The 55,869-nt window shown below is 69.7% G+C and carries 51 protein-coding genes and 1 pseudogene (1 of these 52 only partly in view); 27 read left to right on the forward strand and 25 right to left on the reverse strand.

From position 1 onward, the window contains the following. Positions 1 to 178, forward strand: a pseudogene (locus tag ACTWPW_RS33605) (silent information regulator protein Sir2); the annotation flags it as partial. Positions 179 to 631: 453 nt separating this feature from the next. On the opposite strand, the gene ACTWPW_RS33610 reads toward ACTWPW_RS33605, so the two are convergent. Next, a complete protein-coding gene (locus ACTWPW_RS33610) occupies positions 632 to 1,153 on the reverse strand; it encodes a GyrI-like domain-containing protein (protein ID WP_443170961.1) in 522 nt (173 codons plus the stop codon). Further along, positions 1,150 to 1,923: a MerR family transcriptional regulator gene (locus tag ACTWPW_RS33615; RefSeq protein WP_443170962.1), complete on the reverse strand. Its 774-nt coding sequence runs from the start codon at positions 1,921 to 1,923 to the stop codon at positions 1,150 to 1,152. Before ACTWPW_RS33615 ends, ACTWPW_RS33610 begins: the two co-directional genes overlap by 4 nt. A gap of 22 nt (positions 1,924 to 1,945) precedes the next feature. Between ACTWPW_RS33615 and ACTWPW_RS33620 the strand changes: the two genes are divergently transcribed. Then, entirely contained in the window at positions 1,946 to 2,092 is a 147-nt protein-coding gene (locus ACTWPW_RS33620) for a hypothetical protein (protein WP_443170963.1), read from the forward strand. 110 nt (positions 2,093 to 2,202) lie between these two features. On the opposite strand, the gene ACTWPW_RS33625 is transcribed toward ACTWPW_RS33620, so the two are convergent. The 7 genes from ACTWPW_RS33625 to ACTWPW_RS33655 all read right to left on the reverse strand — a co-directional run bounded on the left by ACTWPW_RS33625 (position 2,203) and on the right by ACTWPW_RS33655 (position 10,823). Continuing rightward, positions 2,203 to 3,177, reverse strand: coding sequence for a helix-turn-helix domain-containing protein (locus ACTWPW_RS33625; RefSeq protein WP_375119065.1), 975 nt, complete (start codon positions 3,175 to 3,177; stop codon positions 2,203 to 2,205). A gap of 51 nt (positions 3,178 to 3,228) precedes the next feature. Further along, positions 3,229 to 3,948, reverse strand: a complete 720-nt coding sequence (locus ACTWPW_RS33630; protein ID WP_443170964.1) for an SDR family NAD(P)-dependent oxidoreductase — start codon at positions 3,946 to 3,948, stop codon at positions 3,229 to 3,231. After that, on the reverse strand, positions 3,945 to 4,982 hold the full coding sequence (locus ACTWPW_RS33635) for a 2,3-butanediol dehydrogenase (protein ID WP_443170965.1): 1,038 nt from the start codon (positions 4,980 to 4,982) through the stop codon (positions 3,945 to 3,947). Before ACTWPW_RS33635 ends, ACTWPW_RS33630 begins: the two co-directional genes overlap by 4 nt. Next, a complete protein-coding gene (locus ACTWPW_RS33640) occupies positions 4,979 to 6,226 on the reverse strand; it encodes an MFS transporter (protein ID WP_375119068.1) in 1,248 nt (415 codons plus the stop codon). The genes ACTWPW_RS33635 and ACTWPW_RS33640 overlap by 4 nt, the downstream gene beginning before the upstream one ends. 32 nt (positions 6,227 to 6,258) lie before the next feature. Beyond that, on the reverse strand, positions 6,259 to 6,792 hold the full coding sequence (locus ACTWPW_RS33645) for a 2,4'-dihydroxyacetophenone dioxygenase family protein (RefSeq protein ID WP_375119069.1): 534 nt from the start codon (positions 6,790 to 6,792) through the stop codon (positions 6,259 to 6,261). A 1,140-nt stretch (positions 6,793 to 7,932) separates the two neighbouring features. After that, positions 7,933 to 9,540, reverse strand: a complete 1,608-nt coding sequence (locus tag ACTWPW_RS33650; RefSeq protein ID WP_443170966.1) for an FAD-dependent monooxygenase — start codon at positions 9,538 to 9,540, stop codon at positions 7,933 to 7,935. 17 nt (positions 9,541 to 9,557) lie between these two features. Further along, positions 9,558 to 10,823 carry an FAD-dependent oxidoreductase gene (locus ACTWPW_RS33655; protein ID WP_443170967.1) on the reverse strand — a complete coding sequence of 422 codons (1,266 nt, stop codon included), beginning with the start codon at positions 10,821 to 10,823 and terminating at the stop codon, positions 9,558 to 9,560. 100 nt (positions 10,824 to 10,923) lie between these two features. Here ACTWPW_RS33655 and ACTWPW_RS33660 point away from each other — a divergent pair, with 100 nt between their 5' ends. Continuing rightward, positions 10,924 to 11,550, forward strand: a complete 627-nt coding sequence (locus ACTWPW_RS33660) for a TetR/AcrR family transcriptional regulator (RefSeq protein ID WP_443170968.1) — start codon at positions 10,924 to 10,926, stop codon at positions 11,548 to 11,550. Positions 11,551 to 11,715: 165 nt separating this feature from the next. Next, positions 11,716 to 12,927, forward strand: a complete 1,212-nt coding sequence (locus ACTWPW_RS33665) for an MFS transporter (protein ID WP_443170969.1) — start codon at positions 11,716 to 11,718, stop codon at positions 12,925 to 12,927. 144 nt (positions 12,928 to 13,071) lie between these two features. Here ACTWPW_RS33665 and ACTWPW_RS33670 read toward each other — a convergent pair whose 3' ends face one another. Next, positions 13,072 to 14,301 (reverse strand): sensor histidine kinase, encoded by a 1,230-nt coding sequence (locus ACTWPW_RS33670; RefSeq protein ID WP_443170970.1) that lies wholly within the window; start codon positions 14,299 to 14,301, stop codon positions 13,072 to 13,074. 34 nt (positions 14,302 to 14,335) lie between these two features. Between ACTWPW_RS33670 and ACTWPW_RS33675 the strand changes: the two genes are divergently transcribed. From ACTWPW_RS33675 to ACTWPW_RS33690, 4 genes are all read left to right on the forward strand, one after another. Beyond that, entirely contained in the window at positions 14,336 to 14,497 is a 162-nt protein-coding gene (locus ACTWPW_RS33675) for a hypothetical protein (protein ID WP_443170971.1), read from the forward strand. A 431-nt stretch (positions 14,498 to 14,928) separates the two neighbouring features. Next, complete coding sequence (locus ACTWPW_RS33680; protein WP_375119075.1) at positions 14,929 to 15,315, forward strand: PadR family transcriptional regulator; 387 nt, start codon at positions 14,929 to 14,931, stop codon at positions 15,313 to 15,315. Next, positions 15,312 to 16,019 carry an RDD family protein gene (locus tag ACTWPW_RS33685; protein ID WP_443170972.1) on the forward strand — a complete coding sequence of 236 codons (708 nt, stop codon included), beginning with the start codon at positions 15,312 to 15,314 and terminating at the stop codon, positions 16,017 to 16,019. The genes ACTWPW_RS33680 and ACTWPW_RS33685 overlap by 4 nt, the downstream gene beginning before the upstream one ends. A 127-nt stretch (positions 16,020 to 16,146) precedes the next feature. Beyond that, positions 16,147 to 17,088, forward strand: coding sequence for a hypothetical protein (locus tag ACTWPW_RS33690; protein ID WP_443170973.1), 942 nt, complete (start codon positions 16,147 to 16,149; stop codon positions 17,086 to 17,088). 61 nt (positions 17,089 to 17,149) lie between these two features. Here the strand turns inward: ACTWPW_RS33690 and ACTWPW_RS33695 are convergent, their stop codons facing one another. The 4 genes from ACTWPW_RS33695 to ACTWPW_RS33710 form a co-directional block, all read right to left on the reverse strand. Continuing rightward, positions 17,150 to 18,004, reverse strand: coding sequence for a carbohydrate ABC transporter permease (locus ACTWPW_RS33695; RefSeq protein ID WP_375119078.1), 855 nt, complete (start codon positions 18,002 to 18,004; stop codon positions 17,150 to 17,152). Further along, a complete protein-coding gene (locus tag ACTWPW_RS33700; RefSeq protein WP_443170974.1) occupies positions 18,001 to 18,936 on the reverse strand; it encodes a carbohydrate ABC transporter permease in 936 nt (311 codons plus the stop codon). The genes ACTWPW_RS33695 and ACTWPW_RS33700 overlap by 4 nt, the downstream gene beginning before the upstream one ends. Then, a complete protein-coding gene (locus ACTWPW_RS33705) occupies positions 18,933 to 20,231 on the reverse strand; it encodes an ABC transporter substrate-binding protein (RefSeq protein ID WP_443170975.1) in 1,299 nt (432 codons plus the stop codon). The genes ACTWPW_RS33700 and ACTWPW_RS33705 overlap by 4 nt, the downstream gene beginning before the upstream one ends. A gap of 105 nt (positions 20,232 to 20,336) precedes the next feature. Beyond that, positions 20,337 to 22,523 (reverse strand): hypothetical protein, encoded by a 2,187-nt coding sequence (locus ACTWPW_RS33710; protein ID WP_443170976.1) that lies wholly within the window; start codon positions 22,521 to 22,523, stop codon positions 20,337 to 20,339. A gap of 394 nt (positions 22,524 to 22,917) precedes the next feature. Here ACTWPW_RS33710 and ACTWPW_RS33715 point away from each other — a divergent pair, with 394 nt between their 5' ends. The 3 genes from ACTWPW_RS33715 to ACTWPW_RS33725 all read left to right on the forward strand — a co-directional run bounded on the left by ACTWPW_RS33715 (position 22,918) and on the right by ACTWPW_RS33725 (position 27,011). After that, a complete protein-coding gene (locus ACTWPW_RS33715; RefSeq protein WP_375119082.1) occupies positions 22,918 to 23,904 on the forward strand; it encodes a LacI family DNA-binding transcriptional regulator in 987 nt (328 codons plus the stop codon). 63 nt (positions 23,905 to 23,967) lie between these two features. Further along, a complete protein-coding gene (locus ACTWPW_RS33720) occupies positions 23,968 to 26,388 on the forward strand; it encodes a glycoside hydrolase family 2 TIM barrel-domain containing protein (RefSeq protein WP_443170977.1) in 2,421 nt (806 codons plus the stop codon). 296 nt (positions 26,389 to 26,684) lie between these two features. Next, on the forward strand, positions 26,685 to 27,011 hold the full coding sequence (locus ACTWPW_RS33725; RefSeq protein ID WP_443170978.1) for a hypothetical protein: 327 nt from the start codon (positions 26,685 to 26,687) through the stop codon (positions 27,009 to 27,011). On the opposite strand, the gene ACTWPW_RS33730 is transcribed toward ACTWPW_RS33725, so the two are convergent. Then, positions 26,991 to 27,965 (reverse strand): DUF5937 family protein, encoded by a 975-nt coding sequence (locus ACTWPW_RS33730; RefSeq protein ID WP_443170979.1) that lies wholly within the window; start codon positions 27,963 to 27,965, stop codon positions 26,991 to 26,993. The two genes, ACTWPW_RS33725 and ACTWPW_RS33730, sit on opposite strands and share 21 nt — an antisense overlap. A gap of 68 nt (positions 27,966 to 28,033) precedes the next feature. Between ACTWPW_RS33730 and ACTWPW_RS33735 the strand changes: the two genes are divergently transcribed. The 4 genes from ACTWPW_RS33735 (at position 28,034) to ACTWPW_RS33750 (ending at position 34,004) form a co-directional block, all read left to right on the forward strand. Continuing rightward, a complete protein-coding gene (locus ACTWPW_RS33735) occupies positions 28,034 to 28,867 on the forward strand; it encodes an alpha/beta fold hydrolase (RefSeq protein WP_443170980.1) in 834 nt (277 codons plus the stop codon). A 665-nt stretch (positions 28,868 to 29,532) separates the two neighbouring features. Next, the gene (locus ACTWPW_RS33740) at positions 29,533 to 30,807 is read left to right on the forward strand and encodes a prolyl oligopeptidase family serine peptidase (RefSeq protein WP_443170981.1); all 1,275 of its coding nucleotides are present in this window, start codon (positions 29,533 to 29,535) and stop codon (positions 30,805 to 30,807) included. Positions 30,808 to 30,946: 139 nt separating this feature from the next. Then, positions 30,947 to 32,266: a hypothetical protein gene (locus tag ACTWPW_RS33745; RefSeq protein WP_443170982.1), complete on the forward strand. Its 1,320-nt coding sequence runs from the start codon at positions 30,947 to 30,949 to the stop codon at positions 32,264 to 32,266. A 334-nt stretch (positions 32,267 to 32,600) separates the two neighbouring features. Continuing rightward, positions 32,601 to 34,004: a sensor histidine kinase gene (locus tag ACTWPW_RS33750; RefSeq protein WP_443170983.1), complete on the forward strand. Its 1,404-nt coding sequence runs from the start codon at positions 32,601 to 32,603 to the stop codon at positions 34,002 to 34,004. Positions 34,005 to 34,206: 202 nt separating this feature from the next. Here ACTWPW_RS33750 and ACTWPW_RS33755 read toward each other — a convergent pair whose 3' ends face one another. From ACTWPW_RS33755 to ACTWPW_RS33765, 3 genes are all read right to left on the reverse strand, one after another. Further along, a complete protein-coding gene (locus ACTWPW_RS33755) occupies positions 34,207 to 34,752 on the reverse strand; it encodes a DDE-type integrase/transposase/recombinase (protein ID WP_375119090.1) in 546 nt (181 codons plus the stop codon). Positions 34,753 to 34,958: 206 nt separating this feature from the next. Then, positions 34,959 to 35,393 (reverse strand): cupin domain-containing protein, encoded by a 435-nt coding sequence (locus ACTWPW_RS33760; RefSeq protein WP_375119091.1) that lies wholly within the window; start codon positions 35,391 to 35,393, stop codon positions 34,959 to 34,961. Between the two features lie 6 nt (positions 35,394 to 35,399). Beyond that, positions 35,400 to 35,912: a hypothetical protein gene (locus ACTWPW_RS33765; RefSeq protein WP_443170984.1), complete on the reverse strand. Its 513-nt coding sequence runs from the start codon at positions 35,910 to 35,912 to the stop codon at positions 35,400 to 35,402. A gap of 27 nt (positions 35,913 to 35,939) precedes the next feature. Between ACTWPW_RS33765 and ACTWPW_RS33770 the strand changes: the two genes are divergently transcribed. Both ACTWPW_RS33770 and ACTWPW_RS33775 read left to right on the forward strand, forming a co-directional pair. Further along, positions 35,940 to 36,062: a hypothetical protein gene (locus tag ACTWPW_RS33770; RefSeq protein ID WP_375119092.1), complete on the forward strand. Its 123-nt coding sequence runs from the start codon at positions 35,940 to 35,942 to the stop codon at positions 36,060 to 36,062. Positions 36,063 to 37,385: 1,323 nt separating this feature from the next. After that, positions 37,386 to 38,873 (forward strand): alpha/beta hydrolase, encoded by a 1,488-nt coding sequence (locus tag ACTWPW_RS33775; RefSeq protein WP_443170985.1) that lies wholly within the window; start codon positions 37,386 to 37,388, stop codon positions 38,871 to 38,873. A 329-nt stretch (positions 38,874 to 39,202) separates the two neighbouring features. Here ACTWPW_RS33775 and ACTWPW_RS33780 read toward each other — a convergent pair whose 3' ends face one another. After that, on the reverse strand, positions 39,203 to 39,976 hold the full coding sequence (locus tag ACTWPW_RS33780; RefSeq protein ID WP_443170986.1) for an MBL fold metallo-hydrolase: 774 nt from the start codon (positions 39,974 to 39,976) through the stop codon (positions 39,203 to 39,205). A gap of 262 nt (positions 39,977 to 40,238) precedes the next feature. On the opposite strand from ACTWPW_RS33780, the gene ACTWPW_RS33785 reads away from it, so the two are divergent. Beyond that, the gene (locus ACTWPW_RS33785) at positions 40,239 to 40,373 is read left to right on the forward strand and encodes a hypothetical protein (protein WP_443170987.1); all 135 of its coding nucleotides are present in this window, start codon (positions 40,239 to 40,241) and stop codon (positions 40,371 to 40,373) included. Positions 40,374 to 40,480: 107 nt separating this feature from the next. On the opposite strand, the gene ACTWPW_RS33790 is transcribed toward ACTWPW_RS33785, so the two are convergent. The 3 genes from ACTWPW_RS33790 to ACTWPW_RS33800 form a co-directional block, all read right to left on the reverse strand. Next, positions 40,481 to 41,044: a hemerythrin domain-containing protein gene (locus tag ACTWPW_RS33790; RefSeq protein ID WP_443170988.1), complete on the reverse strand. Its 564-nt coding sequence runs from the start codon at positions 41,042 to 41,044 to the stop codon at positions 40,481 to 40,483. Positions 41,045 to 41,502: 458 nt separating this feature from the next. Beyond that, the gene (locus tag ACTWPW_RS33795) at positions 41,503 to 41,949 is read right to left on the reverse strand and encodes a DUF4383 domain-containing protein (protein ID WP_443170989.1); all 447 of its coding nucleotides are present in this window, start codon (positions 41,947 to 41,949) and stop codon (positions 41,503 to 41,505) included. 485 nt (positions 41,950 to 42,434) lie between these two features. Continuing rightward, positions 42,435 to 42,722 (reverse strand): HesB/IscA family protein, encoded by a 288-nt coding sequence (locus tag ACTWPW_RS33800; protein WP_375117770.1) that lies wholly within the window; start codon positions 42,720 to 42,722, stop codon positions 42,435 to 42,437. A 396-nt stretch (positions 42,723 to 43,118) separates the two neighbouring features. Here ACTWPW_RS33800 and ACTWPW_RS33805 point away from each other — a divergent pair, with 396 nt between their 5' ends. The 5 genes from ACTWPW_RS33805 (at position 43,119) to ACTWPW_RS33825 (ending at position 50,229) form a co-directional block, all read left to right on the forward strand. After that, positions 43,119 to 44,156, forward strand: a complete 1,038-nt coding sequence (locus ACTWPW_RS33805; RefSeq protein WP_375117769.1) for an NAD(P)-dependent alcohol dehydrogenase — start codon at positions 43,119 to 43,121, stop codon at positions 44,154 to 44,156. 104 nt (positions 44,157 to 44,260) lie between these two features. Continuing rightward, positions 44,261 to 46,090, forward strand: coding sequence for a glycoside hydrolase family 15 protein (locus tag ACTWPW_RS33810; protein WP_375117768.1), 1,830 nt, complete (start codon positions 44,261 to 44,263; stop codon positions 46,088 to 46,090). Then, a complete protein-coding gene (locus ACTWPW_RS33815) occupies positions 46,087 to 47,457 on the forward strand; it encodes a glucose-6-phosphate dehydrogenase (protein WP_443170990.1) in 1,371 nt (456 codons plus the stop codon). Before ACTWPW_RS33810 ends, ACTWPW_RS33815 begins: the two co-directional genes overlap by 4 nt. Continuing rightward, the gene (locus tag ACTWPW_RS33820; RefSeq protein ID WP_443170991.1) at positions 47,457 to 49,226 is read left to right on the forward strand and encodes an IlvD/Edd family dehydratase; all 1,770 of its coding nucleotides are present in this window, start codon (positions 47,457 to 47,459) and stop codon (positions 49,224 to 49,226) included. Before ACTWPW_RS33815 ends, ACTWPW_RS33820 begins: the two co-directional genes overlap by 1 nt. Next, positions 49,213 to 50,229, forward strand: a complete 1,017-nt coding sequence (locus ACTWPW_RS33825; protein WP_443170992.1) for a C-terminal binding protein — start codon at positions 49,213 to 49,215, stop codon at positions 50,227 to 50,229. The genes ACTWPW_RS33820 and ACTWPW_RS33825 overlap by 14 nt, the downstream gene beginning before the upstream one ends. A 436-nt stretch (positions 50,230 to 50,665) precedes the next feature. On the opposite strand, the gene ACTWPW_RS33830 is transcribed toward ACTWPW_RS33825, so the two are convergent. Next, positions 50,666 to 52,291 carry a RecQ family ATP-dependent DNA helicase gene (locus tag ACTWPW_RS33830; protein WP_443170993.1) on the reverse strand — a complete coding sequence of 542 codons (1,626 nt, stop codon included), beginning with the start codon at positions 52,289 to 52,291 and terminating at the stop codon, positions 50,666 to 50,668. A 285-nt stretch (positions 52,292 to 52,576) separates the two neighbouring features. Between ACTWPW_RS33830 and ACTWPW_RS33835 the strand changes: the two genes are divergently transcribed. Beyond that, on the forward strand, positions 52,577 to 52,996 hold the full coding sequence (locus tag ACTWPW_RS33835; RefSeq protein ID WP_443170994.1) for an SRPBCC family protein: 420 nt from the start codon (positions 52,577 to 52,579) through the stop codon (positions 52,994 to 52,996). Between the two features lie 331 nt (positions 52,997 to 53,327). Further along, complete coding sequence (locus tag ACTWPW_RS33840) at positions 53,328 to 53,738, forward strand: bacteriocin immunity protein (protein ID WP_443170995.1); 411 nt, start codon at positions 53,328 to 53,330, stop codon at positions 53,736 to 53,738. A gap of 109 nt (positions 53,739 to 53,847) precedes the next feature. Here the strand turns inward: ACTWPW_RS33840 and ACTWPW_RS33845 are convergent, their stop codons facing one another. Continuing rightward, complete coding sequence (locus ACTWPW_RS33845; protein ID WP_443170996.1) at positions 53,848 to 54,483, reverse strand: TetR/AcrR family transcriptional regulator; 636 nt, start codon at positions 54,481 to 54,483, stop codon at positions 53,848 to 53,850. An 87-nt stretch (positions 54,484 to 54,570) separates the two neighbouring features. Here ACTWPW_RS33845 and ACTWPW_RS33850 point away from each other — a divergent pair, with 87 nt between their 5' ends. After that, positions 54,571 to 54,963 carry a DUF1761 domain-containing protein gene (locus ACTWPW_RS33850; RefSeq protein ID WP_443170997.1) on the forward strand — a complete coding sequence of 131 codons (393 nt, stop codon included), beginning with the start codon at positions 54,571 to 54,573 and terminating at the stop codon, positions 54,961 to 54,963. A gap of 32 nt (positions 54,964 to 54,995) precedes the next feature. Further along, positions 54,996 to 55,370: a DUF1801 domain-containing protein gene (locus tag ACTWPW_RS33855; protein WP_375117759.1), complete on the forward strand. Its 375-nt coding sequence runs from the start codon at positions 54,996 to 54,998 to the stop codon at positions 55,368 to 55,370. 332 nt (positions 55,371 to 55,702) lie between these two features. Here ACTWPW_RS33855 and ACTWPW_RS33860 read toward each other — a convergent pair whose 3' ends face one another. Then, a protein-coding gene (locus tag ACTWPW_RS33860; protein ID WP_443170998.1) for a hypothetical protein crosses the window boundary here: on the reverse strand, positions 55,703 to 55,869 show its end. Its footprint extends 511 nt past the window's final position; the window shows 167 of its 678 coding nt (coding positions 512-678); its start codon lies off the right edge, out of view; the stop codon is at positions 55,703 to 55,705.

Here is a 55,869-nt window from a genome sequence, read left to right on the forward strand (position 1 = left end):
CACCTCCTGCGACAGCGGGTCGAACGACAGGATCATCGGCAACGCCGACAGCTCCAACCAGTTCTGGTCCGGCTCGAACGGCTCCCGCTGCTCCTCCTACACCGGCGCCCTGGCCTGGTCCTTCGCCGCGGACGGCCGACTGATCGTGACCTTCGGCGGCACACCGGTCACGCCGTAACAGCCACCGCCGCCCGACCACCGCAGCACGCCAACAGTCGGAGCCTTCCACCAGCGCGACGGCCGCCACCACCACGGCGGCCGTCGCACCCACCCGGCGCCGAAGCTCTGACCCCGCTGACGAGGCAGAGGAGAGGTGGCGGTGTGGAGGCCAAGGAACGCCAACGCCTGAGGATCGCACGCGCTGTGCTTCGCCTGGTCAGGGCCCGACACTACCGCGCAGCTCTCCCTGCCTCAGGCTGACGGCATCTCCGACATCGCACTGCAGCGGTTGCGCCGGCCTGTGCACTCTCCCTGCTGTCCTGGGCCACGCCGACACCGGTTGTGCCAACGATCGGATGTCGCGACTTGCGGGATAGGACACGTGTTTCCACCGGTGGTCATCCGCTGGTGACGAACAGGAGCACGCCGGGGCGTTTCGCCCAGCCCTGCCCCCATGGGACCGACGGGCCAATCATCCGGCGGCGCGCGCCACCGGCTGCCTGAGCATCGTCTTGGGCTCAGGATCGGTGAAATCGGTCAGGTAGATCTCATGGTGCAGCCCGTTGCGCACCAGACCGTGCTCGGCCATGAAGGCCTCCATCACGTCGAGCGACACCTTCTCCTCGCTGTAGGGCCCCTCGTGGAGCAACTCCACGCACTCGCCCTCGGTGAAGATGACCACCTGGACGCGGTCGACGGGCGCGCCGGACGCGCGCGCCTGCTCACGCGCCGCCTCGACCACCCCCGGCGCGGGTACGTCAGGGAGCGACAACAGCAGATGCCACCGCCACTGATCGCGCGGCACCTCCAGCGGCGGCCGAGAGGTGTCCTCCACCCACCAACGGCCCTCCAGCGGGCCGGCCGGGCCGCCCATGACGGACGCCACGGCGTACAAGGCGCCGATGGCCGAGACGTGCTCGGTGCCGCCGGGCTCGCCCATGCCGGTGACGTTGAGGCAGGTGACGGGGTCGCAGTGGACCAATTGCGGTGTCATAGCTCCTCCAAAGGAATCATCAAATGGGTGATCAGCCGATCGGGCGGGGTGGTTGCCGGGTCGGACACGTACACCTCGCGGATCGGACCGTGGACGGGATGGCGACGCTCAGCGCACCAGGACAGCAGCGCATGCGCGGTCAGCCCGATCTGGCCGTACGGGCCGACGTGCGTGGCGCTGGCGAACCGGCCGCCTGGCAGCACGTCGAGTTCGGCCCCCGCTACCGGCTCCTCGCTGACCAGAGCGACGGTGACGGTGACGGGCTCGCCGAGGTCGAGCGGGAACAGGCCGATGAGCTCGGCAGCGGCGGCCGACGATGCAGCCCGCAGCCTGGCGATGGCAGCCGAGGTGGCCCGGCCGACGTCTGACGGGTCCGCCGCCGTCGCTGTGGCCACCGCCACGCGCCGCACTGGTTCCGTGACCACCGTAACGGGAGTGGACGGCAGGCCCTCCGTCATGACGCGCTCGAGTGCGGCCAGCGTCGATCGGCGCCTGGCCAGCTCGGCTTCCAGCCACTCGTGCACTTGCTCCAGGACACCGGGCCTGTCGGAAAGCACCTGCGCGATGACGGCGAGCGGGACGTCGAGCGAGCGCAGCAGCCCGATCGACAGCGCCTCGCGCGCCTGCTCGTGCCGGTAGTAGCGATATCCGGTGTGCTCGTCCACGTACGCGGGCACCAGCAGGCCGAGCTCGGCGTAGTGCCGCAGCTGTTTGATGCTCAGCCGACCGAGCCTGGCGAACTGCCCGATCGGCATCAGCTCCTCGTCCATGCCCTCATCATGGGGTCTCCCCATGTGGGAGAGTCCAGCTGGAGATCTTCCACACCCTGCGGACGACGGGGGAGGGGCCGAATGCGGGCACCACCTGATCACCGGCATCACCGGCGTCTCGCTCGCCGTCTTCCTGGCCGGCGCCGGCCGCACCGACTGCCCGACCTGAGAGGGGCGGGCGGGGCGTTCGGATTCGCGACCGGATGCCGGACACGCCCAGGCTCATGTGGGCGAACCTTGCCCGCGCAGCTCGCGCTGGGTGAGGCGTGTCTCTTCCGTTTACGCGATCGGCTTCGTCGTCTCCCCGCGGGCCTCGCTCGGGGTGAGGCCGAACCTGGCGCGGAAGAGGCGGGCGAAGTGGGCCTGGCTGGAGAACCCCCACCGGTGCGCGACGTCGGCGATCGTGGTCTGCCGCGCCCCGGGCCCGGTGAGCTCCTGATGCGCCCGGACCAGGCGCCGCTCCATGATGTACCGCGCCGGCGACCTGCCGGCCGACTCGAAGATCCGCGCCAGATGCCGTACGGAGATGCCCATGACCCCGGCCACCTGAGAGGCTCCGAGACAGGGGTCGTGCAGGTGGCGCTCGATGTAGTCCTCGGCCACGATGAGCTGCGACCGGTAGGCGTCGGGCCCCGTCCGCCCGCCCGTACGCTCCTCGGCGAGCTGCCCGAGCAGGTCGAGCACGGCACGCTCGGCGTCACCGGGATCGTGCCTGTCACGCAAGGCGGCCAGCCCGCCGAGCAGGGAGCTCAGCGCCGCCACGAGCGCGCCCTCCCGCGCCGTGCCTCGCCCGAACAGCATCGGCCCGGGCAACCCGCCTCCCACGCACGCCTGCGCGAACAGGTCACGTGGCACGTCCACCAGGATCTGCCGCATGGAGGAGGAGAACCCGAACAGATACGGCCTGCGCGTGTCGTAGACGACCAGCTCGCCGGCTGTGGCCGCGAGGCAGCCGTTCTCGTGCAGGAACACCGCCTCGCCCTTGACCAGCAGGGTCGCGAACACCGAATCCTTGGGCGTCGACCTGACCGTCTGCGGGCTGCGCTCGATGGCGTGGGCGTTGCCGGCGATCTCGGCCAGGCGCAGCCCGCCCAGCTCGATGTTGGTCTGACTCGCCAGCAGACCATGCTCGGAGTAGGAGGTGCAGGACAGGCCCACCAGCGCCCTGCGGTTGTAGTCCTCCCAGTAATGGATGCGCTCGGCAGGTTCGACGTGCTCGGTGGTGGCTCGGGAGATCACGGAGAGGGCGGACATGCGACCTCCTGATGTGCGTGCATGTCAGGGGAACTCAGCTTAGGTGACAGGTCACACCGCCAGGTAGCCTCCGTCCACGGGGACGACCGCGCCGGTGACGTACGAGGCCGCCGCCGAGCACAGGAACGCCACCACCGAGGCGACCTCGTGAGGCTGCCCGAGGCGCCCGGCCGGGATGCGGGCCAGGACCTGGGCCGTGGCCTGGGGGTCGTCGAGCACGCCCCGGGCCAGCGGAGTGAGCACGAAGCCGGGCGCGACGGCGTTGACCCTGATGCCGTCGGCGGCGTACTCGGCCGCCAGCGACTTGGTGAGCTGGGAGACGCCGCCCTTGCTGGCGCTGTAGGCGGGCCGGTCCCGGCTGCCGGAGAAGGCGAACATGGACGAGACGTTCACGATGGCGCCGCCGTTCTCGGCCAGGGACGGGCGGGCGGCCTGGCAGGCGACCATGACGGCGGTGAGGTTGATCTCGATGACCCGCTGCCAGCGGGCCAGGTCGTACTCCTCGCGGTCGTGGCTGACGCCCGCGCAGTTCACCAGGACATCCAGCGGCTCGCCCGCGGACAGCAGGCCGGTCAGCCCGGCGCGGTCCAGCACGTCGTGTTCCACCACGCGGACGCGCGGGTGGCCGGGCAGGTCGGCGGGGTCGGCGGGCGGCAGGCCGAGCGCGGTCACGTCGGCGCCCAACTCGGCGAGGAGCACGGCCGTGGCCGCACCGATCCCCGAGGTGCCCCCGGTCACGAACGCCCGCCGCCCCGCGAACTCCCCGCTCACCGGCGCTGCTCCCCAGGTCGTACCAGCACTTTGACCTGCTCCCGTCCGCGCAACAGCGCCTCGAATCCGTCACGTACGACGTGCTCCAGTGGGATGGTGGAGGTGACGATCCCGGCCAGGTCCACGCCCTCCTCCGCCACCATGCGGATCAGCTCCGGATAGACGTCGCGGTACCCCACGCTGGTCATGATCGTCTGTTCGTTGTTCACCAGGGCGAAGGCGTCCACGCTGACCGTGCCGGTGAGACCGAGGAACATCACCCGCCCGCCCCGCCTGGTGGCGGCCAGGCAGGCACGCAGGGTGTCGTCCGAGCCGACCACCTCGAACGCGACGTCCGCCCCCTCGCCGCCGGCCAGATCGGCGAGGTCCGCGCCGGTCTCGGTGGCTCCCAGGCGCCGGGCCATCTCGCGGCGAGCCGCAGAGCGGTCGGCGGCGACGATGCGCCCGGCGCCGTACCGTGCGGCGAACTGGGTCACGAGCAGCCCGATCGGGCCCAGGCCGAGGACGGCGACGCTCTCGCCGGGGCGGATCCCGGCCCGCCGCACCGCGTGCAGGGCGACGGCGGCCGGCTCGAACACCGCCGCCTGCTCCAGGGAGACCGGCTCGGGCAGCGGGTGCAGCATGTACGCGGGCACGGTGGCGTGCTCGGCCAGCCCGCCGTGTCCCATGAGCCCGGCGAACCCGAAGTGCCGGCAGATGTTGTACTCCCCGGCCAGGCACCGCGAGCAGCGACCGCACCGGTAGTGCGGCTCCACCGCCACCCGGTCCCCTGGGAGGAGGCCGGTGACACCGCTGCCGATCTCGGTGACGGTGCCGCAGAACTCGTGCCCCAGGATGAGCGGCGCGGCCACGCCGGATTCCGGGTGCGCCTCGCCGACGGGGACGGCGTGCGGCCCGTCGGCGTATTCATGCAGGTCGCTGCCGCAAATCCCGCAGTAGGCCACCTCGATCGTCGCCTCGCCCGGCCCAGGAGACGTCACGGGCACGTCCTCGACGCGGACGTCCTTGGCCCCGTACCAGATCGCCGCTCTCATGCGGCCGCCCGGCGGCGCAGCACGGCGGGAGCCGTCTCCTTTAGCGCGAAGCACAGAGCCACCACCACCAGCGCGCCACCCGCGGCGATGAACATCGCGGACTGCAGCCCCCACTGGTCGGCCGCCCAGCCCGCGACCATCGGCCCGAGAAAGCCGCCGGCCAGCTCGCCCACACCCATGATCACGCCGAGCGCCGTGGCCAGCGCTCCGCGCGGCACCGTCTCGGCCGGGATCGTGGCCATGAACAGCGTGAAGCAGCCGAGCCCGGTGTAGGTGACCACCATGATCGCGCCGAGCAGCACGGGACTCTCGACGTAGACCACGGCGAGCGGGCAGCACACCGCCAGCGCCGTGAACCCGATCAGAGCCGCTTTGCGTCCGATCCGGTCGGAGATGGCCGGAGTCACGAATCCCCACAACACCCACGCCACTCCCAAACAGGTCATGACGCCGCTCATCGTGCCGGGACTGAAGCCCTTGACCTCGGTGAGGTAGGTCGGGGTGAAGGTGATGATGGTGACGAACCAGGTGAGGTAGCAGCAGGCGATGAGCATGCAGACGACGATGTTGCGCAGCTTGAGCACCTCGCCCAGCGGCACCCTGACCGCCGCCGCGTGGGGCGCGTCGGCCTGCGTTCGCGGAGACCGCTCGCGCACGAACTTCCAGATGAGCGCGGCCATGACCAGCCCAGGGATGATCGTGACGTAGAACGCGACGCGCCAGTCGTAGGTCTCCGCGATCCACACCACGACCAGCGGCGCCAGGATGCCGCCGAGCAGTCCCGCCGACGAGCCCTGCAGCAGGCCCATGTTGAGGCCCCGGCGGCTCTCCCTGGACGCCTCCACCATCAGCGACTGCGCCATCGGCAGCACCGCGCCCTCGGCCGTGCCCATCAGCGCCCGCGCCACGAGCAGCCCGGCGAATCCGCCCATGAGCCCGGACGAGGCGGAGAACAGCGAGAACAGCACCACGGCCACGATCAGAATCGGCTTGCGCCGGCCGAGCGCGTCGGACAGGCGGCCGGCGAACATGCCGGCCAGTGCCCAGGTGAGCGCGAGCACGCCGGACAGGGTGCCGAGTTCGGCGTTGGACAGGCCGAAGTCCTTGTCCATGTACGGCGCCAGGAACGACAGCGCCTGGCGGTCGAAGAAGACGAAACCGAAGGACAGGAAGAGGATGACGAGCAGGCGGATCTCGTACCGGTCGGCCGCGCGGGCGTCCGGCGCCGCGGTGGTGTCAGTCATGACGTTCTCACTTCGAGGGGGTGCGCCGGGGTTCAGCGGAACAGGGAGTTGACGTAGTCGGCGCCGATCCCGACCTTCTCGTAGTGCTCGCGGCACATCTTGATGTAGTCGTGCACGTCGAAGAAGCCGTCGGGGTCGCCGTGCTCGTCCAGCCAGATGAGCGGGCCCTTGACGATGAAGAACGTCTTCATCGGCTCGTCGCTGTCGTAGGCGACCAGCGTGTGACCCTCGCCCGGGGCCTCGTAGACGAAGTCGCCCGCGGTCGCCGTCCAGGGCCGCTCCAGGTAGCCCCACTTGCCGGAGATCGTGTACGCGAACACCTCGTGCGGGTGGTAGTGCCGGTTGACCAGCCCCGCCTCCTTGGCCCGCAGGATGTCGGCCCAGCTGTTGTCCTTGACGTTGATCCACAACGGCCGGGAGCCGACGGTCTCGGTGAACGGCACGTAGTAGCGGTCGTCGTCCGTGGCGACATTGGACAGGTAGACCTCGGGGAGGGCGTCGGGGCGGAAGGAGTTCTCGATCGGCTTGAGGTCCTTCCAGAACTCTCCGGTAGGCATGTCGGGCATGTGAACGGCCCCTTTCGTCGCTTGTTTCCCGGAAGTGAATCCTGGAGGGGCCGGTGCCGTCTTTCCCGTGGAAGACCTGGCCGCTTGCATATTCCGGACATCCACCGGCGGCCGGCACAACCAGGCTCGGCCCCGCCCGGCACGGTCCCGAGCCGCAGACCAAGAGCAGCCACCAGCACCTGGGCAGCCTCGGCCGCAGGAGCCATCCACCCTCCACGGGATCGACGATCATCGTGGTTCCGTCGGGCAGAGCCGAATCCTCGGCGGAGGCGTCGAGTCTCGCCTTGGCGGACCGCTCCGGGGCGGCCGAACCTGGCACCGGCGCGAGTGACAGCCGCCGCAGCCGATCGGCGAGGATCTCGTCGTCCCGGGTGTCTCCCGGGTGGTCCACGCTGGGCAGCAGGCACTCCCAACTGGCGTCGAGCACGTCCTGGGCCTGCCCCTGGGCGACCACGAGATCGTGCGACGGGACCACCACGCACTGCTGGCCGAAGGCACCGTGACCGTGGTAACCGTGACGCGACATCCAGAACTGGTAGCCGTAGCCGTAGCCGCAGCTGAAGTCGACGTCGTCCGACCCGTCCTCGAACGGCAGGCCGTCGATGTGCCGTCTGGTCGCGAGCTCCACCCATTCGCGCGGGGACGAGCCGCCGGTCGCCCCAAAGGCCTCCGCGCAGCAGCAGTTCACCGAAAGCGGACGGCCTCGGTCGTGAGGTGCAGCCCGTGGAATCCGAAGGCGGCACCGCCCAGAGGCGTGCCAGTCGAGGTCTTCGCCTCCTCGATCACCACGCTGGTGACCGGCAGTCGGCAGATCACGGTGAGGGGCTGGGTGTGGAGCCCGGCGAACCGGTCTTCGATGACGATGGCGTCGTCATGTATGAGGGGCGGCTGAGTGCCCAGCGGTCGTCCTCGTCGGTCGGCCGGGCAGGGCTCAGCTTCTGGCGGGACGGGATCGGCTCCCGCGTTCAGTCGTCCCCCGGGCCTTGACGGGCCCTGCCGGTCAGATCGCGATCTGCTGGTCGTGGTCGCGCAGCATGCGCAGGGGCAGAGCCATGGACGCGGGCGCCGCCGATGGTCTTGCCGCGGGCGCGGGCGGATTCGTGGCCCTCCAGGGTGCGGTCGCGGATGTACGGCCGACGCTCAGAGGCAGTCCAGGTAGGCGGCGAAGCGGCGGGTCTCGTCGGGGGACCCGGCGTACGCGATGTGGCCGTCGGGCCGGATCAGGAACAGGCGAGGCCGGCGGGCGCCGTAGAGCGCGTGCAGCGCCGTCTCCGCCGCGGGCACGGTGTGGACGCGTACGTCGATCGGGTGGCGGCGGAGCATGTCCTCGACCCGCTTCCGGTGTGCGGCCGCCGGGCCGGGTTCGGGACCCTCGAACAGCAGCACGTGGTGCCGGGTGCCGCCGATGACGTCGAACAGGCTGCCGCCGGTGGAGCCGACACGGCCGTACGGCGCCCGGTCGCCGGAACGCGGCCCCCTGCCCGAGGTTCCGGCGACGGCAGGGCTGCCCCGGTAGCCGATCCAGGTCTGCGAGAACAGCCGGAAGACGGCGGACCGGGCCGCGGGCAGCCGCGTCAGCGGTCCGATGAGACGACCGGCGAGGTGGGACCTGATCCAGCGGGCGGCCGGGTGCCGCAGGGTCTCGAGCGCGAAGCCGCGGTCGGAGCCGCGCAGCACCGCCACCGCGACCGGACGGCGCTCGGCCTCGTAGGAGTCGAGCAGCCGCTCGTGCGCCTGCCCGCGCGCCACCAGCGCGAGCTTCCAGCCGAGGTTGAACGCGTCGCCGACGGCCAGGTTCATGCCCTGCCCGCCGGCCGGGCTGTGGATGTGCGCGGCGTCGCCGACGAGGAAGGCGTCGCCGGCCCGGAACCGTCCGGCGATCCTGCTGTGCACCCGGAACAGAGCGGTCCACGGGGCGGCGGTGATCCGGGCGTCAAGGCGGAAATAGGTGTCGAACCAGTCCTGGATCTGGGAGAGGGGCACGTCGCCGTAGGGCTCGTGGGAGACCTCGCCCCGGGCTCCGGGTGCGCGGCGGGCCGGCGGGGCGAGGCCGGGCGGGACGGTCCCGAAGAGCCGGTACCGGCCGCCGGCCAGGCGGAACAGGCCGACGAAGCCGTCGCGGGTCAGATCGAGGCGCAGCGTGCCCGCAGCCGGGCCTGAGCCGGCGGGGAAGGCGAGGTCCACGTCGGCGAGCAGGCCGGTCTGGTCGTAGGTCCGGCCGGCGAAGGCGAGGCCGAGGGCGTGCCTGACCATGCTGCGGGCGCCGTCCGCGCCCACCACCCACCGGGCCTCGATGGTGGCGTGCTCCCCGGTCGCCCTGCGCACGGTCGCCCGCGCCCCGTCCGGGCCTTCGGCCAGAGCGACGAACTCGGTGTTCCAGGCGACGTCGTGGCCGCGTTCGGCCAGCCACTCGAGCAGGAGCCGTTCGGTGCGGTCCTGTTCCAGGCCCAGCGCGTACGGGAACGGCGTGCGGGCCCACGGCCCGGCGAACGGGAAGCCGCCTGCCCGGCGTCCCCGTTCGAAGATCTCGACTCCGGTCATCGGCACCCCCTGCGCCACCGCCCGATCGGCGAGGCCCAGCCGGTCGAGCAGCTCAAGCGTGCGCACGTGCAGGATGGCCGCGCGGGAGTGGGTGTCCGGCCCCTTTTTGGCGTCCACGATCGTGACGTCCACGTCGTGGTCGGCGAGCACCGCGGCCAGCACCAGCCCGGCCGGCCCCGCGCCGACGACGAGCACCTGGGTGCGCATGGCAGCGCCACCGCCCCTCATCGGCCCTGTCCCTCGACGCTCTGACCGTCTGGCGGCATGGGCGGGACGCGTACGTGCTCGGGCCGGACGCCCACGCCGAGCAGGCGGCTCATCAGCGCCCGCACGAACGGTAGCCGGGCGATCGCGCTGAAGTCGGGCGGCTCGGCCTGGGCGCGGAGCGCGCGATCGATGCCGAACCGCTGGGCGCCACGCTGCAGCGCCTGGGTCGCCACGGTGGGCGCCCACCTGCGCCGCTGCAGGGCGGCGGTCACCCGGTCGGGGACCGGCTCACCCTTCGCCTGTGCCCGTCGCAGGTGCCCGGTCAGGAGGTTGGCAGCGGCGACGGCGTCCTGCACCGCGAGGTTGATGCCCACCCCCGCGATCGGCGACATGGCGTGGGCGGCGTCGCCGATCAGCAGCAGCCCCGGCGCGTGCCAGCGGCGCAGCCGGTCGAGCCGGACCTCCAGGAACCGGGTGTCGTCGAAGCCGGTCACCTCGCCGACCCGGTCGGCGAGAAAGCCGACCAGGCTCGCGACATCGTCGCGCAGTGCCTGGATCCCGGCTCTTCGCAGGTCGTCGTGGCCGCCCTTGCGGATCATGTAGGCGATGTTCCAGTACGAGCCCCGGTTGATCACCGCGACGGACTTTCCCGCGGCCATGCGCAGGTGGTAGCCCTCGTCCGGATCGGTGGCGCGGCGGGAGACCCGGAACTGCAGCACGTCCATCGGCGCGCCGAATTCGCGCGGACGCAGGCCGGACGCCCGGCGCACCGCGGAGTGCCGGCCGTCGGCGGCCACCGTCAGGTGGGCCCGCACCTCGTGCTCGCCGTCCGGGCCGCATAAGCGCACGCCGGTGACGCGCCCGTCCTGCCGCACGACGTCGTATGCCTCGGCCCGCATGAGCAGGCGGAAGTGGGGATGGCGGGCTGCCTCGGAGGTCAGCAGGTGGAGCAGGTCCCACTGCGGAACGAACGCGATGTAGGGATATCGCAGGCCAAGGGTTGAGAAGTCCGCCACGTCCAGCCGGCGGCCGTCGCGGACGAACCCGACTGTCGACACCTTGTGGTGCGGCAACGCCAGGAACCGGTCGATCAGCCCCAGCTCGTCCAGAACGTCGAGGGTGGACGGGTGGACGGTGTCGCCGCGGAAGTCGCGCAGGAAGTCGGCGTGCTTCTCCAGCACCACCACCTCGACCCCCGCCCGGGCCAGCAACAGCCCCAGGACGGCGCCGGCCGGGCCACATCCGGCCACGCACACGGTTGCCGTCGTCGTCGGTTCAGTCACTCCGCATCACCCCTTCGCCTTAGTAGACGTCAGCGTTCCTTATGTTGGGAGCAGGGTAGCCATCGCAAGATTGGAGACGCAAGCGTCTACTATTGCGGCCATGGCCGACAGCGGAACCCAGGAGCAGACAGCGACACAGAGCCGCCGCCGCGGCGCCGTGCTGGAACGGGCGATCTACCGGGCGACCCTGGGCGAGCTCGCCACCCTCGGCTACAACGGCCTGACGATGGAGGGCGTGGCGCGACGCGCGCAGACCGGCAAGGCCGCCCTCTACCGGCGCTGGCCGTCCAAGAAGGACCTCGTCCTCGACGCCCTGCTCCACGCACTGCCCGAACCCCGCGAGATCACCGCGTCCGACTCCGCCCGGGACAACCTGATCGCCGCGCTCACGATCATGTCCGACGCTCTGGCCGGCGAGATGACTCGTCCCGGCCTCGACGTCATGCTGGAATTGCTCCGCGAGCCGGAGCTCAGGCAGGCGTTCGGCACCAGGGTCGTCGAACCGCGGCTGCGCCTCGTCGAGGCCATCCTGCACCGAGCCGCCGCGCGCGGCGAGATCAAGGCCGGCGCGGAGCTCCCGCTGATCGCCCGGACCGGCCCCGCCCTGGTCATCCAGACGTTCCTGCTCACCGGCGAGCCACCCGCGGCCGCGGAGCTGTCCCGGATCGTGGACGCCGTCCTCATGCCCCTGCTCACCGAGCCCGGCCGACCGGAGGGTCGGACGTGAGTGCGTACGGCTTGACGAACCGGTGCGTGAGCCGTCCGCCACGACGTACCCGGCCTGGGCCGGCGCGTTCCCGGAACGCTTGACCACCCCAGATGGCCGCCGGGGCCGTCGTAGGCTCCAGGAGGGCATGCGTAGACGAGTGGGGCAGCGGGTAGCGCGATGCGGATGGGGTCAACTCCTGCATCCGGACCGCGGCGCCGGCTCATCGCTCTCCTGATCGCCGTCATGCTGCTCGGCATCACCGAGTCCATGATCGGGCCGTACCTCGTGCTGTTCGGCGCCGACCGCCTGCAGCTGTCTGTGCTCGAGATCGGCGTCTTCATCTCCCTGACAGCGGTCAGCGGCATGGCTGCCAGCGTCTGGCTCGGCCGTCGCTACGATCGCCGCCCCGGCCGGTGGCCGGCGGTGCTGGCCGCCTCCCTGGCGGGGACGGGGTATCTGCTGCTCGTGGTGACCACGTCGTATCCGCTGGTGCTCCTCATCGGCGTGCTCTTGCTCGGCGCGGGCACTGCGGTGTTCCCGCAGCTCTTCGCGCTTGCCAGGAGCCACACGGACGGGACGACGGCCAGGCCGGGCGGCGGCACGCCCATCCTGCGCTCGGCGTGGTCGCTGGCCTGGGCGATCGGCCCCCTGGCGGGAGGTGCGCTCGTGGCCGGGGCCGGCTACTCCTGGCTGCTCGGGGTCACGGCCTGCGGGTTCTGCCTCGTGGTCGTGGCCGTGCTAGGGCTCGACGCCCACCCGCCGCAGGCGTCCCCACCCGTCGAGGCGGCCACGGATCGGCCGCTCACCTCGCGGACCGTGGCCCTGTCGATCGCCGGCTTCGCCCTGTTCCACGTCGCGATGTTCTCGGGCGCGGTGGCATTACCGCTGTACGTCACGCAGGTGCTGCACGGCTCGGCCGGTGCGGTGGGACTGATGTTCAGCGTCTGCGCGGCGGCGGAGATCCCCGCGGCGCTCGCCCTGCTGCTGTTGCCCCCTCGCTGGAGCAGGGGCCGCGTGATCCTGATCGGCATGGGGCTCATGGTTGTCTATTTCGCGCTCGTGGCGGCGTTCACCGGCATCGTGGCGCTGGTGCTCATTCACATCGCCCGAGGCGTCGCCATCGCCGTCGTGGGCGCGCTGGGCATCAGCCACATGCAGGACCTACTGCCGGCCGCCCCGGGCCGGGCCACCACCTTGTTCGCCAATACCGCGACGGCCGGCTCCCTCGTGTCCGGCATCGCCGCCGGCGGCATCTCCCATGCCCTCGGCTACCAAGCAGCCCTGCTCGTCTGCGCCGTGCTCAGCGGGGTGGCATGGCTGCTGCTCCTCCTCGCACGGCTCCGGGCAACGGTCGAGACGGAGGGCTTCGTCGCCGAGCCTGCGCCACCACGCTGAGCGAACCTGGAACAGGGATCTGTTGAGGGCCTGCTCCCTCGTGGGGCGGGGAGCGTGGTGGAGGTCATGGAGGGCCGAAGGGATGTGCCCGCGTTGCGGTGGAGGTTCGGGCCGCTCGACAACCCCAGATAACGATGGCGGCGATCAGTTCATCAAGGGCATGCGCAGCACCAAGCACGTTCCCTGGCCGGGGTCTTCGATGGTCAGGGTGCCTCGGTGGGTGTGGGCGATCTCGCGGCAGATGGCCAGGCCCAGGCCGGTGCCCTTCTGGTCGCGCTCGCGTGACTCCGGGAGCCGGGCGAAGCGTTCGAAGACGATCTCGCGGTGTTCGGGAGCGATGCCGGCGCCGTCGTCGAAGACCGCCAGGACCGCGGTGTCGTCCTCGGCCCGGACCGCGACGGTGACGGCGGTGGCGGCGTGGCGCTGGGCGTTGTCCAGCAGGTTGGCCAGCAGCCTGGACAGCAGCAGCCGGTCGGAGGAGACGACCACGTCCGGCGCCAGGCCGGTGCGGATCGGGACGCGGCCCGGTGTGCGGCGCCGAAGCTCGGTGCGGACGAGTTCGGCCAGGTCGGTGCGCTGGTGCTGGGCTGTCCGGTCGGCGTCCAGGCGGGCCAGGGTGAGGATGTCCTCGGCGATCGCCTGCTGGCGTTCGACGTCGCTGAGCAGGTCTTTGGCCATGCGCGGCCAGTCGACCGCGTTCGGGTCCATCAGCGCTTCCTCCAGTCGCAGGATGGCGCCGGTGATCGGGGTGCGCAGGTCGTGCGAGGCCTCGGCGGTGAAGCGCCGCTCGCGTTTCACGGCTCCCTCCAGCAGTTCCAGGGTGTGGTTCACGATGGTGGCCAGGTAGCGGATCTCGTCGTGATGCGCCGGGACGGGCACGCGGTGCCCGAGGTCGGTCACGGTGATCTCGGCGAGCTCGGCGGTCATGTCCTCCACTGGACGCAAGGTACGGCCGACGAGGTGATACGTCCCCAGCGCCACAATGGCCAGCCAGAGCGCCGAGCCGGCCAGGAGCCGGGCCGCCAGCTCCTGGCTCACGTACCACGGAGGAACCGGCAGCGCGCTGTAGACGATCAGGTCGCCACCGAGGGCGGGAACCCACATCGCCGCGATCATCATGCACTGGCCGGGAAACCCGGGCACGTCACACAGCCGCCGATCCATGGCCGAGTGGCGCCGCGACGGCACGAACGTGGCCATCCGCGGCCGGCCCTGGAACCGGCCGCTCGCCGACACCACCCGCCCGGCACGATCCACGAACTGCATCGCGGCCACTTCCCAGACGTGCAGGACCGGCGGCGGAGCGTGGTGCGCGAACCGATGCAACATCTCCAGGTCCGCGCTGTAGAGGTGCCTGAGCCGATGGTCCGTCACACGATCGTGTCGGTGATCCAGTATCAGCCATGCCGTGAGCACACACAGCACCGCCGCCACCATGGTGGCCAGCATCGTCACCCGCGCCCGGATGGACCACGTGGACCACCCCACACGCCTGAGACGCGCACCTACCCGCGATCCGAAGCGCACGACCCGCCGGATCAGCTCCCGCACGGCGTGCTGCTGCTCCTGACCATTGGGCACCTCTTGCACAGCAGCCACCCCCGTCCCGGTGGTCCCGGGCCGCTCCATTCCCCATGCAGCTTCCCCTGACCAGCGGAAACAAGCCTGTAGCCTGTGGCGTAGCCGCCGACGAAGATCTCAGAGAAGATCACGAGCTGTGCCCCCTGGGCGGACGCCCGGCCCAGGAGTTCGCGGCAGCGGCGCGACGGCCGGGGGATGTCCCGGGCTCGCAGCACACCGTCGCCGGCCGCGCAAAGAATGGCGAACGCGCCGAAGTCTTGTTCTCCCCCCTCCTGCGCGCCGACGTTTTGCACGGAAACGGGCAACTGCCGAGCGAGCCGCTTGCCTTCCACGTGTAAGCCCATCTGGACGGGCGGGAAACGATCGCTCGGCGCAACCCGATACCTTGCCATGCAAGGTATCGGGTCGTACCGTGGTCTTATGTCTGAGGGCGCCGAGGCGCCGCCGGGATCGGCGGCCATCGCTCGTCTGCATCGCGAGCTCGCCCGCGGCACGACCGAGTTGGCCGTGCTGTCCGTCCTTGGCGTTCGCCGTCGATACGGCTACGAGCTGCTGAAAGTGCTGCGGGAAACGGGCGAGGGAGTCCTGGAGGTCAAGGAGGGCACGCTTTATCCGCTGCTGCACCGGCTGGAGGATTCCGGCCACATTCTGGCGACCTGGGAAGCGGAGGGGCGGGCCAGGCCGCGCAAGTACTACGTCATCACCCCGGAGGGTCGCACGTACCTCGCCATGCTGCGCGCCCAGTGGAGCAGCCTGGTCGACGGGATGCGACAGCTCCTCGACACACTTGGCGAGGTGCAGGAATGAGCGACCAGCACGAGATCATCGACGACTACACGGAGCGGGTCGGGCGCCATCTGATGGGTCCGGCCAGAGACAAGGCGAAGGCGGAGCTCGGCGCGCACCTGTCCGACGCGGCCGAGGCGGGAGAGCTGGACCATGCCCTGAGCCGGCTCGGCCCCCCGAGACAGGCGGCGGCCACCTTCTCCGACTTACGATCCGCACCGCCCGCTCCCATCGGCGCGCGGCTGGCCGCGGTCGTGATCGACAACATACCGCTCGTCGGCGTCACGCTGGCGCTGCTGACGACGGGGATCTCCCGGATCGCCGAACTGGGGAACGGCTTCGCGCTGGCGTTCCCGCCCTTCGTGTACGCCAAGATCGGTGACGGTTGCGTGAGCGTCGGGCCGCCCGTGCTCTGCGACGCCGGCGTCTACGACTACGCCGGGCTCCTCTACACGCTGGGCGTGCCGCTCGCCCTGCTCTGGTCGATCGTCGGCCTCGGGATGGTGGAGGCCTGGACCGGCGCGACCCCGGGCAAGCGCCTGCTGAAACTGTGCGTCGTGACCGAGGCCGGGCTGCGCATCCACCCGGCCAGCGGCATCGTACGGCGGCTCAGCGTGGTGCTGGGACCGGCCGCCTGGCTGGACTGGCTGCCCTTCGTGTGGGGGGACCGGCGCCGGGTGCTCGACCTCCTGACCGGGACCAAGGTCGTGCGGGCGGCGCGATGAAGCTCGCCGTCCCCTACGGCGCGCGGCGGTGGGCTGGTTCCTCCGCGTCCGTCGGCAACCCGCCCCAGATGACCATCGCTCGGGGAGCTGTGTGGAACGTCCGGTCCGGCCCGTTCGTCGTCATTGCGTGACCCTCTCCCCGGAGCTTGACGAGCGGCTGCGCGAGGCGGCCGCCAGGATGCACCGCGCCGAGCACGTCCGGCGCCTGCGTGAGGCCACCGCGCAACAGATCGAGGACGTCCGCGGCACCCTGGCGGATCTGGAGTTCGAGCTGGCCAAGGAGGAGCGTGACGTCGCCCGGCTGGAAGGCGGGCTGTCCGCCGTCCTGGCCCGCATGCTGGGCAACCGCGAGGAGCGGCTGGAGCGCGAGCGCGCCGAGGCGGTGGTGGCCGGGGAACGCGTGGACGGTCACCGCGCCCGACTGGCGCAGCTCGAAGCCGATGCGGCGGCGGCCGCCGCCGAGCTGGCCGTGCTCGACCCCGCGTCCCGGGAGTATGCCCAGTTGCTGGCCGAGAAGGAGCAGCAGCTCATCCGGAGCGGCGATCCGCGGGCGCGTGAGCTGGCCGACCTCGGCGCCGCGATCGACCGGTCGAGCGCCGAGCTGCGCGAATGTGCGGAGGCCCGCCAGGCGGGGCAGGGCGCGCACGAGGCGCTCGGCGTCGTGCTGCGCTTCCTCGGCTCCGCCAGGAACGCCTCCACCTTCGACGTGTTCGGCGGCGGCCTGCTCGCCGACGCGTTCGAGCACGACAAGCTGACCAGCGCCGACAAGGCCGCCTGGCATGCCCAGCGGGCTCTGGACGTCTTCGCCCGCGAGCTGGCCGACACCGGGATCGCGGCCCGGCCGGTGATGCCCAAGGTGGACACGCGGTGGTTCGTGGACGCCTTCTTCGACAACATCATCAGCGATGTGCTCAAGCACCAGCGCATCGAGAAGACCAGGGCCGAGGTGACGAAGCTGGCGCAGTGGGTGCGCGGCACCGAGGCGTACCTGAAGGCGCGCCACGCCCAGTTGCTGGCCGAGCGCTCCCAACTGCTGACCAGGCGCAAGGAGCTTCTGCACCCCGCATAGCCACTCCTCGAGGACCTCTGCAACGGGAATGTCCCCGGGCCGCCGACGCCGGCGGCCCGGCCTACTTGATCGCGCCCGCGCCGATGCCCTTCACGATGTGCCGCTGCGCCATCAGGTAGAAGATCACGACTGGCACGATCGAGATGGTGGTGGCGGCGAGGAGGATCTGCTGCTGTGGCGTCTCGGCCGAGGTGAAGGCGGTCAGGCCGCGCTGGATCGGCATGAGGGAGTTGTCCTCGAACAGGACGAGCGCCATGAGGTACTCGTTCCAGGCGCCCAGCCCCTGGATGACCGCCACGGCGGCGAGGCCGGGCCGGGCCAGCGGGAGGATCACGTTCCAGAAGACGCGCAGCGGGCCGGCGCCGTCCAGCGCGGCCGCCTCCTCCAGGGCGCGGGGCTGGCTGACGAAGAAGCTGCGCATGATGAGCGTGGACATCGGGATGCCCGAGGTGATGAGGATCAGCACGTAGCCGACGGGGTTGTTCGTCAGGTTCAGCGAGATGAGCAGCTTGTACTGGGCGAGGAACATGGCGGGTGCGGGGATGATCATGACGGCGAGGATGACGAACGTGAACACGCCCTTGCCCGCGAAGTCGAGCCGCGCGAGCGCGTACCCGGCGAGGCTGGACACCAGCAGGATGCCGATGACGGCGGATCCCGTGTAGAGCACGCTGTTGCGCAGGTAGACGCCGAGCTCTCCTTGGACCCATGCGGTCACGTAGTTGTGCCACTGCGGGTCGGCGGGCAGGAAGCTCTTGTTCGACAGCAGCTCTGTGAGGCTCTGGAGGGATCCGGACACCATCCACAGCAGCGGGAACAGCGCGATCAGCGCGGCGACGCCCAGCAGCCCGTACAGTCCGACCTTGTGGAGGGGCATCCTGCGTCGTGCCGGAGCGGTGGACATCTGGCTGCTCATACGCGGGACCTCCGCCTGGTGATCGCGAGCTGGACCACGGACAGCAGCACGAGTGCGCCGCCGAAGACGACCGACATGGCCGCGGCACTGCCGTAACGCCAGTTGACGAACGCCTCGTTGTAGATCGCGAGGGTCGGCACCATCGTGTGGTGACCGGGTCCGCCGTTGGTCAGCACCTGCACGGTCCCGAAGATCTGGAGCGCGGCGAGCAGCGTGAGCAGACTGACGATCGACGTGACCGGGGCCAGTTGCGGCCAGGTGACGTACCGGAACTTCGACCAGCGGTTCGCGCCGTCGAGCTCGGCGGCCTCGTACAGCTCCTTCGGCACGTCCTGCAACCCCGCGAGGAAGAGCAGGAAGCCGAACCCCCAGTGGAACCAGACGAACACCGCCGCCACGGCGGGCAGCGCGACGGCCGGGTCGCCCAGCCAGTTCTGCTGGAGCGCGCCCAGACCGGCCAGGCCGAGCAGCCGGTTGAGGATGCCGGATCCGGGGGCCAGGATGAAGGAGAACAGCAGGCCGACGACGACCACCGACAGCACGCCCGGCAGGTAGAAGACGGTGCGGAAGAACGTCTTGCCCCGGGTGACGCTGTTGACGGCCAGCGCCATGCCCAGGGCGACTCCGTTGCCGACGACGAAACCGACGACGCCGAAGAACAGGACGTTGCGCATGGACGCCCAGAAGATCGGGTCGGAGGCGACGAAGTCGTAGTTGTCCAGCCCCACCCATGGGGTGTCGGGGCTGACGCCGTCCCACGACTGGAAGCTCAGCAGGATGGCCTGCGCGAACGGCGTGATCGTGAAGATCCCGACGAGCGCGACGGCCGGCGCCAGGAACAGCCAGCCGATCAGGTTGCGCCGGAGAGCGCGCCTCCCGCGCGGCGCCCGAGATGGACGCCGTGCGGGAATCGCGAGGTGCTGCGTCGTCATGACGTACGGTCCTGCGCCGCCTGGATGGTGGTGAGTGCTTCGTCCACCGTCGTCTCGCCCAGCACCAGGCGCTGGGACTCCGCTCTGATCGCGGTGATCACGTCCGGCGTGAAGGTCGTCGACATGACCTGCATGGTCTTCACCCCGGCGGCGAAGCCCGCGAGCTGGCCGGGGATGTCCGTGCCGGCGAGGAGCTCCGGGTTGCTGGGCAGGATGCGGGCGGTCTTGGCGAACACCGCCTGCTGGGCGGGCTCGGTCAGCCACTTCACGAACGCGAGCGCCTCCTTGGGATGCTTGCCCCTCGGGTTGATCACCGCGCCCTTCCCGGGGATTCCCGGCGAGCGGGGGTCGTGGACGCTTCCGGGAGCCTTGGGGAGCCCGGTGGAGAAGTAGTCGTCGAATTCCGGGTTCGTCCTGAGGCCGACCGCGATGCCGGGGGCGGCGTCGAAGATGGCGCCCATCGACTTGGTGAAGAAGGACGACTCCACGTTCGGGTGGTCGTCCTGGCCGCCGGGGATGGAGTCGTCGGCGAGGACGCCGGCCTTCTTCAGGTCGAGCAGGAATTGCAAGGCGTTGCGCCAGCCGTCCTGTTTCCAGCTCGCCTTCCCGTTGAGGGTCGCTTCGATCTCGGCGTCCGTCAGCCAGTTCGAGGCGAGGCCCTGGATGATGTTCGGCGTCTGAGAGGCCGCGATGGAGAATTTCGCCTTCTTCGCGGCGAGCGCGTCGATGAACTCGGTCGTCGTCGCCGGCGGCTTCTCCGCCGACATTCCGGTCAGCGCCGGGTTGATGAGGAAGCCGTACGTCTGCGTCTCCCAGTGCACCGAGTAGATGCCGGGCTTGACCCCGAGGTTGTTGCCCTCCTGGAACGTCGACATCCTGAGCACGGCGGGGCTGAAGTTCTTGCTCCAGCCGGCGTTCAGCTCGGCGGAAAGGTCCATCGCCCAGCCGGCCTTGTAGAACGGCGCCATCTGGGACGCGTCGAAGGACGAATAGATGTCGGGCATGGATCTGGACTGCGCCTTCGCCTGCAGCTTGGGCAGATAGTCGACCGGTCCGGGAGTGTCAATGGTGATCTTGACGCCGGTCTTCTCGGTGTACTGCTGCGCGAGCTGGGTGAGCGCGGCCTCCTGCCCGCGCGACTGGTTCAGGAAGGTCAGTCCGGCGTCCCCGGTGCTGGTGGATTCGCCGGATGACGAACAGCCTGCCAGGGCAAGCGCCCCGACGATCGCCAATGATCCCGCGGTCGCGATGATGGTGCGGCGGCGGGCGCCGCGTGCTGTGAATGTCGTACCCATGGTCCTCGCCTCTGGAAGCCTTGGATGGGAAGGCGGCCACTCTTGATGCCCGCCCCGGCATTTCCGGTGGACGCCGTGCAATGCCGATGAAGTGGTTCTGGCCTGTCAGTCGGCTGCCGGCCGACCGTTCTCCTTCCGTGTCCGTGAAGATCCGCACAGGACGCCGGGGCGGGGGAGCGCCCCCAGCCCTTCTGACGTGAGGATCCAGCCGTCGGGAAGCTCCGCCCCCTGGTTCACCGCTGAGGCGAGGTGCGCCATCGCGGCCAGCAGCCCTCCGTTCGCCGGTAGATAGATCGCGAGGAATCCCGGCAGTTGCGGATTGTGTCCGTTGGGGAGGAACACGTTCTTCGGCGACGGGAGCAGGAGGGCGTCGATCGCCCGGCCGACATCGCCGAGGCGGGCCGCGGTCATCGCCATGACCGGGTAGTCCCAGCCCCAGCTGGACTGCAGGTCCCAGCGCTCCCATACGGCATCGAGCGTCGCGGACATCGTGGCCGGGTCCACGAGGTCGGTGTCCGGCAGCCACCCCAGCGCCATGAGCATGGACGGGTGATCCTTCCGGATGAGCCACGGCGGCGTCGCGAGGGCGGCGTACGTACCGTCGGGGAGCAGGGCGGGCCGGCGCATGTTCCGCGCCACCCGCTCCCACTCCTCGCTCGGCTCGAGACCGAGCTCGGTTCTCCACTCGTTCGCCACGCCGAGCGCCCACGACCAGTACGCCAGCTCGAAGGTCGGATCGGCGTTCGTCGCCCGGTCGAGGAGGTAGCTCTCCTGCGCGGGGATGAGCGGCGGCGGCAGCACGAAGGCCCCGTCGCGTTCCTCGGCGAAGTCGGCCATGAAGTCGGCGGTCGCCTCGACGAGCGGGTAGTGCTCACGCAGGAACGACTTCTCGCGCCCCTCGCCGCGCAGCAACTCCAGCAGGTGGATCACATGCGGCTGCTGCCACAGCAGGAAGACGCCGATGTTGCTCGGCGACTCGCGCGCGGACGGGTCGGTCTGCTTCGGCCAGCGGGCCCCGCGATACCCCTGCCGGCGAGCGGTCGCCTTCGCCGCCTCCAGGGCGCCGTGATACCAGTGCAGGCTGCGCTCCAGCAGGTGCCCCCGGCCCCACATCGGGAAATGCGCCGCGTGCCACCAGTGCATCTCGAGGTGGAACTTGCCCGACCAGGTGTTGTACGTCAGACCGGACTCCGCGGGAGGCGTGCTCCCGGCGCTGTTGACGGCTGTGAGGTACTGCGAGAGAACGACGCGGCGTTCCAGCTCTGCGGCGCGTGTGTCCGTACTGCCGGCGAGGCTGATCGCGGCACCGGTGCTCCAGTGCTCCGCCCACCAGGTCCGCGCGGACGCGCTGACGGCGGGGAAGTCGTCTTTGTCCGGCTGCCGGTCCTGATCGGGCGTCAGCGTCACCACGACCTCGAGAACGGTGGCGCCCGTGTGCGCGACGACCGAGTCGGCCCCTTCACGCAGGCTGCCGGTGGTGCGGACGCCCACGCCGTAGGTCAGCGCCTCCACCGTGCGCCGCGCCTGCCAGTGGCGCTCCGTCCACTGGTGCCAGACCGTCTCCTGCGCGAGCGGCAGTTCGAAGGCGGCCAGGTCGTCCGGCTGATCGTCGAACACCCAGGCGACGCCCCACCCGCGCGGCAGCAGGCCGGACTCGACGCGCACGGCGAAGCGATGATCCCGCGGGTCGGCGACGGTGGTGACGTGGACGCGCTCGCCGTCGAGGACGTACGCGGCGTGGATCGTTCCCGTCCACAGGTCGAGCTCGGTGCGGACGTTCGTCAACGCGGCCGGGTCGTCGAGCCCCGTCCCGTCGGGGCGGACCAGCGCCAGGCGGCCGAGGTGAGCGCGGCGGGGATTGAAGTGGTACCACGCGCCCGCGACGAACTCCTCGGCGATCGGGTCGCCGGCCCGTTGCAGGCCCATGCGGTCGAGGTAGGGCACCGGGCCGCGGGACGTCTCGTACAGGGTGGCCGCGTCCTCCAGCCGGAGCTCCCGGCCGGGGCGCGTCTCGTACCAGCCCCAGGTCGACTGGGTGCGCAGGGGGATCTGGAAGTCGTCGGCGTCGAAGACGCGCGGGCGCTGCTCGGGCAGGCCGGACAGCCCGTCGTGAGCGACGCGGTGCGGGTCGGGGACCAGCTCGTGGAAGGACGGGAACGTCTGCAGCCCGGAGATGTCGACCGTGAGCGCGATGTCACCGTTGCCGACCGTGAGGACGTCAGCGGGGTGCGCGGACGTCAGCACGGGATTGTGCCGTCGCACGAGCCGGCGCCGGTCGATTGCTTCGGACATCCTCGCCCTTCCTGGATTCCTGAGTTTCACGCCCGCTCCCGTCGCCTCGGACGGTGCGGTGCGGTCGCCGCACCCCGGAGAAAGCCGTCGGGGAAGGTGCGCATTCGTCTCTCGATCATGTTCCGGGGCGACCTGGATCGCCTGCGAGGCCGGGACGGGCCCCGAGTGCGAGTTAACGTAGCCGTTACGTCGCGCATGGGTCAAGGAAAAACGTGTACCGGTCTACGACATCTCGGCTAGCCATTCGCGTACGATCTCCGTCGTTCGCTAAGGTTCATAAACCGGTCTACATACGCGATGATCTCGACGTCGTAGGATCGGCAGGACTTGGCTGGAGGAGAAGGGGATGCCCATGGTCGCGCCGGAGCGACGACGCAGAGTGACCATTTCCGACGTGGCGAAACACGCCGGGGTCTCCAAGGCGGCGGTCTCCAAGGTCATCCGGAACGACTACGGGGTCAGCGACGCCATGCGAGACCGCGTCGGGCGGGCCATCGACGAGCTCGGCTACCGCCCCCAGGCCGCCGCACGGGCGCTGCGCGGGCGGGCGTTCACCATCGGCGTGCTCATGCGGCACATCGGGATCCCGTTCTACGCCGAGATCATGACCGGCCTGGTCGATCAGCTCGCCGAGTCCGACTACCAAGCGATCATGATCCAGGGAGGCACCCTCGACAAGACCGAGAAACGTGCCCTGGACGCCTTGATAGACCGGCAGGTGGACGGCATCCTCATGATCGCTCCACTCGTCGGCCGCACCCGGCTCGAGCAGGTGGCACGCGAGTTCCCCACCGTGGTGCTGGGCCGCCACGACAGTTCACCGGCCTACGACCTGATCGTCGACGACGACAGGGTCGGCTCCGAGCTCGTCATGGAGCACCTGATCGCGCTCGGCCACCGTCGCATCGGACACATCACCTTCCAACAGGAGCACGAACGGGCGGCCGACCAGATGCCGCGCATCAGAGCCGAGACCTACGAGCGGGTGATGCGGGACCACGGGCTCGCCGACGAGATCGCCGTCGCCGTCACCTCATACTCGGAGGAAGGCGGCTATGACGGCGCACGCGAGCTGCTGAGCCGCGATCCGCGCCCCACCGCGATCTTCGCCGGTTCCGACGAGGCGGCGCTCGGCGTGCTGGCCGCGCTGCACGAGGCGGGCCTGTCCGTCCCGGACGACGTCTCCGTGGCCGGCTACGACAACACCAGGCTGGCCGCCCATCCCAACATCGCGCTGACCACCGTCAACCAGGACGGAGTCGTCATGGGCCGGATGGCCGGGCGGCTCCTGCTCGAGCGCATCGAAGGCCGCACATCGCCGGTGCACTTCTCGGTCATTCCGAGCCTGGTCGTCCGGCGCTCCACCGCCTCTCCCCGCTGACGTCCCGCCTGCTCCCCGCTTCGGCGGTCTCACCTGCCTGGCTCCAACCAGCCGAGGAGTGCCGTGATCCGCACATCGTTCAACGACAACTGGCAGTTCCGCCCGAAGGTCAATCCGTTCGCCGAACTGGCCGGCACCGCGGTCCCGTTCGAGCCGGTGACCGTGCCGCACGACGCGATGCTCACCCGCGACCGCGACGCCACCACGGACGGCGCCGCGACCGCCTACTTCCCCGGCGGGACCTACGAGTACCGCAAGACGTTCCCGGTGCCCGGGGAGCACCGAGGTAAGCGGATCATGCTGGAGTTCGAGGGCGTCTACCGGGACGCCACCGTGTTCGTCAACGGCAACTACGCCGGGCAACGCCCGTACGGGTACTCGCGGTTCCTCATCGACGCCGACCGGTTCCTGCGATTCGGCGAGAACAACGAGGTCCGCGTGGAATGCCGGACCCACCAGGACTCGCGCTGGTACTCCGGCGCGGGCATCTACCGCGACACCTGGCTGCTCATCGGCGAGGTCGTCCGCATCAGCCCGGACGGCGTCCGCGTCACCACCCCGGACATCGACACCGGACGCGCGGTCGTGGAGGTCGCCACCACGATCGCGAACGACTCCAACGACCTGCGCACCGTCCGGCTGGTCACCGAGATCCGCGATGCCGCGGGAACCGTCGTCGCGTCCGACACCGCGCCGATCACGGTACAACCTCACGAGCCGGCCGCCGCCCGCCGGCGCCTCTACGTCCGCGACCCCTCGCTGTGGAGCCCGGACTCGCCCGCCCTGTACACGTGCGCGGTGTCCATCGCGGACATCGACGCCGTGGAGGTCGCCTTCGGCATCCGCTCCTTGCGCCTGGACCCCGAGCACGGGCTGCGGATCAACGGCGAGACGGTCAAACTGCGCGGCGCCTGCGTGCACCACGACAACGGACCGCTGGGCGCCGCGACGTTCGCCCAGGCCGAGGAACGCCGCGTGCGGCTGCTCAGGAACGCCGGATTCAACGCCATCCGCATGTCGCACCACCCCATGAGCACCGCGATGCTCGACGCCTGCGACCGCCTCGGCATGCTGGTGGTCGATGAGGCTTTCGACATGTGGACCTGGAGCAAGAGCCCCTTCGACTACAGCCTCGACTTCCCCGAATGGTGGGAACGCGACCTCGAGGCGATGGTGGCCAAGGACTTCAACCATCCCAGCGTCATCCTGTACTCCCTCGGCAACGAGATTCCCGAGACCGGCGCGGCCACCGGGGCCATATGGGGCCGCAGGCTCGCCGAGAAGGTCCGTGCGCTGGACGACACCCGCTTCCTCACCAACGGGATCAACAACCTCCTGGCCCTGCTGCCCGACCTGCGAGCCCAGGAAGGCGACGACACGGGTGTCAACACCCTGATGGCCGACAGCGGCTTCGACGTGAACGCCGTCGCCGCCTCCGACCTGGTGACCACCCGCACCGCCGAGTCCTACAGCCTGCTCGACGTGGCCGGGATGAACTACTCCGAGATCCGCTACGAGACCGACCGCACACTGTTCCCGAACCGGATCATCCTGGGCACCGAGACCTTCCCGACCCGCATCGACGACAACTGGCGACTGGTCGAACAGCACAGCCACGTCATCGGCGATTTCACCTGGACCGGCTGGGACTACCTGGGCGAGGTCGGTATCGGCCGGCCACAGTACGTCACACCGGATACCCCACGCCCCACGTTCACCGCGCCGTATCCGTACCTGCTGGCCGGCTGCGGGGACATCGACATCACCGGCCACCGGCTTCCCGTCTCCTACTACCGGGAGATCGTCTTCGGCCTGCGCGACCGGCCCTACCTCGCTGTCCAGCGGCCACAACACCATGGCAAGACCGTCATCAGCAGCCGATGGGCCTGGAGCGACAGCATCGCCGGGTGGACCTGGCCCGGCCATGAAAGTGCCCCGATCATCGTCGAGGTGTACAGCGACGCGGACGAGGTCGAACTCTTCGTCAACGGTCGCTCCCTGGGACGCGGACCGGTCGGCGAGCACCACAGGTTCCGCGCCGAGTTCGAGACCACCTACGAACCAGGCGAACTGCTCGCGATCGCCTACCGCGACGGCGTCGAATCCGGCCGCGACGTCCTGCGCACCGCGACCGGCCCCATCGTGCTGCACGCCGAAGCCGAACGACCGATCATCACGGCCGGCGTCGGCGACCTGGCCTACATCGCCTTCACCCTGGTCGACCCGGCCGGGACACCGCACCCCGCAGCCGACCGGCCCGTACGGGTGAACGTCACCGGCGACGGAACGCTGATCGGCTTCGGCAGCGCCGACCCGGCGAACAAGGAACGATTCGACTCGACAGAGCACCACACCTACCAGGGCCGCGCCCTCGCCGTGGTGCAGCCGACCGCGCCCGGCACCATCCGCCTGACCGCCGTCGCCCCGGACTGCGCCCCGGTCGAAGTGCTGATCACGGTCGAGAAGCCGGACCGGTCACGGTAGAGCAGTTCTGCGCCGCCGTTGCCCCACCAGGGCGCCCTCACCCAGTTCCGCCGTATTCCGGTGGCACCCGCCCCCGGGGACGTCGCTCGGCCACCTCCGGAAAAACGGATTCTTCCCGCCCCGCGGGCACGTCCTACTGTGGGGGGAAGACGATCACGGGGAGGCCCCGACGTGGATGCGAGCGGCGCGGGCGGCTTCGCGGAGCGGCCGCTCGGGTACGTCTTCCGGCCCCATCGGCGGGGCGAGGCTGACCACGAGGCGATGGCCGCGGTGCGGCTGGGGTGCGCGGGGACCGGATGGACCCCGGGTCGGTCGTGGCGGGGTTACCCACGGCGGCCGAGTTCGCGCAGTTCTGCCGGACGCTCGACGACCCCGCCGAGGACCAGCTCCTGGTGGAGCGGGACGGCCGCGTCGTCGGTCACGCGTCGGTCAGGTGGCTCGGCCATGCTCGGCTGGGCCGGGACCGCGTCCGCCGGCTCGTCCGCCGGCACGGCACCGCCCGGTCGGCCGTGTTCGGTGCCAACGCCATGGAAGGTGAGCAGGCTGACCGTGCACACACCCGAGTGAAGGGCGACCTGGCCGCGGAGAACCCGGCCGCTGCGTCAGTGACCTTTCGGGCCTGAGACGCCCAACAGGTGGGTTGCCCGTTCCGTGCGCAGGTGGAGTGCCGTGCGGCCCTTGCGTTGTGTCAGCACCAGGCCCGCCCCGCGCAGCGCGCCCAGGTGTTGCGAGACCGCGCTCGGGGTGATGCCCAGCCGGGTGGACAGGGCCGCTGTCGTCAGGGGTTCGGCCAAGGCGGCGAGGATATGCGTTCTGGTGTGGCCGAGCACCGGGGCCAGGCCGGTCAGCTCCGGCGGGGGCGGCTCCCAGAGCAGGCCGACGCCCGTCGCCGGATAGCGGATCGACGCGGCGGTGACCGGGGACTTGTCCACACCCACGTTCGGCCAGTTGAAGACGCTGGGCAGCAGGACCAGGCCATGCCCGCCGGCGTCCACCGTGTAGACGGAGTGCGGGGTGCGCCGGCCGTGCACCACCAGCTGGCCGCCGTCCCAGGCGATATCCCGGTGCAACTCGGCGAACAGCGCCTGCACCCCGCCGTCCACCAGGGTCAGCGCACGTCGGCCGACGTCGGCCTCCAGCACCGCGCACATCCGGCCCCAGTGCGGAGCGATCAGCAGCTCGTAGCAGCGATGCAGCGCCTCCGCCAGCCGCGGCAGGACCGCCACCGGCTCGGGGACCTCCTCGACCGGCATGCCCAGGACCGCGCCGTACTCCTGCCGGAAGAAGTCCCCTTCCGTGGCGAGCAGCAGGTCCAGCTCCGCCGCCATTGACGGCAGCCGCGTCCTGGGCACCGGGAACAGGAACGACGGCAGCGGCCCGGCGATCAGCGCTCGCAGCAGCGGCAGCTCGCGCTCGCCCGCCGGCAACGGGCGCGCCTGGCGCACCCACGGCTGGTGGACCGCATGCCCGCCCGTGCCCAGCAGGATCCGCAGCGCCAGCACCGTCTCGCCCAGCGGTGAGACGGCGAACCGCACCTTCGCAACCGACGCCGCGGTGAACCTGATCTCGACCGCCATCCGCCCTCATCATGTAGCTGTGGCTAAACGATAGCCGAGGAGCGCCGCTTTCCCGCAGGCTGGCGGGCATGCCATTCTTCACCGCTTACGACGGCACCCGGCTCGCCTACCACGCATTCGGCGATGGTCTCCCTGTGGTCTGTCTGCCCGGCGGGCCGATGCAGGCTTCCGCCTACCTCGGCGACCTCGGAGGCCTGTCCGCGCACCGACAGTTGATCATGCTGGACCTGCGGGGCACCGGCCAGTCCGCCGTGCCGAAGGACACCGGCTCGTACCGCTGCGACCGTCTTGTCGATGACGTCGAAGCCCTGCGCGAGCACCTTGCACTCGACCGGATGGACCTTCTCGCCCATTCGGGGGGTACGAATCTGGCCATGCTGTATGCGGCCCGCCATCCGGAACGCGTCAGCAAGCTCGTGCTGATCGGTCCGAGCGCAATGGCCGTCGGCATCACGGTCACCGCGGACGTCCGGCGGGAGACCGCGCTGCTGCGCAAGGACGAGCCGTGGTTCCCGGCGGCGTTCGCGGCCCTGGAGGAGATCATGGCCGGCACCGGCGACGCCTTCGAGGCCATCGCGCCGTTCTGGTACGGCCGTTGGGACGAGACGGCCCGCGCCCACAAGGCCGCCGAGAACGGGCAGAAGAACAGCGAGGCCGCAGCCACCTTCGGCGCCGAAGGCGCCTTCGACTCCGACGCCACCCGCGCCGCGCTCATCCGCTTCACCTCGCCAGTGCTGCTGGTCGCCGGTGAGGTCGACCTGAACTCCCCTCCTCCCGCGATGGCCGAGCTCGCCAAGCTGTTTCCCAACGCCGAACTCATCGTCCAGGCCCGGGCCGGGCACTTTCCGTGGCTCGACGACGCCGACCGGTTCGTGGCCACCACCGCGGCGTTCCTTCGGTAAGCGATTCCGCTGAGGAGGTTCCGGGCTGCGGACGGTTGTGCGGTTCGGCCCGTCATATCGCGCCCGGTTACCCCGGCCGGCACGAGCCCGGGTCGCCGCGGTCCACGCGCCCGATGCGAAGCTCATCGGCCGAGAAGGAGTGACGCGGCCCCGCCGCCGCGGCGCTGCGTTTGGCCTTCAAGCCGCCCGCTTGAAGGCCGACAATCGCCGGCATCGCACCACTTGTTCTCCTGAACGGACGGATTCGCGTACCGGAAGACATCGAATCGCATGCCCCGCACTGGAGGGACACCGAGTTGTGACCAGCCCAACCCGCGACCTGCGCTGAGCACGCCTCGGCCGCGAACCGCCCCGGTCCGCCACCGAGCTGTCCACGCCGGCGATTCCTGAGGCGGTGATCGAGCCTTGACACCGGCCGGACTGGCCGTAATAGTACGGCTAACCCGATTTAGCGTCAGCGTAACCATGCCGGCCTCGAGGAGACGCGACCAAACAGGCGCCTGGCGAAGGCGGCCAGCACGTCCCAGTCGCCGAGGCGACACATCACCATGCCCGAACCCTCCCATCGACCCACGGGCCGGCGCCTACCCCGGGGCCGTGACTCACCCAGGCGCGACGACCCGCCGGCCGGAACCGAGACCCACTCGCAGTGGAGGGCACCCCCCATGACCATCCGCCGATTACTCATCACCATCACGGTGGCTGGACTCTTGGCAACGACGGCGACCCCGGCGTCAGCATCCGGCGGCCCAGCGGGCATACGAAGCGTCACGGCGATCACGAAGGTCTACACCTTCGGACAGAAGGTCGCCGCCGTGGCCGTCCGATACGACGATGTCGTCAACCCGAAGACGCTGGACCGCGGCACGTTCACGGTCTCGGACAGCATCTACAACTTCCGCTTCGATCCGCTTGAGGACCTGCCGAAACGCGCGGACCGCACGGTGACGCGGGTCTACACGAACGACGAGCCCGCGCTCGACCCGCACGGCCGATCGGACCGCGGCCGGTACGTCATCGTCGAGCTCGACCCGAGCGATCCCGGCGGCAACACGGTCATCAGATCCACCTGCTCCGGCGCCCTGTGCTCAGAGCGCATCAACCCGGACCTGCCCACCGAGGTCATCCAGCACGAAAACGTCTACGCCCGGTCAGGACGGGGCAAGCTGCTCGCGGCGGGCGGGTCCACTCGCCATCCGCTGACGACCAGGCCGGTCAACATCCTCGCTGACGAGTTCCAGTACAAGAGGTTCGAGCATCCGGGGATGACGGTGCCCTACGCCTTCCGCCTGCCCGAGCATTACCAGCCGTGGCGCACGTACCCCCTGGTGGTCGTCCTGCCCGGCTGGGGATCCGGTTACGACGGACAGAACGAGGGCGTACAGGTCGGAGTCGACGTCACCGCGGTCGCCTGGGCGCAACCGGCATGGACCGGCAGCCGCGAAGAGGTCATCATCCTGGCACCGCAAACCGAGCGCATCGGCACACCGGCCGAGGTGGACGCCCTGGTCGCCCTGCTCAGCTCCTTCACGAGCACCTACAACGTCGACCGCGAGCGCATCTACGCGTCCGGATTCTCGTGGGGCACCACCCTCGCCTACCGGACGATGGCTGAGCATCCCGGCCTGTTCGCGGCAGCACTGATCAACGCCGGCTTCACCGTCAGCGACGACCAGGCGGCCCGCATCGCTGCCACCCGCACGCCTGTCTGGATCACCCACGGCACCGGCGACCCGGTCCTGCCAGTGACCAACGGCCGCACTTCCGGCCAACGGCTGCGCGACGCCTACGTCGCCGCCGGAGTCGACCCCGCCGAGGTGGCCGGCCTGGTGCACTACACCGAGTTCCCGAACGAGGCGTACTCCCAGCCGGACTACCACGCGGTCGTCGGCCCGACCTACGAAACCCGGCCCATCCTCCACTGGCTACTTGGGCAATAGCATCCCGGCCGGTCCAGCGGGCGTGGTCGCGATTGGCTCCGACCGTCCCCTACACCGCGGTCATCATCACATGCCCTTGCTAAATCGAATTAGCGCCGTTGGACACGCGTACAGCCCACGGCCGGAAAGGAAGCACCGCATGCGTATAGGCAGATGGGCCGGAGTGGTGGCCTCGACTCTGGCATTGGCCGCCTCGAACCTGTTGCCCGCTGGGCCCGCCGAAGCGAACAGTGGCCAGAATGCCGGGATCCGCAGCATCACCCCGATCACCACGGTCTACACCTACGGGCAGAAAGTGTCTGCGGTAGCGGTCGAGTACGGCGAGAACGTCAACTCGAAGGAACTGGACACCTCCACCTTCTCGGTACAGGACACGCTCTACAACTTCCGCTTCAATCCCATCGAGGACCTGCCCAAGCTGACCGACCGCAAGGTCACCCGCACCTACACCAACGAGGCCGCCACCATCCGGGCCGATCACCGTTCGGTGCCGGGCCGGTACGTCATCGTCGAACTCGACCCCGAGCAGAACGCCGGCTGGACGGTGATCACCTCCAAGTGCCCGACCTTCCTCTGCACGGTGAAGGTGAACCCGGATCTGCCCACGCAGGTGGTCCAGCGCAAGAACGTCTACGGACAGCCCCGGCTCGGCATCGGCAGGGGCCCGCTGTTGGCCAAGGGGTCCCCGAACACCTCCAGAAAGGTCACCGAGAAGGCGGTCAACCTCCTGGTCGATGAGTTCCGCTACGGCTCGTACCTGTCCAACGGGATGGTGCTGCCCTACCACTATCACTTGCCGAAGAACTACGACCCGGCCAAGACGTACCCGCTGATGGTCGTGCTGCCCGGGCACGGCATGGGCTGGGACGGAGACAACCTGACGGTCCAACTGGCCGCAGACATTCCCGCCACGGCCTGGCTGCGGCAAAAATGGACCGGGACCACGCAGGACGTCATCGTGCTCGCCCCGCAACACCAGCGCGTGGGCGGCGCGGCCGAGGCCGACCTCCTGGTCAAGCTGCTCGACCAGTTCCTGAAGGACTTCGCCGTGGACAGGCGGCGGGTCTACGCCACCACCGTCTCCTACGGTTCCCAACTGTTGTGGAACGCCTTCGCCAAGCGTTCCGACCTGTTCGCCGGTGGGCTGGTGACCGGCGGCTTCGCGGTCAACGCCGAGCAGGCGGCGGCCATCGCCGCCGCGGAGATCCCCATCTGGGTCACCCACGGCGTACAGGACCACCTGCTGAACATCAACCTCGCCCGCACCACACGGACGCTGCTGCGGGACGCCTACATCGCACGAGGCAAGACCCCCGAGCAGATCGAGAACCTTGTGCACTACACCGAGTACGAGGACGCGGCGTTCTCGCTCCCGGACTACCACGCGGCCTACGGACCCACCTACGAGGACGCCTCCATCCTCACGTGGCTACTGAGCCAGTCCAAACCGCAAACCTGACCAGCCCGCGGCTCTCGCCGCCACCATGGCATCCGCCCGGCTCGCCGGCGCGGTGGCCCGGCACGTTGCTGCGGGCACCTCGCCGGCGGCCTACCTCACCACCTACCAGGCCAACACGGCGGCGTACTCCACGAATGCCGACATGCCACCGCATCTGTATGGGTCGCACCGCCCGCGCCGGCAACACCCCCCGTGTGCCATTTCGGGCTTGTAGATATGATCAATAGTGTCCCGATCGGGGTCACTTGTCGTTTCCGTTCATCCCCCGGGCCCGGATCAGAATCTCCCCCGCACATCACAAGAGCACGGTGCGAACCAGCCGAGGGGGCAGAGGATGACCGTAAACAGCAACATCTCGATCACCGGGCGCATCACCCTATTCACCGGCGTGGTGTCGGCATTGTTGTGCTCGCTGCTGGCCGTCGTCCTGATGGTCGCCATCCATCGCTACGCCACCAGCGCGCTCAGCTCGGAGATACGTGCGTCCGGCGGCCGTGTCGCCATCACCGTGGAAGACCTGGGCAGGGTGAGCGGCCCCCTTGCGGAGCACCCGGGCCGCAACATCCAGGTCGTCGACCACCGGGGGCGTGTCATTGATTCGACCCCGGCGCTGCGGGGCAAGCCGCCGATGGCGACGTTCATCCCGGACGGCCTGAACACCAGGGAAGGTGTGGTGTGCGGCGGCGTCTTCGGGCCTGGCCGGTGCGACATCGTGATCGCCCAGTCGGCCCACCGGCCGGAGGGGAACTGGACGGTCTATGCCTCCTCGCCGGTGATCCCCGTGTGGGTCGAGCCCTGGCTGGCTTCGCTGGTGATCGGCTCCGCGGTCGTGCTCGCGGTCGCCATCACGGGCCTCGGCAACCGGATCGTCACCGCGTCGCTACGTCCGGTGAGTGCCATCCGCGACGAGCTGGACGAGATCAACGCCAGCCGCCCCTCCCGCCGGGTGCCGACGCCGCCCAACCACGACGAGATCAGCGGCCTGGCCGACAGCATCAACCACACCCTGGCCCGCCTCGACACCGCGATGACCCAGCAGCGCCAGTTCGCCTCCGACGCCTCACACGACCTGAGAACTCCCATCGCCGCGATGCGCGCTGAAGTGGAGGACGCCCTCCTGGCGCCCGAGGCGACCACGCTGACCAGATTGTGCAACACCCTTCTGGGTAGTCTGAAACGGCTGGAGTCGATCGTCTTCGACCTGCTGACGCTCACCAAACTCGACGCGGGCGCGCCCACCACGCCCACCGCGTTCGACCTGGCCGAACTGGTGGACGAGGCGTGTCAGATGCACATCCATCTTGAGACGACCAAGCGTCTCCTATGCCACGTGGAGCCCGGTGTGCAGGTACGTGCTGACCGGCAGCACCTGGGCCGCCTGCTCACCAATCTTCTCGACAACGCCGACAGGCACGCGGAGAGCACGATCACGGTCAAGGTGCAGCATGAGGACGATGAGCGTTATCCCGGCGGCGTCGCGGTGCTGGAGGTGCTGGATGACGGGCCGGGCATCGATCCGGACAAGCGTGAGCTGGTGTTCCGGCGCTTCACCCGGCTGGACTCCGCCCGCAACAAGGACACCGGCGGCAGTGGGCTTGGCCTGCCGATCGCCCGGCAGATCGCCGAGGCGGCCGGAGGCACTCTGCGGATCGAGGACAGCGACCGGGGCGCCCGCTTCGTGCTCCGGCTCCCACGCGACTCCCAGGATGCCCCCGAATCCCCGCCCGCTGCCGGATGACCCGACAAAGCAGCAAGCTCGCAGTGTGCTGTTGTCGGCGTACTGACGGGTGTGCGCACCGCACTCGTCTCGGTCGCGATGGACGACTTCGCGCTACGCAAACGCGCCGGCTACGCCACGATCATCGTGGACCTGGAGGCGCGCCGTCGGTCGACGTACTGCACGGGCGGGAGGACGAGCCGGTGGCCGCGTGGCCGGCCGCTCACCCGCAGATCGAGATGGCATGCCGAAACCGAGCCCGCGCCTCCGCGGAGGCCGTCCGGATCGGCGCACCACGGGCGCTGGTGCCGACCGCTCCGCGTGAGCGGGTGACGCCGAGCCGGCGACAGGCCCGCGCGAACTCTCGCGAGCAGCACTGAGGCCCCGTTGTCGCGGTGAAACACCGCGCCGTCCAGGCGGCCGCCCCGGGTGTGCGCCGCAGCTTGGAGCGCGTCGATGACGAGAGCTCGGTGCGCATGTGGCCGGCGATGGACCAGCCCGCCAGCCGGCGCGAGTACAGATCCACGACCGTGGCCAGGTACAGGAACCGGCCGCCGCCGACGGGCAGGTAGGTGAGGTCACTGACGTAGCGGGTGTTCGGCCGCTCGGCGGTGAAGTCGCGCTGGATCAGGTCCGGCGCCGGGGCCGCGTCCGGCTCGCCGATGGTGGTGCGGACCTTCTGACACAAGCACAGCCCGGCGATGCCGTGCTCGCGCATCACCCGCTTGTGGTTGGCCTTCATCCCGGCCGCGCGCAGCTCGGCCGTCATCCGGGGGCGAGCCTAGGTGCCGTCACGCGCGGCGTGGATCCGTCGCATCCGCTCGGCCGGCTGCGCGTCGGCCTCGCGGCGGGCCAGCCGCGCTGCGGCGCCCTTGCGTCACCCCGTGTCTCTTCTCTGCCAGTTGACGCTCCTGGCATGATCGTTCTCATCGAGAATGGTGTCCGCCGGCTCCTCAACCCGGAACGGCTGAGTGGTCAGGGGCGAGGTGCCCGTCGGTCTCGGCGCTCTTCGAGTTCTTCCGCGCTGACCGGGATGAGCATCGGCTGCCCGACCACACCGAACATCGTGACGACGAATTCGGTTTCGGCGTCCGGGAGGTTGTTGGCGTCCTGGTAGTGGATGGGGTCGCCGCCCGGCTCCCAGAACGACTCTCCGGCCTTGACGACCCGTTCTGGTTCCCCTTCCAGCTCGAAGAGCAGCTCACCTCTGATCATGTACCCGAACACGGGACCGGAGTGGCGATGCGGCGGGTTGCCCTCACTACCCGGCGGCAGAATGACCCGGACCGTCATCGCCTCGGCGTTGTCGGGTATCGGCGGCGGCGAGGGCACCGACGAGATGAGATCGATCTTCGGCGGTGGCGTGGTCGCGTTGGGGTTCTCGAGGTGGTGCAGATGTTCGTTGCTCATGGGTTCCTACCTTCTCCGTGGTCCTTGTTGTTGCCGGCAAAGACAAGACGGTTTGGCGATATGGGCGGCTGAAGATGAGGTCGTCGTCTCGTCTCCCGGGTTGGAGATGAGGATGACCAGTAGTCTCGCCGGTTCCGTCCGGCTGATGTTCTCCGGGAGCACATGGCGGCTGCCCGGCGGCTCGACGAAGCCCTCTCCTTGGCGGTGCGCACTGAGCCGGCTGCGGATAGCGCCGTCGAGCACGTAGACGTAAAGGGAAGGCTTCGTCGTGGCGATGTGGCAACGCGCGTGCACCGGGCGGGAAGTCTGCGATCGCCGAGTGAATGTGTTGCCCTTGAGATTGGGAAGAGACTGCTCCGGCAGAGGCATCAGCGTCTCGGTCGGTGGCTGCGCAACCGTGGCGGCAACCGGCACCTTGTCAACACCACGCACCTTGCTGGTCGCCTGCTCTGCCGTGGGAGCGCATGCCGCCGTGGCCATGCCGACAGCCGGAATCCCGCTGGCGGAACGCACTCGCATCTTGACGACTCTCCTATCCTTCCGCACTTGCAGGCCGACGGGGCGCCCGCGATGCATCCCGGTTTCCGCCTCAAGTGCGCGCTGCTCGCCTCGCCGCAGCCCGAGGCGCAGCTCTCTCCGCGCGGCGTCGGTCAGGCGGAGCAGCGTTGATTGATACGCTGCCCACGCAGCTGGAGTACCTACCGGGGAGCGAAGTCAAGCCTCGGCAGGGCCCGGTAGCGGACGATCTCCGCGCACGCGGCAGCACCGTGAGGAGGTCAGTGCTCCTGCTCTTCCTGGGCGCGGCGCGAGTGGCATGGCAGGCAGAACGCGCGGCGCTGATCCGGGAGATACGGATCTTCGCCAGTTCGACCAGGAGCGGGTCGAGACCTGCCGCCGTGACGCTCTCCGCCTCCGACGGCATCGCGATGAGAAGTCCTGTGGGTGGTCGGTGCTGCTTGCCGGTGTTGATGCGTTACTGCTCAGCCGAGCCGCCGGCCAGGTCCGCGCGGCGGTGGTGACGGGTGTGCCGCCGGGCGTATCGGCTGGTCCTCAAGGCAGACCCCAGACCGGCGGCTCACCGTCCTCGTAGACGGCCGGACACAACACGAGAGGCCTAGCACCGCATTTCTGCTGGTGACGGTCCTCTTATGGCTCGTATGGCACGTGCAAAGGTTCGAGCTTGCGTAGGCAGGGTTGATCATGGGCTGACCAGCCCACAACCGCTTTCTCCTTGTTCATCGCCTTGGAGATCATCCCGTACATATCCCGCCGAAAGATCATCTGCCTTGGGCATGGAGTCACGGGTAGAGCCCATGGGCGAGATCAATTCCCGTCTGCCAGTTCGGGTGCGTAGTATTGAGGCAAGGGTTCCGGTCCGCTGTAGCGCCGACACGGACATCGATCCTCAGTCCACTCATAGGGCGTCCCAGACTTGCGCCAGGCGACCGGTCTTGTGACCACGGCATGGCACTCGCCCGTCTTGGCGTCGTGGAAGGCGACGTTGTGTTTGCACCCACAGCGAGGGCGTCTTCGATGGCCAGAGCGCATCAGCCGAGAGAGCCTGCCGACCGCGATGCCCGTGGCGAAGATGGCCGCCCCAGCCAGCAAGGAGAAGGGGTCCATCAGGCGCACCTGTCTAGGTTGGAATCCGGTGCTGCCATTCTGCGCTGTTTTCAAGCGATCTGAAAAGAAGCGACCCTGATCGCTCTACGGCCGATGGTCTGAGAGGGCGTTACGCGAGGTGATGCTGCTTCGTTGCTTGCGCTGGATGGTGCAGGCTGGTGAAGGAGCGCGCGGTGGGATCGGCGTGCTTTGTTCGGTGGCGGCGGGCGTCTTGTAACGATCACGCAATTCGGCTTCGTCGGGATGTGGATGACCTGCAGGTCCCGGAGCAACTGACATTCGTCATGTCTGGCGATTCTCCAAAGTCACCCGTAAGTGGTGTTAGCTGCCACTACAGGGCCATATGCCGTAGAAACCATGCTTGTTAATATGAAGCAGCGCATCGTGACATTCCTCCTCGGCGCGGCGGTCCTCGTCGGCTGCGGTGTTACCAGCAAGCCGGCCCATAATGAGTCGGCCCCCAAAGAGTCGACACCGTCGAAGCCCGCGGACACGATCGCGTGGACCGCGTGCAAGGACCTGATCGGCCTCGACGGCAGGCCCGCCACCCCCGCCCCCGGCGTGGAATGCGGCACCGTCAGGGTCCCGCTCGACCATGCCGACCCCGGCGGCGAGCAGATCGACCTCGCCCTGATCCGGATGAAGGCCACCGGCGAGCGCCGCGGCTCGCTCGTCTTCAACTTCGGCGGCCCCGGCGCGTCGGGGGTGGACACGATGGCCATGGCCGCCGCCGCGTTCCGCACCCTGGGCCGTGACTACGACCTGGTCAGCTTCGACCCTCGCGGGGTCGAGCGCAGCGCCGGCGTCAAGTGCGGCGGCCAGGTCGAGAAACTGCTCAAGGCCATGAACGACGCCGAGAACGGCGACCTGTCGGCCAAGGAGTTCGCCGCGGCGTGCGAGCAGGACTCCGGCAAGATCCTGCCGTACGTGGGCACTGTGCAGGCCGCCAAGGATCTCGACCTCATCCGGGCGGCCGTGGGGGACGAGAAGCTCAACTACTTCGGACTGTCCTACGGCACCCACCTCGGCGCCGTCTACGCCACCCACTTCCCCAAGAACGTCGGCCGCTTCGTCCTCGACGCCGCTCTCGACCCGACGGTCTCCTTGGAGGAGCGGGCGGTCACCCAGGCGACCGGCTTCGACCAGGCCTTCGAGGCGTTCGCCAAGGATTGCGTGGCGCAGAAGTGCGACCTCGGCGCTGCCCCGGCCACCGTGGAGCGAACCGTCGAGCAGGTGCTCGACGGGCTGAAGGACAAGCCGCTCAAGGTGGGGGACCGCGAGCTCACGTACGTGCTGGGCCAGCACGGCGTCATCGCCCCGCTGTACGCCAAGGCCACCTGGCCGGCGCTGGAGAAGGCCGCCGCGGCGGCCGTCAAGGGGGACGGCACCGCGCTGCTCGCCATGGCCGACGCCTACATGGGCCGGAAAGCGGACGGGACATACTCGACGATGCTGACCAGCCTGACCGCCATCAACTGCGCCGACACCGCTGAACGGCCCAGCGCCGCCGAGGCCGTCGCGATCAACGAGAAGGTCAGGAAGGTCTTCCCGATCCTGGCGACGGAGGGCACGGCCGTGTTCTGTGCTCACTGGCCGGTCAGGGGCGACAACGCGGCCAAGCGCATCGACGCCACGGGCTCGGCGCCTATCGTAGTGGTCGGCGGCAAGGGGGACCCCGCCACGCCCTACAAGTGGGCCACCACGTTGACGCGGCAGCTCAAGACGGGCGTCCTGGTCACCTACGAAGGCGAGGGGCATGGCGCCTACCTGAGCGGAAATGGGTGCGTGATGAGCACGGTGGAGTCGTACGTGCTGGACGGCAAGGTGCCGTCCCCGAACACCACCTGCGCGGCCTGACCCTCCCCGCGAATGCCCCGACCGCACCACCGGCCGGGGCATTTCCGGCTGCCAGGACAGGCCGACCTCCGCCGGCAGGAGCGGCACCCACTCGGGATCCCGGAGCAGGGCGACCGAGCTGACGCCGTACGCCCGCGCCGAGCACCAGACCGCCAAGCTCGGCGGCACCACAGCCTCGGACCTGGAGCACGCGCGCCGCTGCTGGAGGGCGGTACGCGAGTCGATGCCCCTCCCGACAGCACGCCGGCGCCCCCGCTGACGATCTCTCGGCGCTGCCTCACAGAATCGCTCGCTGATCAGGGCGGACGATCCTCGAATGCTCTTCCCCGTCAGACGGCCGTGGCCGTGTCGAGTTCCTCCTGCCTGGAGGGGATCAGATTCGTCGCGGTGAGCTGGAAGGTGTCCCCGTCCGCGGGGAAGTGGATGTTCGGCCGGGTGGAGGAGGTGACGTCGTCGTCGCGGTGGGTGGCCAGGAGGGGCAGGTCGGGGTGGCGGTCGGCGAGGGCTTCGACGTCTTCCAGCCCCATGTGGCCGGCTTTGCTCTGGTGGAAGCTGGTGTCCAGGACCAGGGCGGAGCTGTGGCCGGCTAGTTCGTCCACCGCGGGGCAGTGCACGGTGTCGCCGGTGTAGCCGAGCCGGGTGCCGTCCTCGTCGGTGATCAGATAGCCCTGGGAGGGCACGGTGTGCTGCGTGTGCAGGGCGCGGATGGTGTAGCCGTAGCCGGACCAGTCGCCGCCTTCCTCGCCGAACTCGACGAAGCGCGGCCGGGTGCTTTCCTTCATGTGCGGCCAGCTGCCGGGATAGGCCAGCTCGAACAGCTGCTCCACGCGCTGGGCGAAGCCGGTCGGCCCGATGAGGACGAGTTCGCTGTCGCGCTTGCGCAGCAGGCCTTGTTCGAGGAACAGGAAGACGATGTCGAAGAAGTGGTCGGCGTGGTAGTGGGTGATGAGGCAGATGTCGATGCCGGTCGGGTCGAGGCCGTGGCGATGCATGGCCTTCATGGCCCCGTTGGGGGCGTCGATCAGAATCGTGTCGTCGATGAGGGCTGAGGCGCTCATCTGCTTGCTGAGGATCGATCCGGTTCCGATGAGGTGAAGCTGCACGTGGGCTCCCTCGGGTTGGGGTCGGGCGGCGTGCCGGAAGGTGGACGACGGTGACGGGCCACCTCTGTGATGGGTCCAGCACGCCCATCACTTCGCTACCCTCTGTAACTGATCGTCACTCATTCGGATGTCCGCAGCTCGCAATGGGTCGGCCATCGCCGGTGCCCCTCCGCCATGGACATGCCGCTGGCCGGGCTACCCGCGCGCCCCTCACCGGACGGTACTTCACTCGTTGATCACCGCCGAACCGATCGGAGGAACCATGCCCGACATCACCTTCGACCACGCCGCCACCGGCTACAGCCTGGCCCACGTCCGCTGCCTGGCGTACGCGGCCGACCTGGCCTACAAGGACGAAGAGCGTCGCGGTGACGGGCTCGCGTGGTGGGGGAGCTGATCCCAGGCTCTCGTCCGGCGGTGCCGCGGCCTTCCTCATGGCATCAACCGCTGTCACGAGTCCTTTTCTCTGGTGCGTCGAACCGGCTCACCGTGGAGCGCCACTGCTCAGGAACGCGCCTTTGCCAGGGCTTTCTCGAGCTCCTTCTTGCTCATGCGTGATCGCCCGGGAATGTCGGCCTTGCGCGCCCGCTCGTACAGCTCCGTCTTGGTGGGTTCGCCTTCGGCGGAGGTCGCGCGGGCCTTGCTGGGGACGGTGAGCGCGCGCAGCTCCTGCTGGCGGCGTTGCTGGAACATCTTGCCCAGGTCGCGCAGCTCCCGTTCGTCTGTCATGCGGGCGAGCAGGGGCAGAAGGGCGCTCTCCTCCTCCTGTACGTGGTGGCTCACCGAAAGAGCCAGCAGGGCGTGGGCATTGGTGAACTCCGCGCTGCCCGGCTGGGCCCGTTTCAGCGCGTCCAGCAGCACCTCGGCCTCCTTGTGCTCCTCCAGGCCGTGGTGGGCGTCGAGACGGGGGTAGATCACGTCTTCCTCGGCGCGGGCGTGGGCGGTGAGCAGGGCGTGCAGGGCAGCTACGATGGCCCGCCGATCGCCCTTGCCGCCGGTCAGCTTGGCGAAGAGCTCCTCCACCTTGCGGTGGTCGGCCTTGATGAGGCTGATGACGTCGTCTGCCATGGCCGTTCGCTACCCCGCTCAAGCAGCACCAAGCGCCGTCTTCAGGGCAGGACGACGATCTCGAAACAGGTCATCGGAGGGGTGCACCGGCCATGGCCCGGAGTTTCATCCCCTGAAGTCCGAATGTCCCGGCTGTCGAACCCTGATTCGTCCATGCGGAGCCCTCTCTGGTCGCGTGCAGGCCCCGAGGCAGGCGGGTTTTCGTGCATGCCGTGGTCCTTCGCTCGAGCCGAGGTCGCACCGACGAACCCGCCCAGCCCGGCGCCGGACAGCTCGAGCCCCTTTCGGGTCGTCAGGGGGTTCTTGCCCATGGCCTGGCGGATGACGGCGCCGCCTTCGAGCCGAACAAGGACTACATCCGCGAGCTGATCAGCCGTCTCCGGCGTGGCGCCCGGGCTCGGGATGCGAGCCTGCGGCAGCCCCGGCTCAGGGTACGAAATCGCGCGTCCTGGCTGCACTCACCGCGCCGCGGAGGCACGTCGGCGGGACAGGAGGAAGCCGAGGGCGATCATCCCGACGGCCAGGATGAGATGCAACCAGTTGTCGGCCGTGTTGAGCGGGACGAAGTTCGCCGGGCTGTCGTGTCCGATCAGCAGGCCGTAGATCCACAGCAGCAGGTAGACGAGGCCGCCGCCGATGAGGAAGCCGCGGGCGCCGGACCAGGTTCTGGACAGCAGGATGCCTGCGATCCCGAACAGCAGGTGGACGAGGTTGTGCAGGATCGACACCTGGAACACGTTGAGCAGCAGCGCGCCGGACTGGTGGCCGGCGAAGGCCATCTCGTCGTAGTGGGTCGTGATGCCGGGGACGAACCCGAGGAGGCCGGCGAAGACGAACACGGCGCCGGTGACGAATGCCGCCAGCTGGACGGGGCTTCTACCGGCGGCGGTACGAGGGCTGTCCATGAGGCCTCCTGAGGGGTGTCACCGAGCGCCTACCCCGAGGGGACAGGTCCAGTCGCGCCGTTCGTGGCCGGCCATGCGCGGCGGAGTCACCGACGGCCGGTACGCCTCACCGGCGTCCTCGGCGTGCCCGGCCTGCGAACGAAGCCCTGGGGCGTCCGGCACGTGTCCCGCTCGCGCCTGAAGATGGAGCGGGGGCGGAGCCGTACGACCGGGGCCTGCGGATGGTCACGCTCGAAGGTGTCCGCTTCGGAGAGGGCGGCCAGCCGTGCGTCGGCCGGTCCTCGGTGACCGGCGCGTCCTCGGGGCTGGGGGAGTAGGCGCTGGATGCGGCGTCGCGTTGCCGGTGGCGACGTCCGGCCGCTGCCAGGCCGTCCTGTCCGGACGCCGGCCGGGCAGCCGGCGGGCCGGCCCGAGGACGGAGGTGCCGTGGGAATCGGCGGAAGGGACGTCGATCGAACTCCACCGAAGAGCCGAAGAGCCGTGCTTCAGGTCTGGGGGATGATCCGGAAGGATGGCCGGTCGTCATCGATCTCCGCGTCGAGGGTCTTGTCGTCCAGGAAGGTAGCGGCGGTCGGTTCGAGGTACACCCGTACGCCCTCTGCCTCGAGTATCTGATCGTTCGGGTGCGGGCCACCCGAGACCGACAGCTCGAGAGATCTGCCGGAGCCGTTGGTGGAGGAGGCTGCGATGCGCAGCCCGGTGTCCGGCGGGGTTTCCGGTTGGGTGGTCAGATCGCGTATCGCCGCAACCGCGTCGGCGGTCAGCGTGAGCACGGCAACTCCTCGAGCTCGGCGGACTCCGTGGTCGGCGAGGAGCGGTTGCCCGCTCCCTCGCCCTTGTTGGCTTGCCCGTGCTGGACCAGCCAATAACCCCATTAAGGGGCAAATGGTGTCAATGTCGACGTGCCGGCCCGGCTGTTACCCGATGACCCCGCCCCTGGCCAAAGCTCGATACCACCGGATGGCGGCCGTTGCGGCCCGCGCGACCGCGCGGGGGTGGGACTGGTGCTGTGACATGGCCCTCGCCGCGTGCGGGGTCCGCCGACAGCCCGCAGGGAAGAGGCCGAAGTTAAAGGCCGAGACCGGCGGGGTAGAGCTGGGCATGTTTGCGGCGTACTCGGCGACGCTGGACATGGGGGAACATTCGGGGGCACGATGCAGGCGTTCGTGATGAAGGAAATCGGACGGGTCGGCTTGGTGGACAAGCCCGTCCCACGGCCAGGTCCGCTGGATGCCGTCGTACGGACGACCGCCGCCCTCATCTGCACCTCCGACTCCCACACCGTCAAGGGCGGTATCGGGCCGCGGGAGAACCTGACGCTCGGCCACGAGGGCGTCGGCGTGGTGCACGAGGTGGGCGGCGAGGTGACGGCCTTCCGGCCGGGCGACCGGGTGCTGGTGGGCGCCATCACCCCCGACTGGGGCGATCTTGCCTCCCAGAACGGTCATCCGTCGCAGTCCGGCGGACCGCTCGGAGGGTTCAAGTTCGCCAACTCCAAGGACGGGGTCTTTGCCGAGTATTTCCACGTGAACGAGGCCGACGCGAATCTGGCGAGGATCCCCGACGGCGTGCCCGACGAGATGGCGGTCTACTGCGCCGACATGCTGTCGACCGGGTTCATGGGCGCGGAGAACGGCAACATCCCCATCGGCGGGACGGTGGCCGTGCTCGCCCAGGGCCCGGTGGGCCTCATGGCCACCGCGGGCGCCAAGCTGCGCGGCGCCGGCCTGGTCATCGGGGTCGAATCGGTGCCCAGCCGGCAGAAGCTCGCTCGCGACTACGGCGCCGACGAGATCGTCGATTTCACCACCGAGGACGTCGTCGAGCGCATCCTTGACCTGACCCGGGGGCAGGGCGTGGACACCGCCATCGAAGCCCTCGGCGCGGACGTCACCTTCCAGACCGCCATAAAGATCACTAAACCGGGTGGGACGGTGTCCAACATCGGCTATTACGGAGAAGGCGAGTTCGTGCGCATTCCCCGTATCGAGTGGGGCGTCGGGATGGCCGACAAGACGATCGCGACCGGCCTGTGCCCGGGTGGCAGGCTGCGCATGGAACGGCTGCTGCGCGTTCTGCAGAGCAAGCGGCTCGATCCCACGCACATGACCACCCACACCTTCCGCTTCGAGGAGATGGAGCGCGCCTTCGAGGTCTCGGACAGGAAGCTCGAGGACATGGTGAAAGTGCTGATCACCTTCTCGTGACGGAAGCTGATCATCGTCCAGTATCGGAAAGCGGCGACGTCCGCCTGCCAGGAGCACCCCCCCTTCTCCGATGGTGCACGTCGGCACGGAGGAGAAGGCCAGGCATGCTGGATCTCGATCCACCCTTTCGCCCGGTGCGCCGCCAGGAGGGCTATCTGGCGCTGGAGGACCTGGGCCTCATCGGCGACGGCACGACGGCGGCGCTGGTCGGCCTCGACGGTTCGATCCCGTGGCTGTGCCTGCCCCGCTTCGACAGCGACCCGCTGCTGTGCGGCCTGCTGGATCACGAGCGCGGCGGCCACTTCACGTTGACCGTGGACGACCTGCGCGAGGCCCGGCAGTTCTACGAGCCGGACACCGCGGTGCTGGTGACCGAGTTGCGCGGCCCGACCGGCCTGGTCCGGATCACTGACGCGCTGGCCCTGCGTGCCGACGCGGACCTCAGCGACGACGCGGGCGGCGGCCGGGCCGAGCTGGTCCGGTCCGCGGTCGTCCAGGCCGGGACCGTGCGGCTGCGGGCGGAGCTGGAGCCGCGCGGCGGCGGGCAGGCCCGGGCCCTTTACGGCGGTCTGGAGATGCGCGTCTCCCGGCGGCCCGACCTGCGGCTGCATCTGCGATCCAACCGTCCGCTCACCGGCCCGCGCACCGCGCACGACCTTCAGGAGGGCGACCGCCTCGATCTGGTGCTGTCCTGGGGCCGCATCCACCGCCATCACCGCTTCGACCCCGAGGCGATGCTGCGGCAGACCGCCGAGGCCTGGCGGCGCTGGATGCGCAAGTGCAGCTACCGCGGCCCGCAGGAAGCGCTGGTCCGGCGCTCGGTGATCACGCTGAAGCTGTGCGACGACTGGGGCAACGGCTCGCTGGTCGCGGCGCCCACGTCCTCGTTGCCCGCGCCGATCGGCGGGGTGCGCAACTGGGACTACCGCTACACCTGGATCCGCGACGCCGGCTACGCCGTGTTCGCGTTGCGCCGCGTCGGCTTCGACGAGGAGGCCGATGCCTTCCTCGGCTGGGTCCTGGACGCCTTCGAGCACACTCGCCACCCCCGCATCATGTACACCCTCGGCGGCGAGCCCGTACCGGAGGAGATCCACGACGCCGAGCTGGAGGGCTACCGGCGCTCGGCCCCGGTGCGCTGGGGCAACGGCGCCGCCGACCAGCGCCAGCACGACGTCTACGGCGAGGTGCTGGACTGCGCCGACCAGTGGCTGCGCCCCGGTCGCGAGCTGCAGCCGGCGCTGTGGTCCGGTCTGGGGGAGCTGGCCGAGGCCGCCGCTGATACGTGGCGGCAGCCGGATCAGGGCATCTGGGAGGTACGCAGCGAAGGCCGGGTCTTCACCTACTCGACCGGGATGTGTCAGGTGGCCCTGGACCGGGCCGCGGCCATCGGCGAGCGGTTCGGCGTGTCCGGGCCGATCGCGACCTGGCGCGCCACCGCCGAGAAGCTCCGCCGGCTCATCCTGGACCAGTCCTGGGACGAGAAGGCACAGTGCCTGAGCGAGCACCTCGACGGCGGCGGCGGCCTGGACGCCAGCCTGCTCGCACTGCCGCTGCGCAAGGTCGTACCGGCCGACCATCCGCGGATGGCGGCCACCACCGCGGCCATCGCCGAACGCCTGTCGGCCGGTGACGGCCTGCTCTACCGCTACCTGCACGATCACTCACCCGACGGCCTGCCCGGCGACGAGGGCGCCTTCGTGCTGTGCAGCTTCTGGCTGGTCGACAACCTGATCCTGCAGGGTCACCTGGACCGGGCCGAGGAGCTGTACGCGTCGCTGTGCGCCCGTGCCAACCCCGTCGGGCTGCTGCCCGAGCAGATCGACCCGGCCACGGGGGCGTTCATGGGCAACTTCCCGCAGGCGTTCAGCCACATCGGGATCATCGCCAGCGGCGTCAATCTCGCACGAGCGAAAGCAGGTATGACAGCATGATCAACCGGCTCGTCGTCCTCGGCGCCACCGGCGACCTCAACGCCCGCTATCTGCTGCCGGCCCTGGCCGCCCTGCGCGCGGCCGGGCACCTCCCTGACCGGTTCGAGCCCATCTGCGCCGACCGGCAGAACCGGACCGACGAGGAGTTCCGCGGCTGGGCGTCCGCCCAGCTCGACCGGCACGCCGCGACGGAGCCCGGCGAGGCCAGGAAGGCGATCGCCGACTCCGCCCGATACCGGCAGGCGGACGCCACCGACGCCGCTGACATCGCCTCGCTCGTCGCCGGTGACGGGCCGGTCGCCGTCTACCTCGCCCTCCCACCGGCGATCTTCCCCGGCGCGGTCGCCGCCCTCGGCGCCGCGAACCTGCCGCCGGGCAGCCGGATCGTGCTGGAGAAGCCGTTCGGCGAAGACCTCGACAGCGCGGTGGAGCTGAACCGGCTGCTGATGGGGGTCGTGCCCGAGCAGGCGGTGTTCCGCGTCGACCACTTCCTGGCCATGACGACCGTCCAGAACGTGCTCGGCAGCCGCCTGGCCAATCGGGTGCTGGAGCCCATCTGGAACAGCGCGCACATCGCCGAGGTGGAGATCGTCTGGGACGAGTCGCTCGCGCTGGAAGGCAGGGCGGGCTACTACGACGGCGCGGGCGCGCTCAAGGACATGGTGCAGAACCACCTGCTCCAGGTGCTGTGCCTGGTGGCCATGGAGCCACCGCTCAGCCTCAGCGAGCGTGACCTGCGCGATCGGAAGATCGACGTGCTGCGCTCGGTACGCCCCCTCACGGACGACGATGTCGTACGCCACACCCGCCGCGCCCGCTATCTGGCCGGCCGCATCGCGGATCGTGACGTTCCCGCCTACGCCGAGGAGGAGGGCGTGGACCCGGGGCGAGGCACCGAGACCTTCGCCGAGGTGGAGCTGGAGCTCGAAAGCTGGCGCTGGTCCGGCACGACCTTCCGGCTGCGCACCGGCAAGGCGCTCGGCCACGACCGCAAGGAGGTCGCAGTACGGTTCCGGCCCGTGCCGCACCTGCCCGCCGGCCTCGGCGAGGAGGCCGCGCCCAACGTGCTGCGCTTCGGCCTGGAGCCGGAGAGCATGACCCTGGCGCTGACCGGCATCGGCTCCGGCACCCACACCCTCGCCCCGCTCACGCTCGGCGCGCAGCTGGCGCCTCCCGACCTGCCCGCCTACGGCCGCCTGCTACTGGACGTGCTGCACGGGGACGCGGCCCTGTCCATCCGCGGCGACGAGGCCGAAGAGGCCTGGCGGGTGCTCGCGCCGGTCATGTCGGCCTGGTCCAGGGGCCTGGTGCCGCTTGCCGAATACCCGGCCGGATCGGACGGGCCGACCGCTGAGAGGAGGAGCTGATGCCGCCGACGGAACATGCCGCAGGCGGCCTGCGCAGCCAGGCCTGGTGGGACAACGCGGGCAATCCGGAGATGACAGCCCTGTATCTCGAACGTTTTCTCAACTTCGGGCTGACCCCGGCCGAGCTCCAGTCCGGCCGGCCGATCATCGGCATCGCCCAGACGGGCAGCGACCTCGTTCCCTGCAACCGCCACCACCTCGCCCTCGCCGACCGGGTCAGGGACGGGATCCGCGACAGTGGTGGCATCCCGCTCGAGTTCCCCGTCCATCCGCTGCAGGAGACCGGTAAACGCCCGACCGCCGCACTGGATCGCAACCTCGCCTACCTCGGGCTGGTCGAGGTGCTCTACGGATATCCGCTCGACGGGGTCGTCCTGACGACAGGCTGCGACAAGACCACGCCCGCGTGTCTGGCGGCGGCGGCGACGGTGAACATCCCGGCGATCGTCCTGTCCGGCGGGCCGATGGTCAACGGCTATCACCAGGGCCGGCGGATGGCCTCTTCGGGCTCGGGGCTGGTGATCTGGCAGTCCAAGCGGCTGCTGGCCACCGGGGAGATCGACTACGCCGAGTTCATGGCGCGCGTGGCCGCCTCCGCGCCCAGCATCGGTCACTGCAACACGATGGGCACCGCGCTGTCGATGAACAGCCTGGCCGAGGCCCTGGGCATGTCGCTGCCCTGCTGCGCGGCGATCCCGGCCCCCTACCGCCGGCGAGCGCAGATGGCCTACGACACCGGCCGCCGGGCGGTGGACCTCGTACGCGAGGACCTCACCCCACGCAAGATCATGACCTTGCCGGCCTTCGAGAACGCGATTGTGGTCGCCTCGGCCATCGCCGCCTCCACCAACGTGCCCATCCACATCAACGCCATCGCGCGGCACGTCGGGGTGCCGCTGACCATCCACGACTGGCAACGCGTCGGAGCCGACATCCCGGTGCTGGCGGACGTCGCGCCCGCCGGCGAGTTCCTCGGCGAGGACTTCTACCGCGCCGGCGGCGTCCCCGCCCTCATGCGGACATTGCTGACGGCAGGGCGCCTGCACGGCGACGCCGTGACCGTCTCCGGCCGTACCGTGGCCGAGAACCTGGCCGACGCCCCGCCCGCCGACCCGACGGTCATCCGTCCCTACGACGAGCCGCTCGCCGCGCGCGGCGGACTGCTCATCATGACGGGCAACCTGTTCGACTCCGCGGTCATGAAGACCTCGGTCCTCACCGACGACCTCCGCGCGGTGGCCGACTACCGCGCCATCGTCTTCGACGGGCCCGAGGACTACCACGCCCGCATCAACGACCCCGAACTGGGCATCGACGAAGGCTGCATCCTCGTCATCCGCTACACCGGCCCGATCGGCTACCCGGGATCGGCCGAGGTCGTGAACATGGAGGTGCCCGCCGCGCTGCTCCGCCTGGGCGTCACCACCTTGCCCACGCTCGGCGACGGCCGGCAGAGCGGCACCTCGGACGCCCCGTCCATCCTCAACGCCAGCCCCGAGGCCGCGGCGGGCGGCAACCTCGCCATCCTGCGCACCGGCGACCGCATCCGGATCGACATCGACAACGCGCGGGTCGACGTCCTGCTGACGGATGACGAGATCGCCGCACGGTGGGCGGCCTACACACCGCCGGCCCTCGACAACCAGACACCGTGGCAGGAGATCTACCGCGCCACGGTCGGGCAGCTGGACACCGGAGGCTGCCTGGAACTCGCCGTGTCCTACCAGGATCTCGTACACACCAAGGGGATTCCCCGTGACTCGCATTGACGCCAGAGGCACCATCATGATCGCCGACTCCGACTTCGGCGACGTGGACATCGAACGCGAGATCGTCGAGGGCGCCGGATTCGAGCTCCTCGCCGCACAGTGCAAGAGCGAGGACGAGGTGATCGAAAAGGGCCGGGACGCCGACGGCGTCCTGACCCAGTACGCCCGGGTCGGTGCCCGCGCCATCGACGCGTTCACCCGGTGCCGGGTGATCGCCCGCTACGGCACGGGCGTGGACATCGTCGACGTCGACGCCGCGACCCGGCGGGGCATCCAGGTCACGAACGCGCCGAACGAGTGGTGCGCCGAGGAGGTCGCCGACCACGCCGTCGCGCTCTGGCTGGCCGCCGCCCGCAAGATCTGCGCCTACGACCGGGCGACCCGGCAGGGCGTCTGGCAGTGGCAGAGCGGGGAGCCGATCTGGCGGCTGCGGGGACGGGTGTTCGGGCTGCTGGGCTTCGGCGCCATCGCCCAGCTCATCGCCGAACGCGCCAGAGCGTTCGGCGTCGAGGTCTGGGCGCACGATCCGTTCCTCGACGAGTCCGAGCTCCGATCGCGCCACGTGCTGCCGGCATCCTTCGACCAGCTCGTGGAGGGCGCCGACTACCTCGTGGTCCAGGCGCCGCTCACGCCCGAGACACACCACACCTTCGACCGTACGACGCTGCGCAGGATGAAGCCGACCGCTGTCCTCATCAACACCGCGCGCGGCCCGATCGTGGAGGATGCGGCGCTCCACCAGGCGCTCACCGAGGGATGGATCGCCGGCGCGGCACTGGACGACCTGGAGGAGGAGCCCGCGAAACAGCGCGACTGGTCCCCGCGCAACCCCCTCTTCTCGCTGCCCAACGTGATCGTCACCCCCCACGCCGCCTACTACTCCGAGCAGGCCATCACCACAGTGCGGCGCATCGCCGCGGAAGAGGCCGTACGGGTCCTGACCGGGCAGAGCGCCCGTAGCCCGGTCAACGACGTGCCGGCCGACTCTGAGGAACCCGGGTAGGGGATCGCTGGTAGGGGCGGCGCGATGGCTTTCGTCAAAGTTCCTTCCGCGTATCGCCGCACTCCCGCCACTCACCCACCAGGAGCCGCCCGGTCGGATCGGTGAACGCCGGAACTCCGCACTCCCTCGCCGACCAGCCTCTCGGCTTCCTGGTGCGGGGCCGCGATCAGGAGGATCGATGGTTTGATCACCGGCTGAAGGGACGCAGAGGTGACTCGGGACCGTGACGATCAGGAGGCGAGGCGCGAGCCGGGTTCTCCGGAGGGGACGAGCGAGCAGGACGTGGACCGGCGTAGCGATCTGGCTCGATGGATCAGCGGGGTGCACGCCTTCCCCGCCGACCGGGCGACACATACTCCTGGACCAGCACCGAACCCGACGGAACTCGCACTGCGGCACCGCCGCCCGGGGCAGGAAGCCGGGGCCGTCGACGCCGTCAGGGGGAGGCCGGGGTCTCGGTGAGGAGTTGTTGTTCGAGTACCGCGTCGAGTTGCAGTTCGCGGTAGCCGGCCGTGTCGAACAGGACCGTCAGCCGGTCCTCGCCGCGCTGGATGACCTCGCCCGGCCCCCAGGTGCGATGCTCCACGCGGGCGTGCGGGGGGAACGGCCCGGTCTCCTCCTGCTGCCGGTCGGCGGTGCCCGCCAGGCAGCGGTCGCAGTTTCCGCAGGGTTCGGCGAGCTGCTCGCCGAAGTAACCGAGCAGGAAGCGGCGCCGGCAGTCATCGGTCTCGGCGTAGTGGCGCATCATCTCCAGCCGGGTACGTTCGACGTCACGACGGCGCTCGGCCAGCCGCCGGGCAAGATCCGCGGCGGTCTCCGGGTCGGGCGCATCGGGCACCGGGTCGATCCGGCGCGTGCCCAGCCGTACCGCACCGGTTCTCTCCAGCAGGTCGAGCAGCAGCGTCAGGCGGCGGGGCGACAATCCGGTACGCGCGCGCAGCGTCCTGCGGTCGACGCCCGCACCGGCCTGGGCGACCGCCTGCGCCACCGCGGTCAAGGTCTCCGGATCCGGTACGGCGGCGGTGAAATAGCGCTGCAGGCCCAGGTCCTCAGGACGGTAGAACAGCACCGCCCTGGCCGGCTCGCCGTCCCGGCCGGCCCTGCCGATCTCCTGGTAGTAGGCGTCCGGCGACCCGGGCACCTCGGCGTGGAAGACGAACCGCACGTCCGGCTTGTCGATGCCCATGCCGAACGCGCTGGTGGCGACCACGACGTCCAGGTCGCCGGCCATGAACCTGCCGTGGACGTCGTCGCGCTCAGAGCGGCGCAACCCGGCATGGTAGGCCGCCGCCCGCACGCCCGCGTCGGTGAGCAGCTCGCTCAGGCGGCCCGTCTGCCTGCGTACCGCCGTGTACACGATGCCCGGTCCCGCTTCCTCGCCCACCGCGGCGACGATCTCGTGGGCGGGATCGTCCAGCATCCGGCGTACCGCGAGCGAGATGTTGGGCCGGTCGAAGCCCTGGACGATCTCCACGGGGTCGCGCAGGCCCAGCCGTTCGGCGATCTCTACACGCACCGGGGGAGCCGCGGTGGCGGTCAGGGCCGCGATCGGCGGGCGGCCCAGCGCCTCGGCCACCGGCCCGAGCCGCAGGTAGTCGGGGCGGAAGTCGTGCCCCCACGAGGAGATCAGATGGGCCTCGTCCACCACCAGGAGGGAAGGCGCGGCGGCGGCCAGGTCCCGCACGACGTCGGGTCGGGCCAGCTGCTCCGGCGCGCAGAACAGGAATTCCGTCTCGCCGGTCCGCAGCGACTCGAAGGTGGTGCTCCGCTCGCCGGCCGAGGTGCCGGCGTCCAGGCTCACCGCCTCCTCGTCGCGCTCGCGCAGCGCTTCGACCTGGTCGCGCTGCAGGGCGATCAGCGGCGAGACCACCACGGTGGGGCCTGGCAGCAGCAGCGCGGGCACCTGGTAGATCGCCGACTTGCCGCCGCCGGTCGGCATCACCACCAGTACGTCCCGGCCCTGCGCCAGCGCGGTCATCGCGGCCAGCTGACCCGGCCGCAGGTCGGTCAGGCCCAGAGCCTGCCGCGCCACCCGTTCGCACTCCGCGCCCGCGTCCTTCATCGGTCCTCCCACCGCGCTTGCACTGCCGGGATGTCGTTCCTGCCCCGGCAGGTGGCCGGCATGTCACTCAGCGGAGGGGCCGGAAGCCGCAGGGGCTGGGCTTCGATCCGAGCATGCTGGGCGGATCGTGTGTTCGCCTTCCAGACCGGCGTGCCGCACGGCGAAGCACTCTAGACTGGTCGGCCCACCAGTTGATCACCGGGTAAGGGCAAAGGCGCGCTCATGGAGCCGGGCCCGCTTCCCTGGAGAAGAGGACGCACCACCATGCGGTTCCACAATGACCTAGTGATCAACCGTCCGGCCGGCGAGGTGTTCAAGTATCTGGCGGACCTGGAGAACCTTCCCCGCTGGAACTACGCCATCGCCGAGACCCAGAAGGTCTCGCCCGGCCCGCCCGCCCAGGGAACCGTCTACCTGCAGACGCGCACGCTGCCCAGGCCCATGCAGGAGACCCTTGAGATCTCCCGGTACGAACACGACCGGCTGCTGGCCGTCACCGGCGGCTTCGGCGACCTGGAAGGCACCTCCACTTACACACTCGAGTCCAACGGAACGACCACCAGGCTGACCAACGAGATCGAACTGGCCGGCCGCGGACTGCTCCGAGCCTTCTCCGGCCTCGCGACCGCCAGCATCCGACGAGCCGTCGCCCAGAACCTCGACGTACTCAAGAACCTCCTGGAGAGCGCCGCGGGAACGCCGTGACATCCGCAGACCGGGGCCGAAGAGCCGAACACGACCGGTTCGACGACGGCAGGCAGGGCCGCCATGCGTACTTCTGGGTCAGGGGGCTTCGGTGGCAGTGTCCGCCAGCCGGCTCTTCACCTCAGTCGCGGTGCCCTGGTGCAGGACACTGCCGTGGATCTCCTCCAGCGCGGCCTGGCGTACCTGCGGCTGGGGCAAACCCCGACCAGCGCGGAGATCTTCTCGGCCGAGACCCTCTCCCGAAACTTTCCGCAACGAAGGCACCGGCTGCACAATGCCGGGCATGGAACTACGACCGGAACTGCTGCCCCCGTCCGTGCCGAGGGAGCGCGTGGAGCAGCTCGGTGCCCAGATCGACCGGATCGCCGAGCTGCTGGAGGAAGGCATGATGCCGGAGGCACGCCAGGCCGTGACCACGTTCAACGAGCAGACTGGCCACAGGTACGAGCCGGAGGACTTCGCCTCGTACTGGGAATCGCAGGATCTGGAGGAGATCGCCACGAACGCCGCGCGCCCTGTGCCGCCGAGGGTACCGGACATCACTCGGGCGGAGCTGGCCGAGCTCGTTCGTCGAATCATGGAGGCCGATCCGGAGGCCGATCACTACCTGGCGCTGCTCGAAGCCAATGTGCTGCATCCGCACATCAGCGACCTTATCTACTGGCCGCCGGAAGAGCTGAGGAACGCCACCCCCGAGGAGATCGTCGAGGCTGCCCTCAGCTACCGCCCCATCCCGTTGTGAAGCCACCAGCCCACGAAACCGCCGGCCGCGCCTGATACGGCCAAGAGCTCCCTCCACCGTTCGCCCTTGCCGGTAGGTCGTGCGCAGGCCGGGGGAGCCGCTCCCCGAGCTACCGGCGGGCGAAGGCGGCGAGAAAGACGCGGGTGCCCTCGTCGGCCAGGTCGGTCAGTTCCTCGGGGGAGCCGACGGCCGCGTCGCCCAGGAAGGCGACCCGGTTGGTGGGGATCGAGACGATCAGCCAGGTGAACATGTAGGCGGCGCGCTCGGGGTCGGGGGTGTTCAGCAGGCCGCGCTCGGTGAGCTTCGCGAAGGTCTCCGCCAGGAGTTTCAGGGTGCGGACCCAACTCCGCTCGAAGTACTCGCGGCCGATGGCCGGGAAACGCTCGGCCTCGGCGACGACGAGGCGGCGCATCTGCAGGATCTCCCGGTTCATCAACCCGGCGAGCGTCATCCGAGCGTGGTCACGCAAGGCGGTCTCGAGGTCGTCGGTCTCCGCGAGCGCGCGGATCGCGGACTTGAAGTGCTCATAGCCGCGATCGACGGTGTCCAGTACGACGCCGGCGAACAGCTCCTCCTTGTCGGCGAAGTACTGGTAGACCGTCCGCTTCGAGGCGCCTGCCGCGGCGGCCACCGCGTCCATGCTCGTGCCGACGTAGCCGTGGGCGGTGAACACCGTCCGCGCGGCGGTCAGGATCTCCTGGCGCTTGCGCGCCGAGCGGGCCTCGGCCCGTGTCGAAGCGGTCAACGAACTACCTCCTTGACAGAGAACACTACCCGGTTTAGTTTTCACCTCGTGAACACGGTACGGTTTAGTTTACCTGGAGGTTGGGACATGGGTAGCGTGATCTCCGTCGTCGCCGCGTCGATCGTGGTGTTCGTGCTGAGCTCGGCCTACTACGCCCTGCTCACACCGACCGAGAAAAGACTGCTGGGTGAGCGCGCCCCGGATCGGGGCGATCGGCCGCCGCCGCTGAAGATCCTCCTGGAGCTGGCGCGCACCCTCGTGGTCGCCACGGTGATCGCGGGCTTGGCCCGGTACGCCGGCCTCACCGGCGTGAGGTCGGTGGTGGTCCTCGGCCTGGTGCTCTGGGTCGGATTCCCGGCAGTGCTGCTCACCGGATCCATGATGTGGGAGAAGACGCCCGCCGTCACCGCAGCGCTGCACGCCGGCGACTGGCTGATCAAAATCCTCGCCACCTCAGCGATCGTGGGTGCCTGGCTGTGAACGACGTACGACCTTATGAGACAGATCCACGCGTGGACGACTACATCGCGGCCCTGCCCGACTGGCAGCAGGACATCTGCCGGCAGGTACGCGACCTGATCCACGCCGCTGACCCCGAGGTCACCGAGACCATCAAGCGAACCGTCCAGCCCTACTTCGTGCTCAAGGGCAACGTGTGCGCGCTGCTCGCCGCCAAGGACCACGTCAACGTGTTCCTGTACGACGGCGGCATCGTCCCCGACCCCGAAGGCATCATCACGGCCGGCCACCACAACAAGACCGCCCGTACGGTGGCTTTCCGCGAAGGGGAAACCATCAACGCTCCCGCCCTCCTTGCCATGTTCCGGCAGATCATCGCCGACAACCGAGCCGGCGGGTGGCGCAAGCTCAAGAATCAGCCCGGGTGAACGGCGTGGATCGCGGGAGTGTCGCGGATCCGGCCACAGGTGCCCGGGGCGCGATCACTCCGCCGAGGTTCACGACGAGCACGCGGTCACAGACGTCCATGACGAAGGCCATCTCGTGCTCGACCCAGCAGGACGGTGCTGTTTGGTCCGGGCCGAAATCGGGCCCCGGATCGGCCACGTATCGCGCCTCAACTGCCCCCGCGCCGGGGGCATCATCGCCGAGATTCCTCAGCCACGCACGCCTGGGGACCACCCGCCGGTACAGCTTGCGCCGCCGTAGACGCCGTACTCGGTGACGTGGGGCGGCACCGACTGGCTCAGTCCGGCCCTACTCAGTAGGGATCGGAGAGTGACGCGCTGGCTGAGCGCCTGCGCGGATTGTCGCGGTTCTTGTGGTAGAGCTGCACCGCCAGGAAATCCAGCCGCTTGAGGAAGTCCAGCAGCCACTCGGACGGCAGATTGGACGTCGTCGGGCCGCCGAAGGTCAACGGGATCGCGG

Source organism: Nonomuraea sp. KM90, from assembly GCF_052246675.1.
Lineage (GTDB): Bacteria > Actinomycetota > Actinomycetes > Streptosporangiales > Streptosporangiaceae > Nonomuraea.

Excerpts from the sequence above, each read along its gene's own strand:
- ACTWPW_RS33625 (WP_375119065.1), bottom strand. The coding sequence starts at position 3,177 with ATGTCCGCCCTCTCCGTGATCTCCCGAGCCACCACCGAGCACGTCGAA.
- ACTWPW_RS33645 (WP_375119069.1), bottom strand. The coding sequence starts at position 6,792 with ATGCCCGACATGCCTACCGGAGAGTTCTGGAAGGACCTCAAGCCGATC.
- ACTWPW_RS33790 (WP_443170988.1), bottom strand. The coding sequence starts at position 41,044 with ATGGCAGACGACGTCATCAGCCTCATCAAGGCCGACCACCGCAAGGTG.
- ACTWPW_RS33820 (WP_443170991.1), top strand. The coding sequence starts at position 47,457 with ATGCCGCCGACGGAACATGCCGCAGGCGGCCTGCGCAGCCAGGCCTGG.
- ACTWPW_RS33795 (WP_443170989.1), bottom strand. The coding sequence starts at position 41,949 with ATGGACAGCCCTCGTACCGCCGCCGGTAGAAGCCCCGTCCAGCTGGCG.
- ACTWPW_RS33750 (WP_443170983.1), top strand. The coding sequence starts at position 32,601 with ATGACCGTAAACAGCAACATCTCGATCACCGGGCGCATCACCCTATTC.
- ACTWPW_RS33610 (WP_443170961.1), bottom strand. The coding sequence starts at position 1,153 with ATGACACCGCAATTGGTCCACTGCGACCCCGTCACCTGCCTCAACGTC.
- ACTWPW_RS33725 (WP_443170978.1), top strand. The coding sequence starts at position 26,685 with ATGGACCCCGGGTCGGTCGTGGCGGGGTTACCCACGGCGGCCGAGTTC.
- ACTWPW_RS33755 (WP_375119090.1), bottom strand. The coding sequence starts at position 34,752 with ATGACGGCCGAGCTGCGCGCGGCCGGGATGAAGGCCAACCACAAGCGG.
- ACTWPW_RS33710 (WP_443170976.1), bottom strand. The coding sequence starts at position 22,523 with ATGTCCGAAGCAATCGACCGGCGCCGGCTCGTGCGACGGCACAATCCC.
- ACTWPW_RS33650 (WP_443170966.1), bottom strand. The coding sequence starts at position 9,540 with ATGCGCACCCAGGTGCTCGTCGTCGGCGCGGGGCCGGCCGGGCTGGTG.
- ACTWPW_RS33810 (WP_375117768.1), top strand. The coding sequence starts at position 44,261 with ATGCTGGATCTCGATCCACCCTTTCGCCCGGTGCGCCGCCAGGAGGGC.
- ACTWPW_RS33700 (WP_443170974.1), bottom strand. The coding sequence starts at position 18,936 with ATGACGACGCAGCACCTCGCGATTCCCGCACGGCGTCCATCTCGGGCG.
- ACTWPW_RS33685 (WP_443170972.1), top strand. The coding sequence starts at position 15,312 with ATGAGCGACCAGCACGAGATCATCGACGACTACACGGAGCGGGTCGGG.
- ACTWPW_RS33805 (WP_375117769.1), top strand. The coding sequence starts at position 43,119 with ATGAAGGAAATCGGACGGGTCGGCTTGGTGGACAAGCCCGTCCCACGG.
- ACTWPW_RS33635 (WP_443170965.1), bottom strand. The coding sequence starts at position 4,982 with ATGAGAGCGGCGATCTGGTACGGGGCCAAGGACGTCCGCGTCGAGGAC.
- ACTWPW_RS33730 (WP_443170979.1), bottom strand. The coding sequence starts at position 27,965 with ATGGCGGTCGAGATCAGGTTCACCGCGGCGTCGGTTGCGAAGGTGCGG.
- ACTWPW_RS33735 (WP_443170980.1), top strand. The coding sequence starts at position 28,034 with ATGCCATTCTTCACCGCTTACGACGGCACCCGGCTCGCCTACCACGCA.
- ACTWPW_RS33680 (WP_375119075.1), top strand. The coding sequence starts at position 14,929 with ATGTCTGAGGGCGCCGAGGCGCCGCCGGGATCGGCGGCCATCGCTCGT.
- ACTWPW_RS33760 (WP_375119091.1), bottom strand. The coding sequence starts at position 35,393 with ATGAGCAACGAACATCTGCACCACCTCGAGAACCCCAACGCGACCACG.
- ACTWPW_RS33830 (WP_443170993.1), bottom strand. The coding sequence starts at position 52,291 with ATGAAGGACGCGGGCGCGGAGTGCGAACGGGTGGCGCGGCAGGCTCTG.
- ACTWPW_RS33745 (WP_443170982.1), top strand. The coding sequence starts at position 30,947 with ATGCGTATAGGCAGATGGGCCGGAGTGGTGGCCTCGACTCTGGCATTG.
- ACTWPW_RS33705 (WP_443170975.1), bottom strand. The coding sequence starts at position 20,231 with ATGGGTACGACATTCACAGCACGCGGCGCCCGCCGCCGCACCATCATC.
- ACTWPW_RS33660 (WP_443170968.1), top strand. The coding sequence starts at position 10,924 with ATGGCCGACAGCGGAACCCAGGAGCAGACAGCGACACAGAGCCGCCGC.
- ACTWPW_RS33740 (WP_443170981.1), top strand. The coding sequence starts at position 29,533 with ATGACCATCCGCCGATTACTCATCACCATCACGGTGGCTGGACTCTTG.
- ACTWPW_RS33775 (WP_443170985.1), top strand. The coding sequence starts at position 37,386 with ATGAAGCAGCGCATCGTGACATTCCTCCTCGGCGCGGCGGTCCTCGTC.
- ACTWPW_RS33665 (WP_443170969.1), top strand. The coding sequence starts at position 11,716 with ATGGGGTCAACTCCTGCATCCGGACCGCGGCGCCGGCTCATCGCTCTC.
- ACTWPW_RS33615 (WP_443170962.1), bottom strand. The coding sequence starts at position 1,923 with ATGGACGAGGAGCTGATGCCGATCGGGCAGTTCGCCAGGCTCGGTCGG.
- ACTWPW_RS33695 (WP_375119078.1), bottom strand. The coding sequence starts at position 18,004 with ATGAGCAGCCAGATGTCCACCGCTCCGGCACGACGCAGGATGCCCCTC.
- ACTWPW_RS33640 (WP_375119068.1), bottom strand. The coding sequence starts at position 6,226 with ATGACTGACACCACCGCGGCGCCGGACGCCCGCGCGGCCGACCGGTAC.
- ACTWPW_RS33815 (WP_443170990.1), top strand. The coding sequence starts at position 46,087 with ATGATCAACCGGCTCGTCGTCCTCGGCGCCACCGGCGACCTCAACGCC.
- ACTWPW_RS33850 (WP_443170997.1), top strand. The coding sequence starts at position 54,571 with ATGGGTAGCGTGATCTCCGTCGTCGCCGCGTCGATCGTGGTGTTCGTG.
- ACTWPW_RS33785 (WP_443170987.1), top strand. The coding sequence starts at position 40,239 with ATGCCCGACATCACCTTCGACCACGCCGCCACCGGCTACAGCCTGGCC.
- ACTWPW_RS33620 (WP_443170963.1), top strand. The coding sequence starts at position 1,946 with ATGTGGGAGAGTCCAGCTGGAGATCTTCCACACCCTGCGGACGACGGG.
- ACTWPW_RS33765 (WP_443170984.1), bottom strand. The coding sequence starts at position 35,912 with ATGCGAGTGCGTTCCGCCAGCGGGATTCCGGCTGTCGGCATGGCCACG.